Consider the following 56,449-nt stretch of genomic DNA (forward strand, 5'->3'; position numbering starts at 1 on the left):
GCGGTGGGTGCCTCCCGTGCTGCGGTCGATGCGGGCTATGCGCCGAACGACTGGCAGGTTGGTCAGACGGGCAAGGTTGTTGCACCGCAGCTCTACATCGCCTGCGGCATCTCGGGGGCCATCCAGCATCTCGCCGGCATGAAGGATTCCAAGGTGATCGTTGCGATCAACAAGGACGAGGAGGCACCGATCTTCCAGGTCGCCGACTATGGCCTCGTCGCGGATATTTTCGAAGCCTTGCCGGAATTCGAAAAGGCCGTCGGCGCGCGTTGATACGCGCCACGCTCACCCCTCGTCGCGAAAACTCGCGGTGGCGGGGGGTGGGGGGCTGGTGTGGAAGCGGGCACCCTTCAGCCAGAGTTTCAGTGCTTCCCAGTGGATGCCGGCCATCACCTTCAGCGTCATGAAGGGGAAGCGCAGCAGGTATCGGGCGAGGTTCGGGCCGGTCAGCGCCATGGCGTCGCCGTTGAAGGTGGCGGCAAGCAGCGGCTCGCTGCCGGCGGTCTCGTGGATGCGCAGCCGCACGGTCTTTCCCGGCGGCAGGATGCGGAAATGGTAGCGCATGCCCATCTCGATGAACGGCGAGACGTGGAAGATCTTCGTGCGCGTCTGGCGGATGCCGGCCGGGCTCGCCTCGCCCGGCAGCACGGGCGCGACATAGCTGTGGCGCTCGCCAAAGGTGTTGCGCACCGCATAGATGATCGCAAGCAGCTCGCCCGCGGCGTCATAGGCGAAATAGGTTGAGATCGGGTTGAAGACGTAGCCGAACATGCGCGGATAGGCGAGCAGCAGGACACGCGCCGCCGGCACCTCCACCCCCGCCTGCGCCAGCAACCGGTCGGCGAAGCCGCGCAGCGTCTCGCCGTCCTGCTCGACATGGTCGCTCTCGCGAAACGACAGCAGCCCAGGCCGGTTGACGGCGAGCAGGCGGGACAGGCGGCCGAGTTCGCCGAGCCGGTCGACATCCACGAGCAGCGCGAAGACCGAATAGCTGAAACGATGGCCGAAGGGTTTCAGCCGCTGGTGCATCACCTTGCCGGGATAGAGCGTGCCGGCCGCCACGGGCGGCGGGCCGTTCTCCTCGACGCTGGTGATGCGTTCAGCCTTCATTGCGTCGATTTCCAGCGCACGTTGCGGCAGAGCACGCCGCCGAGAATGCAGCCGCGCGTGAGAAGCGCTCCATCGGAGACCTGAACGGTGATGGAATAGGTGCGGTCGCGTTTCTTGTCATAGGCCGATCCGGACAGCGTATCGGCGGATTTCGGCTTGAGCGACATGACCAGAACGTCGCCGGCCGCTTCGCCCTTGCTGGTATCGCCGATCCAGAGGTTGGTGGCGCAGATATCGTTGCCGCAGGGCGCGATGCGCACGCGCGCATTGCCGTCGTCGCGCAGCCACACGCCGCTCGGATCGGCAGATTGCTGCGCGCCAGCGGCGGCGGCGGTCAACAGGAATAGGGCAACGGTTGCGAAAATCGGCGTCTTCATCGCTTCGTTCTCCTCGCTTTCCTGCACATACGCAGGGTGCGGGCCATCGGTTCACTCGCAGAGTGATCCGGCGCGTGCAGTGCGGCGTAGACATCATGAACCCCACGGAAAGCGCCCCATGAAGACCCTGATTATCGCCTATTTCGCGGCCGGCTTCGTCTTCCTGATCGTCGATGCGATCTGGCTGGGCACGATGGCCAATGTGCTCTACCGCCCGCTGCTCGCCGACAAGCTGGAAACGCAGTTCAAGCTCGTGCCGGCGATCTGCTTTTATGTGATCTATATTGCCGGCATCGTTTTCTTCGCGGTGATCCCGGCGCTGGAAGGCGGTGGGCTGCCCAAGGCGGCGCTCAACGGCGCGGTGCTCGGCCTCGTCGCCTATGCCACCTACGACCTGACCAACCAGGCGACCCTCAAGGATTGGCCGCTCGCCGTGACGCTCGCCGACCTGCCGTGGGGCGCTTTCGTCACCGCGGTCGGCGCCTCAGCCGGATTTTTGGCCGCCAGCCGGTTCGACTGATCCTTCCGCCTCCGCCAGCCTGTTGGAGAAGACGAGGGCGACGAAGGCCGTGAGCATGCCGGCGCTCACCACGTTGAGCCGCGCGAGCGCCGCATATTGCTCCGCGCTGTAGGCGGCCATAGGCGGGCCATAGCTGTCGTTCAGCAGGAAGGCGACGAAGGCGAGACCCGCCAGCGCCAGGCCGTAGATGCGCTCCTTCGGGCGAAACAGCAGAAGTGCAATCATGGCGCAGGGCAGCAGGAAGATCTCGACGGCCGACGCGACACCGAACAGCCAGGCGCATTGCACCGTATTGCCGATGCCGGCGAGCGGCAGCAGCGCCCGGCCGGCGATCGTGTTCCTGCGCGCCACCGCCGGCACGGCGAGGAAGAACGGCGTCGAGAGGAAGGTGAACCAGCCGGGCGTGATATCCCCGCCGACCAGCCAATAAAGATAAAGCGGATAGAACGGCTGGTTGGAGGCGACGATGAGCGCGATGAGGTTTGCCGCCGCCACCCGCGGGTCCGGGTGGTGGGCATAGGCGCTGAGGGCGCGGAGCGGCTTCATGGGGCGGCGGGGCGCAGCAGGTAGTGGCTGACGCCCCATTCCTCGCCGTTCGCATGGCCGAAAAGCCCGGCCGTCGCCAGGAAGAACAGCCGCCAGCGGCGCATCCAGAGAATGGCGTCGGCGCCGTAGGTATCGGCAAAGATCGCCCGGATCGCAGCGCGGTTGGCGTCGAAATTCTTCAGCCAGTCGAGCGCGGTGCGCTCATAGTGCCGGCCGTTCCAGCGCCAGTCCTTTTCCACGGTGAAACTGTCGGAAAATTCCCGCACCAGCCCGTGGCTGGGCATGACACCGCCGGTGAAGAAATGCTGGGCGATCCAGTCCGCCTTGTCGGCATGGTCGAAACGGTAGGCGCTGGCGCGATGCGAGAAGACATGCAGGAACAGCCGCCCCTCCGGCCGCAGCCATCCGCGGGCGCGCGACAGCAGGGTCCGCCAGTTGGACATGTGCTCGAACATCTCCACCGAGACGATGCGGTCGAATGTCTCGCCCGGCTGGAAGGCGTTCATATCGGCCGTCACCACCGTGAGGTTGGTCAGGCGGCGGCGTGTGGCTTCCCCTTCGATGAAGTGGCGCTGCGAGGCGGAATTCGAGACGGAGACGATGCGCGAGGCCGGGTAACGCTCGGCCATGAACAGCGAGAGCGAGCCCCAGCCGCAGCCGAGCTCCAGCACGTCCTGCCCGTCTTCCAGCGCGGCATGGGCGCAGGTCTCCTCCAGCGCGGCGATCTCGGCCTCGGCAAGCGTCGTCTCGGCGGTCGGATAGAGGCAGGAGGAATATTTGCGGCGGGGGCCGAGCGCCAGCGCGAAAAAGTCCTGCGGCAGTTCGTAATGCTGCTCGTTGGCCGCATCTGTGTGCACGGCGATCGGGAAGGCCTCCATGGCCTTGGCGAAATCCCGGTCCGCCACGCCGCCGCCCGTCAGCACGCGGCTGGTGCGGCCGACGAGGCGATCGATGCCGAAGCGCAGCGCACTGTCGGGAAGCGGCAGGCGCTCGGCGGCGGCAATCGCGGTGACGGCGAGGTTCATGTCGGTCTCTCCTTGGTGTTGAAGCCGGGCCAGAAGGCGTTTACGCGCTTGGCATAGGCGGCGAAGGCGACCCCGCGCGAGCGCAGCATATGCGCTTCGAGCGGCGGGATGCCCGAGACATGGACCAGCAGCCAATACATGAAGGCGGGTCCGGCAAGGGCCGCCCAGCCCCAGGGCCATGTGCCGGCCGGGCCGATGGCGATGACGGCATAACCCGTCCAGCCGAGCCACTGGAAAAAGTAGTTGGGATGGCGGGAGAGGCCCCAGAGCCCGGCATCGCAGACCTTGCCCCGGTTGGCAGGGTCGCTGCGAAAGCGCGCGAGCTGCGCATCCGCCAGGCCTTCGCCGAGCACGGCCGCCACAAGGATGGCGATGCCGGCGATGTCGCTCCAGCGCAGGCCGGGCGCCGGATTGCGGGCGGCGAGGAAGATGGTCGCGGCGAGCAGCAGCGCTGCGGCGGCCTGGATTTGGAGGAAGAACCACAGGCGGCTTTTCCAGCCGTCGCCCCATTCCTTCTTCAGCCGCGCATAACGCGGGTCTTCGCCGCCATGCAGCGTGCGCAGCACGATGTGAAAGCCGAGCCGGCAGGACCACAACACGGCAATGAGCGCGACGACGAGGCGGCGCTGGACATCGCCTTCCCAGCCGGCGACCGGGGTGAGGGCCACGGCGATGCCGGCAGCACCCACGAGGAAGGACCAGGTCGCATCGACCCAGCCGGAACTGGCGCCGCGCACCACGGCAAGCCAGGCGCCCGTCATGGCGATCGAGAGGGCGACGGCGAGCAAGAGAAACAGGGCCGCCGGCGCCATGGCTCAGATCCCGAAGATCGGTTGCAGCATGCGGCCGATGAAGCCCTTAAAGCGCATCTGGCCTTCCATCGCCGCAAGGCAGATACAGTCGCCGTCGCGATCGACGACCGGCTGGTGCTCGACGTCCTCGTCCATTTCCGCCATGTCGCCCGGCCGGAACGTGCCAAATCTATCTGTGAACGCGCCGGCCACGACATAGGTGAATTCCGTGCCGGCATGGCCGTGATCGGGAAGGGCGCGCCCGGGCGCGATCTTCAACAGGATCAGGTTGGCGTCGGGATCGTGCGGCACGCCGACGCGGCTCATGCGCATGCCGGGGCCGATCCAGCGCCAGCGCCCGATGTCGCAGCCGCCCAGCGCATCCGGCAGGCGCACGCCCTCGATCTCGACGGGCTTGCGCGATTGCGGCCTCTGTGCCGGCTCCTCCTCCGCGTCGATCATCGCCAGCACGTCGTTGAAGGCGGTTTCCGAGAGCTGCGTCGGCTCGATCTCCTCAAGCAGCGCGCCGCCGACGGCTTCGTAGGTCGCGACACGGGCGCGGCAGGCGGGGCAGCCCGCAAGATGCGCTTCGACGACGATCGCAGGGCCTGCGGCCAGCGTGCCAGCGGCGTAGCGCATCAGGGTCTCGTCGGTGGCGTGGTGATGTTTCGAGCTCATGTTTCGTCTTCCAGCAGCGCGCGCAGGCGGTACATCGCCAGGCGTGTTCTAGATTTCACCGTGCCGAGCGGAATGCCCAGCTCGCCGGCAATTTCGGTCTGCGATTTCTCGCTGAAATAGGACAGGCGGATGATCGTCTGCTGCTCCGTGGACAAGGTGGTGAGCGCGCGGCGCACCCGCTCGTCGCGCTCGGCGCCGATCACCCCGTCCTCGATGGAAAACGGCGCGTCCTCGGCATCGACCGGCAGCGTCGCCGGGTTGCGCAGACGGCGCAGATGGTCGATGCGCAGGTTGCGGGCGATGGTGAAGATCCATGTCGCCACGCCCGCACGCTCCGGGTCGAAATAGGAGGCCTTGCGCCAGACGTTCAGCATCGTCTCCTGCACCAGGTCCTCCGCCACGCCCGACGATATCGCCGAGCGCAGGAAGAAGGTCTTCAGGCGCGGCCCGAAATGCCGGAACAGCGCGGCGAAGGCCTGCCGGTCGCGATCATCGGCCACCGCCGCAAGCAGGCTGGCGAGCACCTCCGGCGTCGGGGCGCGCGGATCGGCGGCATTCATGACGGCACGCCGCATGCCGGCGGGCGGAGCCGGCCTTTCCTGCGTGTCGATCTGGTTCGAAGCGTCATACATGCATCCTTCTACGCGGCGGGCCTCGGGCCGGATCATCTCAACGCAACGCGGCTTGAAGAGTGATCCGGCCCGGCACCGTTTTCGTAGAACCTACAGAAAGTCCACCACCAAATCGACAGCCCCCAAAAGGATCGCGATGCGACATGTTTCCCAATCCGACCGACCTCTCCGGATCGCCGTCGTCGGCACGGGCATCGGCGGCCTTTCGGCGGCCTGGCTGTTGTCGCAGCGCCACGAGGTCACGGTGTTCGAGGCGGAGGCGCGCATCGGCGGCCATTGCCATACGGTGGAGGCCGGGCAGGCGGCGGTGGACACCGGCTTCATCGTCTATAACGAACGGACCTATCCCAACCTGACGGCGCTGTTTTCCCATCTCGACGTGCCGACAAAAGCCTCCGACATGTCCTTCGCCGTCTCCATGGATGATGGCGTGCTGGAATATTCCGGCACCAACCTCGTCGGCCTCTTTGCGCAGGGCAGCAATCTGGCAAGCCCGCGCTTCTGGTCGATGCTGCGCGATGTCGTGCGCTTCTACCGCGAGGCGCCGGCGAGCGTGCGCGACCTCGATCCCTCGGCAAGCCTCGACGATTACCTCAACAGCGCCGGCTTCGGCACGGCCTTCCGCGAGGACCATCTCTATCCGATGGCCGCCGCGATCTGGTCGACGCCGGCCTTGGAAATCGGCAATTATCCGGCCGTCTCCTTCGTGCGCTTCTGCGAGAACCACGGCCTGCTGAAATTCTTCCGCCGGCCGATCTGGCGCACGGTGGAGGGCGGCAGCCGCGCCTATGTGGAAAAGCTCATCGCCCCCTTCCGCCATCGCATCCGCACCAGCGCGCCCGTCACCGCCATCCGCCGCGTCAACGGCGCGGTGGAAATCTCGACGCCGGGGGCGGAGCCGGAATGGTTCGACCATGTGGTGATCGCCGCCCATGCGGACCAGGCGCTGGCGCTCCTGAACGATCGCTCGGAGCGGGAAAACGACCTGCTCGGCGCCTTCTCCTACGGCCTCAACGAAACCGTGCTGCACAGCGACGAGACGCTGATGCCGCGCCGCCGCCGGGTCTGGTCGAGCTGGAACTATCTGGCGCAATCCGCGCGCGACGGCAGCAAGCGCCGCAAGCCCTGCGTCACCTACTGGATGAACCGCCTGCAGGGCGTGACGGCCGATCGCGCGCTTTTCGTGACGCTGAGCCCGCTGCATGCGCCGGCGGAGGAGACGGTGGTGTGGCGCGGCGTCTACCAGCACCCGCTGTTCAACGCCGCCACGCTCGCCGCGCAAAAGGAACTCTGGTCCTTGCAGGGCCAGTCCAACACCTGGTTCTGCGGCTCCTATTTCGGCTCCGGTTTCCACGAGGATGCCATCCAGGCCGGGCTTGCCGTGGGCGAAAGCCTCGGCGGCACGACCCGGCCCTGGACGGTGGCGGGCGAGTCCGACCGCATTTTCCGCACCTTGCAGCAGGTCTAGAAAAGGCCGTTGCTCCTGGTCCGCGGTGCGGGCATTCTCCGGGAAAACCCATCGGGAGCATGCCCATGATCGTCCAGGCCTGCATCAATGGCGCACGGCCAAGCGCCTTCCACCCGCGGCTGCCGCTCGATGTCGAGGCTATGGTGCGCGACAGCCTGCTCGCCATCGCGGCCGGTGCCGCCGAACTCCACATCCACCCCCGCACGGACGGCCGTGAGTCGCTCGCCGCCGTCGACGAGACCATGCTGGCGCTGCGCCGCGCCTGCCCCGGCACGCTCATCGGCGTATCGACCGGCGCGTGGATCGAGGGCAACGAGGCGGAGAAACGCCGGCGGATTTCGGACTGGCGCGAGCTGCCCGACTACGCCTCGGTGAACCTTTCCGAGCCGGATGCCCCCGCCGTCATGGCGCTTCTGCGCGAGCGCGGCGTCGGCATCGAGGCGGGGCTTGCCAGCGTCGCCGATGCCGAACGGTTGCTGTCCCTGCCGGATCACAATCGCGTGCTGCGCATCCTCATCGAGATCGACGAGCAGGACCTTGCGCGCGCCATGGCGGTCGCCGATGGCATCGCCACGACGCTCGCGGATGCCGGCCTGCGGCGCCCCATCCTGCTGCACGGCAGCGACGCCACCGTGTGGCCCTTCGTGGTGAAAGCCCGCGAGCGCCGCTGGTCGACGCGGGTGGGGCTGGAGGATGGAAAACACCTGCCGGACGGGACCGTTGCCGAGGACAATGCGGCTCTGGTCAGTGCTGCGGTCGCCATCTTCCGGGCGCCGCCGCCCGCCGCCTGAAAAAAATCCTTCGCCGTCGGGAACCCTGGGGCATGCCTTCGCATTCCGGTGCCGGAATTGGGGCATATTCATATGACGATGACGACACTACGCAACGACGTCCGTTGGCTTTCTCCCGTGTTCGTGCGGATCGGCTATGGCGCGGCGGAAGCCGTTCGCAGCCCGCATGACGCGATGAACTACCTGCATTTCCGCTGGCCGGCGCACCGGGGGCGGGCCTTCGACAATGCCCGCACGCTTTGCGCCGACGCGATGGAAAACGGTAAACCCTGCGAGACCGCCCGCGAAGCGTTCATCCGCGCCTGTGTCGAAGCGAGCATCCTCGACTAGGCCGATGGACAAGGACCCTCCCCACGATCTCGACCGTTTCAAGCTGGCGCAGGCGCCGGTGTTCGAAACGGTGCTGCGGGAGCTCCGGTCCGGTCGCAAGCGCAGCCATTGGATGTGGTTCGTCTTCCCGCAGATGCGCGGCCTCGGCCGCTCGCCGGCCGCCCAACATTTCGGCATTGCCTCGCTGGGCGAAGCGCAGGCCTATCTCGCCGACCCGGTGCTGTCCGAGCGGCTGCGGCTGGCGACGGAGGCTGTGCTTTCGGTCGAGGGCCGCTCGCTGCTGGACATCTTCGGTTCTCCCGACGACCAGAAGTTCCGCTCGTCGATGACGCTGTTCGCGGTCGCATCCAGCGAAGACCCGCTCTTCACCCAGGCCTTGCAGACCTGTTGCGACGGCGTGCGCGATGCGCAGACGCTGGCGCTGCTCAACGCGTGAGGCTCAGCGCCGCGCCATCAGCTTGGCCTGCAACACCACCACGACCAGCAGGAAGGCGCCGCGGATGACGGATTGCCAATAGGCCGACAGCGAAATCCAGCCGAGGCCGTTTTCGAAGTTCAGGATGTTGAACACCATGGCGAGCAGCAGCGCACCCGCAAGCGTGGCGCCGACCGAGCCGGAGCCGCCGGTGAGCAGCGTGCCGCCCACCACCACCGAGGCGATGGCGAACAGCTCCCAGCCCACGCCCTCGGTGGGCTGCCCGGCGCCGAACTGCGAGGCGAGGATGACGCCGGCAAGGCCGGCCAGCGTGCCGGAGGCGAGGTAGACCGCGGCCAGCGTGCGCTCGACCTTCAGGCCCATGAGCCCCGCCGTCGCCTCGCCGTCGCCGATCGCCAGGACATGCCGGCCGACCGGCAGTTTTTCCAGCACCAGCCAGCCGAGAATATAGGCGGCAAGCGCGATCCAGGCGGGTATGGGAAATCCCAGAAAGTCGTCTTGGCCGATCACGGTGAAGCCGGTGTCGTAGGAGACGGAGACCGACTGGTTGTCGGCAAGCAGCAGGCCAGTGCCGTACGCCGCCAGCATGGTCGCGAGCGTGGCGATGAAGGGCTGGATGCGCATCTTCGTGATGATGAAGCCGTTCAGCGCTCCGACGGCAAGGCCGGCCGCCATGCCGCCGAGAAGGCCGGCCGCCCAGTGATAGGGCGAAAACAGCGCCGCCACCACGCTCGCCATCGCCGCGGTGCCGCCCACCGAAAGATCGATGCCGCCGGTGATGATGACGAAGGCCATGCCGAGCGCGATCAGCGCGAACATGGAATTGTAGCGCAGGAAGGAGAGGATGTTGAAGGACGACAGGAAATTGTCGTAGCGCAGCGCGCCGAAGAGGATGAGGCCGGCGAGCGCCAGCATGACGCCGAGCCGGGCAAGGTCGCCGGAGGATTTGATCGCGAAGGGGCGGAGGATGGTCTGCATGGCGGTTGCCCTCAATGCCTGTCGGCGCGCTGCTGGATGAAGACGGCGAGCACGATCAGCCCCGCCTTGACGATGAGCGCCGCCGCATCCGGCACGCCATTGGCAAGCAGCGTGTAGCGCACCAGCTGGATGACGAAGGCGCCGAGCACCGTGCCGACGATATTGGCCCGCCCGCCGGTGAGCAACGTGCCGCCGACGGCGACGGCAGCGATGGCGTCGAGCTCCATGCCGAGGCCGACGAGGTTGGCGTCGCTCGCGGAATTGCGCGCCACCACGACGAGGCCGGCAATGCCGGCAAGCGCCCCGCTCACCATATAGACGAAGAGCTTGACGCGCTTGACGGGGATGCCGGTCAGCCGCGCGGCCTTCTCGTTGCCGCCGACCGCGATGATCTGGCGGCCGATGACGGTGTAGCGGATCATCGCGAAGGCGAGGGCGGCGATGAGGACCATCAGCACGACCTGCGCCGGCACGCCGGCAATGCGGCCCATGGCGATGAACTGGAAGCCCTCGTTCTTGAAGACCTGGAGGTTGCCGTTGGTCATGACCTGCGCGATGCCGCGGCCGGCGATGAAGAGCACGAGCGTTGCGATGATCGGCTGGATGGAAAAGCGCGTGACGAGCAGCCCGTTGAACAGGCCGAAGAGGCTGGCGACCACGACGGGGATGATGAGGGCGAGCGTGACGGCGACCGCCATGTTCTCGACCGGCCAGAACTGGCCCATGAAGATCATCGGCGCGAGTGCGCCGGCAATCGCCATCAGCGAGCCGACGGAAAGGTCGATGCCGCCGGTGGCGATGACCAGCGTCATGCCGGTCGCGACGATGACGATGGTCGCGACCTGGGTGAGGTTCACGTTCAGCGTCTGCCAGGACAAAAAGTTCGGCGTGATGGCGATGTTGACGGCGATCAGCGCCAGGAAGGCGACGAAGGTGCCGTAGCGGCTCGCCAGCGTGAAGAGCCGGCTGCCGGAAGAAAGGGCGCCGGTCGGCTGCGGGGCGGGGGTTTCGATCGTCGTCATATTAGTCCACCTGATGGGCCATGGCGGCCAACAGCGCCGCCTCGCTCAAGTCCCTGCGCGGCAGGGTCTTCACCGACGTGCCGTCGCTGAGCACGGTCACGCGGTCGGCGGCGGCCAGCAATTCTTCGAGTTCGGAGGAGATCATCAGCACGCTCAGCCCTTCGTCTGCGAGGCTGCGCAGGAGCTTCAGGATTTCCGATTTCGCGCCGATGTCGATGCCGCGCGTCGGCTCGTCGACGATCAGCACGCGCGGATCGGTCGCGAGCCACCGCGCGAGCAGCACCTTCTGCTGGTTGCCGCCGGAAAGCTCCTTGATCGGCTGGTCGGGCGAGGCGCATTTGACGCCGAGCGCGCGGATATAGCGGGTGACGATCTCGTCCTGCCGCGCACGGTCGACGATGCCGGCCTTCTTCAGGCGCGGCAGCAGCGCCAGCGTCATGTTCTCGCGGATGCTCATGTCCGGCACGATACCGTCGATCTTGCGATCCTCGGAGACGAGCCCGATGCCATCGGCAATCGCATCCGCCGGCTCGCGGTAGGTGCGCTCGCTGCCCGCCAGGCGCATCGTGCCGCGCTCCAAGTTGTCGGCGCCGAAAATCAGCCGCGCCGTCTCCGTGCGGCCGGAGCCGAGCAGGCCGGCAAGGCCGGAAATCTCGCCCTCCCGCACCGTCAGGCTGACATCGCGCACCCGCACGCCGGCCCCGGCATTCGCCACGTCGAGGCGAACCGGCCGCTCGGGTTTCTCCTCGCCCGGCGCCATCGCCTGGAAGGCGGCCAGTTCCTTGCCGAGCATGTGGCGCACCAGCGCCATCTTCGGCATGTCGGCCATGGGGCTTTTCGCCACCGTCTGGCCGTCGCGCATGATCGTCACGCGGTCGCAGATCTCGTAGAGTTCATCCAGCCGGTGGCCGATGAAGATGACCGCCACGCCGGAGCGTTTCAGCGTGCGGATCGTTTCGAAGAGGACGGCGACCTCGCGTTCGTCCAGCGACGACGTCGGCTCGTCCATGATGACGAGGCGGGCGTTCTGCGTCACGGCCCGGGCGATCGCCACCATCTGCCGGGTCGCCGCATCGAAATGCGCGACGGGCCGGTCGACGTCGATCGTCAGGTTGAAGGTTTTCAGCACGGCCTCGGCACCGCGGCGCATGGCGGCGTGGTCGATCAGACCGAAGCGTTTGGGCTCGCGCGACAGATAGATGTTTTCCGCCACGGAGCGCTGCGGCGCGAGGTTGATTTCCTGGTAGATCGTCGCGATACCGGCGGCCTGGGCTTCGGCCGGCATGGTGAAATCGACATCCCTGCCATCGAAGGCGATCGTGCCCTCGTCGCGGCGGTATACGCCGGTGAGAATCTTGATCAGCGTCGATTTGCCGGCGCCGTTCTGGCCGACGAGCGCCATCACCTCCGCCGGCTCCACCTCCAGCGACGCGGCTTTCAGCGCCGCCACGCCGGCAAACGCCTTGGAAATGCCCTGCATGGACAGAAGCATGGGGGTCCTCCTCTATCCGCCCTCCGGGACGGGCCACACAACCTACACCCGAACGGACCGCAGGTCAGGCCCGTTCAAAAAACGGCCGAGACGGTTTTGCCGCCCCGGCCGCAAAGTGCTTGGGAGATGGTATCAGTAGGCGTTGGCGAGTTCCGCGGCGGCGTTGGAGGCGTCGTAGAACTTGTCTTCGTTGACGAGGATCGGGTCGATCGCCTCGCCCTTGGCATAGCGCATCATGGTCTCGAAAGCCTTCGGCCCGAAGCGCGGGTTGCACTCGACGACGGCGGCGATCTTGCCGTCAACCACGGCCTGCACCGCTTCCTTGCCGCCGTCGATCGACAGAACCAGCACGTCCTTGCCCGGCACCTTGCCGGCGGCTTCGAGGGCGGCGATCGCGCCCATCGCCATTTCGTCGTTGTGGGCGTAGATGATATCGGCATCCGGATGCGCCTGAAGCAGGGATTCCGCCACCTGACGGCCCTTGTCGCGGGCGAAGTCGCCGGTCTGCGAGGCGACGATCTCGAAGCCGCCGGCCGCCTGGATGGCCTCGTCAAAGCCCTTCTTGCGGTCGTTGGCCGGCGAAGAGCCGGTCGTGCCTTCGAGTTCGATGATCTTCGTCTTGCCGTTGGCGTTCTTCACCAGCCATTCGGCGACGCGTTTGCCTTCCTCGACGAAATTCGAGCCGATGAAGGTCAGGTAATCCTCGCCGGCCTTGGCGAGCGAGGGGTCGACCGAGCGGTCGAGCAGGATCACCGGAATGCCGGCCTTCTTGGCGGCCATGACGGCGGGGATCAGCGGCTTTTCTTCGCGCGGCGCGAGGAAGATGACATCGACGCCCTGGGCGATCATCGAGTTGACGTCGGCCACCTGCTTGGCGGCCGAGCCCGCAGCATCCGTATAGACGAGCTGGAAGCCGAGCTTTTCGGCCTCCGCCTTCATGCTGTTGGTCTGCGCGATGCGCCAGGGATTGTTGGATTCGGTCTGCGCGAAGCCGACCTTGTAGGTGTCTTTCTGCGCCAGCTTCGGCACTTCGGCAATGGCGACGCCTGCCACGGCAAGCGCGCCGACGGCCGTTGCCGCAAGCATGAAGGTGCGACGGGAAATCATGGTCATCAGTGGGTCTCCTCCCGGGTAACTTGGCCGGTGCTCCTCTACCGGACGTGAGCATTTTGTGCTTCACATGTCTAAATCTTGCGCTAATAATATTAGCAGTCAAGAGCCAAAATTATGAGCACTTGCAAAAAATCCGTGTGCAGCGCAATGCACACCGAGGGGTGAGGAACGACGCATGGCCAGGGGCAACGGGCGCAATTCGGGCAAGGAGGGCGGTGGCCGACAGGATGGGGGCCGGCCGACCATGACGGACATAGCGCGCATTGCCGGCGTGTCCCAGTCGAGCGTTTCCCTGGTGCTGAACGAGATGTCCGGCTCGCGCATTTCGCCGGAAACGCAGCAGAAGGTGCGCGAGGCTGCTCATAAAATCGGTTATAAATTACCGGCGACGCGCAGCCCCGTGGCAACCGCCCCCGCCGTCGAGAAGGACACGATCGCCTTCATCGTCGACGAAATCTCGACGAGCCCGCACCCCGTCGTCAGCCTGGACGGCATCCGCGACCATGCCTTCGAGCAGGGGCTGCTGGTCTCGGCCCATGCCACGCGGTCGAACCCGGACCTGGAGCGCGCGGTGCTGCGCTCCGTGCTGCGCGACCCGTCGATTGCCGGCGTCATCTATGCGACGATCTTCACCCGCAAGGTCAGCGTGCCGCCGGAGCTGAAGACCATCCCGACCGTGCTGCTCAACTGCTATTGCGAGCCGCGCCAGCACGTCGCGATCGTTCCGGGCGAGGTGGCGGGCGGTTTTGCGGCGACGGCGCATCTCACCGCACTCGGCCACAAACGCATCGGCTTCATCAACGGCGAACCCTGGATGGACGCCGCGATGGACCGGCTGAAGGGCTACAAGCAGGCGCTCGCCACCGCCGACATCGCCTTCGACGAGAGCCTGGTGCGCGACGGCGACTGGCTGCCGCTGCGCGGCTACGAGGCCGGCCTCGACCTGCTCTCCATGGACAATCCGCCAACCGCGATCTTCTGCGGCAACGACCTGATGGCGATCGGCATGATGGAGGCGGCGCAGGAAAAGGGTCTGCGCGTGCCGCAGGATCTCTCCGTCATGGGCTATGACGACCAGGAACTGGCGCGCTACACCCACCCGCCGCTATCGACGCTGGTGCTGCCAAACTACGAGATGGGCCAGAAAGCGGCCGAACTGCTCATCGACATGGCGATCCACGGCAAGCACATGCGGCCGATGACCATCAAGGTCGACGGGCCGCTCGTCGTGCGCGAAACGACGGCGCAGCTCGCCGGCGCGAAAAAGCGCTGATCCTATTCGTGCAGGATATGCGCGGCCTTCACGGCGGCCGAGGCCCGGTTCTCGACGCCGAGCTTTACATAGATCTGTTCGAGATGCTTGGTCACCGTGCGGGCGCTGAGGCCGAGGATCTCGCCGATATCCCGGTTCGACTTGCCCTTGGCGATCCACAGCAGCACCTCGGATTCGCGCTGCGTCAGCGAAAAATGCTGGCGCAGGATTTCCTCGTCCGACAGGCGGTTTTCCGCGGTCAGGCGGAAGAGATATTCGTCCGCGCCGATCGCGCCGAGGAAGGAGAGCTGCAGGCTCGCCTGGCCCGCCTGCTGGATCGCGAAGGTGTTTTCCCGCGCGGTGCTGCGCGTCTTCATCCAGGTTCGGATATGCAGGGAGACGGCGTCGAGCCCGTCGTCGCTGCCGGTCGCGGCATTAACGAGGCGGGTCGCCTGCGGCGTCGACCAGCGGATCTTTCCTTCGCCGCTCACCGCCAGCAGGTGACGCCCCGCCGCATCCAGCGCCACGCGCGCGCTTTGCGCCGAGCGCGCATTGGTGAGGTGCACGCGGATGCGGGCGCGCAACTCGTCGATGTTGATCGGCTTGGTCAGGTAGTCGACGCCGCCGGCCTCCAGCGCGCGCACGACATGTTCGGTCTCGGTGAGCCCGGTCATGAAGACCACGGGCACGGGGCTTGCCGCCGGGTTAGCCTTCAGGCGAAGGCAGGTGTCGAACCCGTCCATGCCGGGCATCACCGCGTCGAGCAGGATGATATCGGGCGTGATGCGGTCGACGATGTTGAGCGCCGAAGCGCCGGACGTGGCGATCAGCACGGAAAAGCCGGATTGCTCCAGCGCCTCGGTCAGGAAGCCGAGCGCTTCGGGGGAATCGTCGACGATGAGGACGATATCGCGCGGGGTGGCCGTCTCAGTCACGGGCAGCGTCCTCTTGTCGGTCCATGGTCTTCAGGAAGGCGTCGTAGCCGGCCAGATCGAACACCTGCACATAGGCGCGCACCGCCTCGGTGAAGGGCTGGTGTTCGGCCACGCGGGCGATTTCGGCGAGCTTCGCCTCGATGCCCCTGACATAACCGATCTCGCCGAGCCGGATCAATTCCTGCACATGGCCTTGTTCGGGAACGACGATGCTGGCCTCGGCCGGCTCCACCGCCGTCGCCTCGCCGTGATAGGTCCAGGAAAGGCCCATATGCAAGGCGAGCTTGTCGGTGAGCTGGCGCAGGTCGAAGGGTTTGGCCAGCGTGTCATTGTGGCCCGTATGAGCGGAGGCCGAGCCGTCGCCGATATTGGCCGACAGCATGATGATCGGGCCGGGCTGGCCGAGCGCGCGCAGCCGCTCCACCAGCGCCCAGCCGTTCATGCCGGGCATGGAAATGTCGATGAGGAAGAGGTCCGGCTTCAGGCTTTCGAGAAGCGCCAGCGCGTCCGCGCCGCTTCGCGCCGTCAGCACGGTGAAATCGAGCGGCCGCAGCACCTCTTCCATCAGGTTGCGGTGGTCGGCATTGTCGTCGACGACGAGGATGGTGCGCCGCGGGCCATTGTACCCCTTGATGTGCAGCACCTTCGGCGCCGTCGGGCGGTCGACGGCGGACAGCATTAGGCGCACCTTGAATTCGGTGCCCTTGTCGCGCTCGCTCTTCACCGAGATTTCGCCGCCGAGCGTCTGCGTCAAAAGCCGCGTGATGGTGAGGCCGAGGCCGAGGCCCGGCATGCCGTGTTCGGTATCGCCGCGCTGGAAGGGCTCGAAGATGCGCGGCAGGTCCTTTTCGAGAATGCCGCGGCCGCTATCGGCCACCGTGAAGGTCGCGACCTGGTTGCGATAGGCGACGTCGAGGCGGATTTCGCCGCTATCGGTGAATTTCAGCGCGTTGGAGATGAGGTTGACAAGAATCTGGCGCAGCCGCTTTTCATCGGTGCGCACATAGGAGGGCAGGTTTTTCGGGCGGGCATGGGTGAAGGCGACGCCCTTGGCCTGCGCCTGCGGGCGGAACATCTCCAGAATCTGGTCGAGGAAATCGTCGATGTTGATCTCGTTGGAATAGACCTGCAGCTTGCCCGCCTCGATCTTGGAAATGTCGAGCAGCCCGTCGATGAGACCGGACAGATGATCCGCACTGCGCTTGATGACGCGGATCGCGCCCTGGCGCTGCGGCGGAATGCTCTCGTCGCGCTCCAGCACCTGGGCATAGCCCAGCACGGCGTTGAGCGGCGTGCGCAATTCATGGCTGAGGCCGACGACATAGCGGCTCTTGGCGCGGTTCGCCGCTTCCGCGGTTTCCTTGGCCTGCTGGAGCGCTGCATCCGTCTTCTTGTGCGCGGCGATTTCCTTCAGCAGCAACGTGGTCTGGCGCGAAGATTCTTCCTCGGCGACCACCCGGCTGTCATGCGCCAGCACGTAGAACCACGAGACGACGCCCGCCACCACGGCGAAGACGAAGAAGACGATGGCGATGGTGCGCTCCACCACCGTCGCCGTTTCCGGCGAACCGGTGCCGACCTGGTGGGCGATCATCGCGAGGATGATGCCCATGCCGGTGATCGAGAGTGCGGCCGCAATGCCGTAGCGGCCAAGCCGCGTGCCGAGCGCCGCCGTCACCGCCTCGGGCAGGATGGATTTCGCCACGCCCGCCACCTGCGCATTGAAGCGCGCCTTCGGCTTGCAGAGATCGTGGCAGCGGCTGTCGAGCGAACAGCACAGCGAGCAGATCGGCGCCGCATAGGCGGGGCACCAGGCCATGTCCTCCGGCTCGAACGGGTGTTCGCAAATCGAGCAGGTGATGGTGTGCTGCTGGGCCCAGCTTTTCCTCGGCTTGCGCGCAAGGTAATATTTGCCGCCCGTCGCCCAGGCGATGGCCGGCGAGGCGATGAAGGCGACGACGGCGGCGATATAGGGCGCGAGCGAGGCGGGGATTTCGCCGAAGGTGCCGAAATGCGCCATGAGGGCGATGATCGCCGACAGCGCCATGGCGCCAAGCCCGACCGGGTTGATATCGTAGAGATGGGCGCGCTTGAACTCGATACCGGGCGGCGAGAGGCCGAGCGGCTTGTTGACGAAGAGATCCGCCGAGATGGTGCAGAGCCAGGCCATGGCGACGATGGAGAAGACGCCGAGCGTTTCCTCCAAGAGCTTGTAGATGCCGAGCTCCATCAGGAGCAGCGCGATCGCCACGTTGAACACCAGCCAGACGACGCGGCCGGGATGGCTGTGCGTCAGGCGCGAGAAGAAATTCGACCAGGCGAGCGAGCCCGCATAGGCGTTCATCACGTTGATCTTGAGCTGCGAGACCACCACGAAGGCGACCATCAGCAGCAATGCCGCCGCATCCCACGGCAGCATGTAGCCGAAGGCGGTGTAATACATCTGCGAAGGATCGGCCGCCCGCGTGGAAGGCACGCCCGCCGAGAGCGCCAGCACGACGAGAAACGACCCGGCGATCAGCTTCGGCGCGCCCACGATCACCCAGCCGGACCCGGCGAGGAACACGGCGATGCGGTGATGCAGCTTCTTCTGCCCATCCGGCGGCAGGAAGCGCAGGAAGTCGACCTGCTCGCCGATCTGCGCCATCAGAGCGAAGATGACGGCCGAGGCCGCGCCGAACTCCACAAGATTGAACGGCGCATAGGTGCCGGGCGGGCCGGAGGCGTGGTGCAGGCCCGAATAGGCGAGCCACAGGCCGACCTTCTCCCAGTCCGCAAAGGCGATGAAGACGAAGGGCAGGATGTTGAGCACGATCCAGAACGGCTGGGTGACGAGCTGGAAGCGCGAGATGAGCTGCACGCCATGCGTCACCAGCGGGATCACCACCACGGAGGAGATGATGTAGCCGATCCAGAGCGGAATGCCGAGCGCCAGCTCCAGCGCGCCGGACATGATGGAGGCCTCGATGGCGAAGAGGATGAAGGTGAAGCTCGCATAGATCAGCGAGGTCAGCGTCGAGCCGATATAGCCGAAACTCGCGCCGCGCGTGAGAAGATCGATATCGACGCCGTGGCGGATGGCATAGCGGCTGATCGGCAGGCCGACGAGCAGGATCATCAGGCTCGCGACCACGATGGCGACGATGGCGTTGGTCGTGCCGTAGGACATGGTGATCGCGCCGCCGATCGCTTCCAGCGCCAGGAAGGAGATGGCGCCGATGGCGGTCTGCGAGATGCGGTCGGAGGAAAAGCGGCGCGCGCTCTTGGCGGTGAAACGCAGCGCATAGTCTTCCAGCGTCTGGTTGGCGACCCAACGGTTATACTCGCGGCGGATCGGTATGATGCGCTGGCGTGCGGCCATCTTTTCCTGCTGTTCCCATGGCCCGTTTGCCCGGCCGTTTTTTTGCGGGCGTTGAAGCACGACCTACCCCCACCCTCCACGTCATCCTCGGGCTTGACCCGAGGATCCAAGCCGAGGGTGCCGTGTGGATCCTCGGGTCAAGCCCGAGGATGACGGAGGAGAGGGCAGTGGCCTCAACACACAAGGCCCTTCGTAACACAGATACGGCGCCCCTGAAATTGGTGCAGCGCCGCAAAACTTCCCGCTTCCCCCCGGCAACTACGTAGAATGACGTATGTGCAGCGCAGCATCCCCGGCGGATAGTTTCTTAAGCAACGGTTAAACAGCTTCCGCCCCCGTTGCGGTCAAAAAGAACGAGAGGGGTTCCGACAATGTCCATCAAGGCGCGCGCCACCGGCGCATTGCTTGCTGCAATTCTTTCGACAACCGCCTTCCACGGCGCCTTCGCGGCCGACGACACGATCAAGGTCGGCATCCTGCATTCGCTTTCCGGCACCATGGCGATCTCCGAGACGACGCTCAAGGACGCCATGCTGATGCTCATCGAGGAGCAGAACAAGAAGGGCGGCCTCCTGGGCAAGAAGCTCGAAGCCGTCGTCGTCGACCCGGCCTCCGACTGGCCGCTCTTCGCCGAAAAGGCGCGCGAGCTCGTCTCGGTCAACAAGGTCTCGGCCGTCTTCGGCTGCTGGACCTCGGTGTCGCGCAAGTCGGTCCTGCCGGTCTTCGAAGAGCTGAATTCCATCCTCTTCTACCCCGTCCAGTACGAGGGTGAAGAAAGCCAGCGCAACGTCTTCTACACGGGTGCCGCACCGAACCAGCAGGCGATCCCGGCGGTCGATTACCTCGCCGAGAACGAAGGCGTCGAGCGCTGGGTTCTGGCCGGCACCGACTATGTCTATCCGCGCACGACCAACAAGATCCTCGAAGCCTACCTGATCTCCAAGGGCGTGAAGCCCGAGGACATCATGGTCAACTACACGCCCTTCGGCCACTCGGACTGGCAGACGATCGTCTCCGACATCAAGAAGTTCGGCTCGGCCGGCAAGAAGACGGCCGTCGTCTCCACCATCAACGGCGATGCCAACGTTCCCTTCTACAAGGAACTCGGCAACCAGGGCGTCAAGGCGGAAGACATTCCGGTCGTCGCCTTCTCGGTGGGTGAAGAAGAGCTCGCCGGCCTCGACACCGCGCCGCTCGTCGGCCATCTGGCCGCCTGGAACTACTTCCAGTCCGTCGACAACCCGGCGAATGCCGAGTTCATCAAGACGTGGAAGGCCTTCACCAAGAACGACAAGCGCGTCACCAACGACCCGATGGAAGCCCATTATATCGGCTTTGCCATGTGGCTGAAGGCGGTGGAAAAGGCCGGCACGACCGATACGGACGCCGTGCTCGACGCGATGATCGGCGTTTCCGTGCCGAACCTGTCGGGCGGCTTCTCCACCATGATGCCGAACCACCACATCACCAAGCCCGTGCTGATCGGCGAAATCCAGGCCGACGGCCAGTTCGAGACCGTGTGGCAGACCTCCGGCCTCGTCGTCGGCGATGAATGGTCGGACTTCCTGCCCGACTCCAAGGACCTGATCGCCGATTGGCGCAAGCCCATGGAATGCGGCAACTTCAACGTCGCCACCGGCAAGTGCGGCGGCAAGGGCTCCTGATCTGATGGCTTGAGGGGAGGGGCGTAAGACCCCTCCTTTCAAGAATGGGCCAGCGCCAGCACCCCCCCTCTGCCCTGCCGGGCATCTCCCCCTCAAGGGGGGAGATTGGATGGGGCCACGTTTCGCCCAACACGGGCAGTGCCGATTGAGCGCGGTGTCCACCTCTTGCCGATCTCCCCCCTTGAGGGGGAGATGCCCGGCAGGGCAGAGGGGGGGTGCTTAACCAACCGCCATCCCGCCATCCGGGATCGCCACATAACCCAACGCTTCGAGGCCATGAGATGCACACGCGGCTCATCCATCGTTTCCTGCAATGCCTGCTCATCGCCGTCTGCGTGATGGTGACGCTGCTCGCCACCGACCTGCGCGCGGCAGACGACCTGCGCAGCATGGTCAATGCGCTGGGCGGCGGCAATTTCCAGGAAAACCAGAAACAGGTCGAAGCGCTGGCGAAGACCGGCGATCCGAAGATCGTGCCCGCCCTTGAAGCACTCGCCGAGGGCGATCTCTACCAGCGCAAGGCCGACGGCACCGTCTTCATCGTCAAGCCGGCCGGCGCCAATTTCGCGCTCATCGACGCGCTGACGGGCGAGGCGGCCGGCGAGGAAGCCAAGGCCGCACTCGAAAAGGTCAAGGTCAACAACGGGCTGCGCCGGGTAATCCGCGCCGCGCTCGGCGGCCTGACGCTGATGAGCCCCGACACGTCCGTGCGCCTTCAGGCCGCCAGCACCATCCTGCGCACGCCATCCGCCGATGCGCTCGAAGGGCTGGACGCCGCCCTTGCCGCGGAAACCGACAGCGCGGTCAAGGCCGTGCTCGAAAAGGCCCGCGCCGCCGCCATCCTGGTATCCGACCGCCCGGTGGAGGAGAAGAAGGCCGCCGTCGCGACCGTCGTCCAGACCGGCGGGCGGGACTCGCTGTCGCTGCTCTCCGGCGCGCTCGCCTCGGCGGATGAAAGCCTGCGCCCGGATATCGAGGCCGGCATCCGAGAGATCGAGGACCAGCTTGAGCTCTGGGCCGGCGCGCAGAACATCTGGTACGGCCTGTCGCTCGGCTCCGTGCTGCTGCTCGCCGCGATCGGCCTTGCCATCACCTTCGGCGTGATGGGCATCATCAACATGGCGCATGGCGAGATGGTCATGCTCGGCGCCTACACCACCTTCGTGGTGCAGGCCTATATCCGCGCCGCCTGGCCGGGCCTGTTCGAATGGTCTCTGGCGATTGCGCTGCCGCTCGCCTTCCTCGTCACCGGCGCCGTCGGGCTTGTCATGGAGCGCGGCATCATCCGCTTCCTCTACGGCCGGCCGCTGGAAACCCTGCTCGCCACCTGGGGCGTCTCGCTGATCCTGCAACAGGCCGTGCGCTCCATCTTCGGCCCGACCAACCAGGAGGTTGCCAACCCCTCGTGGATGTCCGGCGCCTTCGAACTCGGCGGTCTCACGGTCACCTGGAACCGCATGTGGATCATCGTCTTCTCGCTCGCCGTCTTCGCCTTCCTGCTCTTCCTTCTCAAGAAGACGCCGATGGGCCTGCAGATGCGCGCCGTCACGCAGAACCGCCGCATGGCCTCCTCCATGGGCATCCGCACGCCCTGGGTGGATGCGCTGACCTTTGCGCTCGGCTCCGGCATCGCGGGCATTGCCGGCGTGGCGCTCAGCCAGATCGACAACGTCTCGCCGAACCTCGGCCAGGGCTACATCATCGACAGCTTCATGGTCGTGGTCTTCGGCGGTGTGGGCAATCTCTGGGGCACCCTGGTCGGCGCCTTCACGCTCGGCATCCTCAACAAGTTCCTGGAACCCTATGCCGGCGCGGTGCTGGGTAAAATCCTCGTGCTCGTGCTGATCATCCTCTTCATCCAGAAGCGGCCGCGCGGGCTCTTCGCACTCAAAGGCAGGGCGGTGGAAGCATGATCACCTCGTTTCTCGCGAAAGCCCTCGGGCGCAACATCGTCATCACGGTCGCGATCCTGCTGGCGCTCGCCGCCGTCATCCCCGCGCTCAACCTTATGACCGCGCCGGGCCACCCGCTGCATGTGCCGACCTATATCCTCTCGCTGTTCGGCAAGTACCTCACCTATGCGCTCTTGGCGCTGGCGCTCGATCTCGTCTGGGGCTTCTGCGGCATCCTCTCGCTCGGCCACGCCGCCTTCTTCGCGCTCGGCGGCTATGCCATGGGCATGTACCTGATGCGCCAGATCGGCGCGCGCGGCTCCTACGGCAATCCGCTGCTGCCGGATTTCATGGTCTTCCTCAACTGGAAGGAACTGCCCTGGTTCTGGTACGGTTTCGACATGTTCTGGTTCGCCGCGCTGATGGCGATCCTCGTGCCCGGCCTGCTCGCCTTCGTCTTCGGCTGGTTCGCCTTCCGCTCGCGCGTCAACGGCGTCTATCTGTCGATCATCACCCAGGCGATGACCTTCGCCCTGCTGCTCGCCTTCTTCCGCAACGACATGGGCTTCGGCGGCAACAACGGCCTCACCGATTTCAAGGACATCCTGGGCTTCAACATCCAGTCGAACGGCACGCGCTCGGCCCTCTTCGCGGCCTCCGCCATCGCGCTCGCCCTCTCGCTCATCATCACCTCGGGCATCGTGCGCTCCAAATACGGAAAGATCCTCGTCGGCGTGCGCGATGCGGAAAGCCGCACCCGCTTCCTCGGCTACCGCGTCGAGCACATGAAGCTCTTCGCCTTCGTGGTCTCCGCCATGATGGCGGGTGTCGCCGGCGCGCTCTACGTGCCGCAGGTCGGCATCATCAATCCCGGCGAATTCGATCCCGCTAATTCCATCGAGGTCGTCATCTGGACGGCGGTCGGCGGGCGCGGCACACTGATCGGCCCGATCGTCGGCGCCATCCTCGTCAATGGGGGAAAAAGCGTCTTCACCGCTGCCTTCCCGGAATTCTGGCTGTTTGCGCTCGGCGGGCTCTTCGTGCTCGTCACGCTGTTCCTGCCCAAGGGCATCGTCGGCACCGCGCGGCAGTTTTTCGAACGGCGCAGGGAATATCGCAAGGCGAAGGCCGTGGAGGAGGCCCGCGCCTTTGCGGCGGCAGAACCCCAGGCTGCGGAGTAACCGGCATGAACACGCTCGCAAGCAATGCAAAACCCACCAGCATCCTCTATCTCGACGGCGTCTCCGTCTCCTTCGATGGCTTCAAGGCGCTGAATTCGCTGTCCTTCGTCATCGAGCCCGGCGAGCTTCGCGCCATCATCGGCCCGAACGGCGCCGGCAAGACGACGATGATGGACATCATCACCGGCAAGACGCGGCCGGATTCCGGCGAGGTCTTCTTCAAGGGCACGATCGACCTCACCCAGAAGGACGAGGCCGAAATCGCCCAGCTCGGCATCGGCCGAAAATTCCAGAAGCCGACGGTCTTCGAGAGCCACACCGTCTGGGACAACCTGGAACTGGCGCTGAACCGCAACCGCGGCGTCTTCTCCACGCTGTTCTATCGCCTGACCGCCGAGGACAAGGCGCGCATCGAGGAAATCCTCTCGACCGTGCGCCTGATGAACCGCAAGGACGATTTTGCGGCAAACCTCAGCCACGGCCAGAAACAATGGCTGGAGATCGGCATGCTGCTCGCGCAGGAGCCCGAGCTGCTCTTGGTGGACGAACCCGTCGCCGGCATGACGGACGCCGAGACGGCGGAAACGGCGATCCTGCTGAAGGAAATCGCCAAGACGCGCTCCGTGGTCGTCGTCGAGCACGACATGGGTTTCATCCGCGACCTCGGCGTGAAGGTGACGTGCCTTGCGGAAGGGTCCGTCTTGGCGGAAGGCTCGATCGACTTCGTCAGCGCCGACCAGAAGGTCATCGAGAACTATCTGGGGAGGTGAGGGTGTATTCGGTGTTTTTGTCCTTGGAACTGGTTGCTTCGCTACCCCCCTCTGCCCTGCCGGGCATCTCCCCCTCAAGGGGGGAGATCGGCAAGTGGCAGACGCTTTGCTCCCACGCGACGTTCGTAATGGGCGAGGCCTCGCCCCATCCAATCTCCCCCCTTGTGGGGGAGATGCCCGGCAGGGCAGAGGGGGGTGACACGGCCTCCACCACCACAGGAGCCCAAGCATGCTGACCGTCGAAAAAGCCAACCTTCACTACGGCGCCGCCCAAGCCCTTCGCGGCATCTCGCTCACCGCCGAAATGGGCAAGATCACCTGCGTGCTCGGCCGCAATGGCGTCGGCAAATCGAGCCTCTTGCGCGCCATCACCGGCCAGCACCCGCTCTCCGCCGGCACCGTTACGTTCAACGACGTGAAGCTCGACGGCATGGCGCCCTACAATCGCGCCAAACACGGCATCGGCTATGTGCCGCAGGGCCGCGAAATCTTCCCGCTGCTGACGGTCAAGGAAAACCTCGAATCCGGCTACGCCCCCGTCAAGCGGTCGGAGCGTTTCATCCCGAACGAGATCTTCAGCCTGTTCCCGGTGCTGCAATCCATGCTCGGCCGGCGCGGCGGCGATCTGTCCGGCGGCCAGCAGCAGCAGCTCGCCATCGGCCGGGCGCTGGTGACGCGGCCAAAGATCCTCGTGCTGGACGAACCGACCGAGGGCATCCAGCCGTCGATCATCAAGGATATCGGCCGGGCGATCAAATATCTGCGCGATTCCACCGGCATGGCCATCCTGCTCGTCGAGCAGTACCTCGATTTCTGCCGCGAGCTTGCCGATCACGTTTACATCATGGATCGCGGCGAGATTGTGCATGAGGGCGCCGCCGAGACGCTCGACACGCCGGAAGCCCGCCGGCACCTGACGGTGTGAGGCCTTACTTCACCGCGCTCTTGATCTCGTTGCGCAGGTCGCGCGCCTTCAGGAAGTTCGGGTTGAGCCGCAGCGCATATTCCAGGTCCGCCAGCGCCTTCGCCGTCTCACCCTTCTTCCGATAGGCGGTGGCGCGGCCGTAATAGGTCTCCTCGTCGTCGAATTTCATCTGCATGGCCGTCTCGAAATCGGCGATCGCCTCGTCGTAGCGTCCGGTTTCCACCAGCACGATGCCTCGATTGTGCCGGGCATTTCTTTGCCGCGGGTTCAGCGCCAGGGCCTGGTCGAGGTCCGCCATCGCCTCCTTGAGCTTGCCGTCGCGCCGGTAGACTTCCGCGCGATTGTTGTAGGTGTCGGCATTCTTGGGATTGAGCGCCAACGCGGCGTTAAGGTCCGCATAGGCCTTGTCGAATTCGCCGAGCCGGTAGAGCGTGAAGCCGCGGGCCGACAGCGCCCCGTCATCCTTCGCATCGAGCGCCAGCGCCTTGTCGAAACTGGCAACGGCAAGCCGCCCTTCACCGCTTTCCGATTGCGCCACGCCGAGATTGCGCAGCGAGACGACGCGGGCGGGGTCGAGGTCGAGCGCCTGGTTGAAATCCGCGATAGCCGCCGCGTAATCGCGCTTCCGCAGATAGGCGACACCGCGCATGTCGTAATAGCCGGGATTCCGGCCGTCGATCCGGATGGCTTCGGAGAGATCGGCGATGCCCGCGTCCACCTCTCCCATCTCCAGCCGGGTGGAACCGCGGCTTTGCAGGGTCTCGGCGCGTTTCGGTTCGAGCATCAGAGCCTGGTCGTAGTCGGCCATGGCGCGCGAAAAATCACCCTTCATCGCATGGGCCGAGCCGCGCGAATTGTAGGAGTTGGCAGTCGGCCGGCGCAGGATCGCCTCGTCGAAATCGGCAATGCCCTTGTCGACATCGCCGAGCCGCACATGGGCGACGCCGCGGTTCTGGTAGGTGTCGGCGCGGGTCGGATCGAGCGTCAGGGCCGCGTCGAAATCCGGAACCGCCTTTGCCAGGTCCCCGGCCAGCAGATAGGCCATGCCGCGGTTGTGGCGGGCGGTCGCGTTGTCGGGCACGAGGTCGACGACGGCCGTGAAATCGGCGATCGCCTTGTCGAACCGGCCCGCCTGCAAATGGAGCTTGCCACGTTCGTTATAGGGGATGGCATTTTTCGGATCGAGCCGGATCGCCCGGTCGAAGTCGGCGATCGTCTGGCCGGCAGCGGCATTGCCGCCACTTTGCTGGGCCTCGGCGGCGGGCGAAAGCGCCAGCCAGAGCGCGATTGCGCCAATTGCAGCTTTCATGCCGATCCTCCGTTTACGGCAAGTTTCGCGGATCGCCCGCCAGCCCCCCTCAAGCGATCCGGGCGGATGTTAGGACATTCCGCGCGGCTTCGCCGTGGCGAAGGTGCAACTGTTGCTGATGATTGTGCTCAGGACTCGCCCTTTGCGGAAAATTCCCGCCGCACGATGCCGTGGCGCTGGAGCTTGTCGTAGAAGGTTTTGCGCGGGATGCCGAGCGCGGCGATCGTCTCCTGCACGTCGCCGCCATGAGCGGAAAGCGTGTCGCGGATGATCTCAGCCTCCAGCCGCTCCAGCCGCTCGGGCAGCGTGCCGCCCGCGTCGGAAACTGGTGGGGCCGGCGTGGCGGCCGAAGGCATCAGGCCCAGCACGGCGCGCTCGGCGAAATGGGAGAGCTCGCGCACATTGCCCGGCCAGTCGTGTTCGCGCAGATGGCGCAGGATTTCGGCCGAAAGCCCGGGTGCGGCGCGCTGGAAGCGCCGGGCGGCGCGTTCGGCGAAATAGCTGAAGAGCAGCGGTATGTCCTCGCGCCGCTCGCGCAGCGGCGGAATGGCGAGCGACACGACGTTCAGGCGATAATAGAGGTCCTCGCGAAAGGTCTTGCGCTGCGCGGGGTCGGCGAGGTCCACCTTCGCGGCGGCGACGATGCGGATGTCGACCGGCCGCACCTCATTGGTGCCGAGCGGCGTCACCTCGCGCAGCTCCAGCACGCGCAGCATCTGGATCTGCGTGGAGAGCGGCATGCTTTCGAGCTCGTCGAGGAACAGCGTGCCACCGCTCGAATGTTCGATGCGGCCAATGCGCTTCTTCTGCGCGCCGGTGAAGGCGCCGGGCTCGTGGCCGAACAGCTCGCTCTCGATCACCTGTTCGGGGAGCGCCCCGCAATTCAGCGCCACGAAATGGCCCTTCGCCCTGCGGCTCCAGCCGTGTAGCAGGCGAGCGACGACCTCTTTGCCGCTGCCGGTCTCGCCCGTCACCAGCACGTCGACATCGGTATCGGCGATCTGGCGCAGCGTCTGGCGCAGGCGGTCCATCACCGGCGTCTGGCCGATCAGCGGAAAATCGTCCTCCGCCTGCCGGGCGGCCTCGCGCAGGCGGCGGTTTTCCAGCACGAGGCCACGTTTTTCCGCGGCGCGGCGCACGCACTGGATCAGCCGCTCGGCGGGAAAGGGCTTGGCGATGAAGTCGTAGACGCCGTCTTGGATCGCCTTCACGGCCGTCGAGATATCGCCGTGGCCGGTGACAAGGATCACCGGGATTTCGGCGTCGAGGCCCTGGATGCGCTCGAAAAGCTGGAGCCCGTCTAGGCCCGGCATGCGGATATCCGAGACGACGACACCGGCAAAATCCCGGTCGAGCATGCCGAGCGCGTCGGTGGCAGCACCCAGCGGCGAGACGTCGAAACCCGCCAGTTCCAGCGTCTGGGCGGTGGCGCGCAGGAGCTGCTGGTCGTCGTCGATGAGGAGGACGGGCGTCGTCATACGGGCGCCTTTCTGAGATGGACCTTGAAGCAGGCGCCGCGCTCGCCCGTCTCCACCTCCAGCTGGCCGCCATAATCGGAGACGATGTCCTTGGCGATGACGAGGCCAAGGCCGAGGCCTTTTTCCTTGGACGTGTTGAAGGGCTCGAACAGCGAGCCGAGGATGGCGGGCGACAGGCCGGGGCCGTTGTCGGCGACGGCGATGACGACCTCGCCATTCGTGACCACCGACACGTCGACGCGGCCGTCCGCCTGGTCCTCGACCGCCTCCAGCGCGTTCTGGAAGAGGTTGATGAACACCTGCTCCAGCCGCAGCCGGTTGCCCATCACGCTCAGTCCTTCCGGCAGCGGCGCGATGATCAGGCGTTCCAGCCGACCGGTGAAACGGCTGCGCAGCAGCATGATCGCACCGTCGACGACGTCGCGCAGCGCCACCGGCTCCTCGCCGGAGCGGCCCTTGCGGGCGAGCGCCTTGAGGTCTTCGGTGATCGTCGCGATGCGGTCGGTGAGGTCGGCGATGAGGCCGAGGTTTTCCAGCACCGGCTCCGGCTTGCTGCGCGCCAGGAACACCTTGGAATTGTCGGCATAGGCGCGGATGGTGGCGAGCGGCTGGTTGATTTCATGCGCCACGCCCGCCGCCACCTGGCCGAGAATCGCGAGGCGGTTCGCCTGCACGAGATCCTGCTGCACGGCCTGCAGCTTCGTCTCGGTCGCGCGGTGGTCGGCGATTTCGGCCTGCAGGTGGTCGCGGGCGAGGCTCAAGTCGCGGGTGCGCTCGATCACGCGGCGTTCCAGTTCCTCGCGCGCCGCCTGGTCGCGGGCGATGGTGGCGAGCGCCATCTGGCGCCGGCGCAGCCAGACGGCGGCGGCAAGCGTGATCGCGCCAAGCGCCAGCACGGCCAGAAGCCGCGCCTCGCGCATGCTGGTCGCGACGGCGTCGGCGACCGGCACGAGATATTCGAACTGCCAGGGCGTGCTGGCGACCGCCGTGGTGATGCGCAGATAGGCCTCCGCACCGCCGCCCGGCTGCACGGCGCGGATGACGCGGCTGTCCGCCGTCTCCTCGAAGGGCAGCGGTGCCAGCGGCGCTTCGCCAAATTGCAGGCTTTCGCGAATGGCCGCAAGGCTTTCGGCCGGCAGACGCTCGGTGGTCATGAAGCGCCAGGAGGGGATGCTGGTGATCAGCACCACATGGTCGGCATCGACGACATAGGAGGGGCGCTGCGTCTCGTGCCAGTCCCGTTCGAGCTGGTCGAACTCCATCTTGACCACGACGACACCGAGCGGCGTTTGCGCCGGGCCGATGCGGTGCGAGATATAGAGCCCGGGCCGCTTGCTAACCGAACCCAGCGCAAAATGCTCGGCCGTGCCCTCCGCCATCGCGCGGGAAAAATAGGCGCGGAAGGAATAGTCGTTGCCGACGAAGCTGGTCGGCTCGCGCCAGTTGCTCGCGGAAATCGCCACGCCCTTGGGATCGATCACATAGATCACCGCGGCGCTGGTGCCGGCGACGAGATCCTCAAGCTTGCGATCGAGGAAGCTGCGCTTCGCCGGGTCGGCGCCCGCCAGCGCCTCCGTGACATCCCGGTCGCGCGACAGCAGGAAGGGCAGCGCCCGCGGGCGTTCCAGCACGGCGCGCAGCAGCGCCACCTTGAGGTTCGCATCCGTGCGGCCCTGCGCCTCCAGCGCCGAAAGCGCGGCCGAGCGGCCATAGACCCCGGCGGCATAAAGCGCGGCGATCGACACCAGCAGCAGCACGAGGGCAAACGCCACCCACTGCCGCCGCGTCGCGCGGGAGAGCGTCTTCTGCGTGCTGGTTTGCGAGGGCGCGTCCATCGGGAATTTTGAGCATGAAACCGCACGACACTCAAGGTTTTTCGTGCGGATATCCGCACAGACGCGGATCACAGCTCACGCGGCCTTAAAATAAAATCGTTCTTTTACAGCTACTTACCCTCAAAAATGCAAACTGGCACGCCCCTTGCTGAGCTTGTGCCAGTTTCAGCAAGTCACCCTGGGAAGAGCCGGTTTTCCGGTTGGGGTGTAAAAGGAGGAAGTCATGCATATCCCGTCTGCAGACGCGCAACCGCGTGCCAAAATCCCGTTCTACCGCCACCTCTATGTCCAGGTCATCGTCGCCATCGTCGCCGGCATGCTGGTCGGCCACTACTATCCCGATTTCGGCGCCAGCCTGAAGCCGCTCGGCGATGCCTTCATCAAGCTCGTCAAGATGATCATCGCCCCGGTGATCTTCCTGACCGTCGCGACCGGCATTGCCGGCATGTCGGACCTGAAGAAGGTGGGCCGCGTCGCCGGCAAGGCGATGCTCTACTTCCTCACCTTCTCGACGCTGGCCTTGGTCGTCGGCATGATCGTCGCCAATGTCATCCAGCCGGGCGCGGGCATGCATATCGATCCCGCCTCGCTCGATGCCAATGCGGTGGCGACCTATGCCTCCAAGGCGCATGAATCGACCATCACCGGCTTCCTGATGAACATCATCCCGCAGACCATCGTCGGTGCCTTTGCCGAGGGCGATATCCTGCAGGTGCTGTTCTTCTCCGTGCTGTTCGGCATCGCGCTCGGCATGGTCGGCGAACAGGGCAAGCCGGTCGTCGATTTCCTCCAGGCGCTGACGAGCCCGATCTTCCGGCTGGTCGCCATCCTCATGAAGGCCGCCCCCATCGGCGCCTTCGGCGCCATGGCGTTCACCATCGGCAAATACGGCATCGGCTCGGTCGCCAACCTCGCCTTCCTGATCGCCACCTTCTACCTTACCGCCTTCGTCTTCGTCTTCGTGGTGCTGGGCGCGGTCGCCAAGTACAATGGCTTCTCGATCCTGGCGCTCATCCGCTACATCAAGGAAGAGCTGTTGCTGGTGCTCGGCACCTCGTCGTCCGAGGCCGCCCTTCCGGGCCTGATGCAGAAGATGGAACGCGCCGGCTGCAAGCGCTCGGTCGTCGGCCTCGTCATCCCGACGGGTTATTCGTTCAACCTCGACGGCACGAACATCTACATGACGCTCGCAGCCCTCTTCATCGCGCAGGCCGTCGATATCAACCTGTCGTTCGGCGACCAGGTGCTGCTGCTGCTCGTCGCCATGCTGAGCTCCAAGGGTGCCGCGGGCATCACGGGTGCAGGCTTCATCACGCTGGCCGCCACGCTCTCCGTCGTGCCTTCCGTGCCGGTCGCCGGCATGGCGCTGATCCTCGGCATCGACCGCTTCATGTCGGAATGCCGCGCGCTCACCAACTTCATCGGCAATGCGGTCGCCACCATCGTCGTCGCCCGCTGGGAAAACGAACTCGACGTCGAGAAGCTCAACGCCGCACTCAGCGGCGGCCGCGAGCCCATCGCCGACACGCCAGCGCTCCAGCCGGCCGAGTGATCCTCAGCCTTTGAACAAATTTACAACCCTGCGAAAGCGGGGTTGTCTTTTTTTGGGGAAGGTCACGCCGAGCGGCGCAGCATCAGGTCCGATTTGAGCAGGATCTGGTCCTTGGCCGAGGCGGGGTCTTCGGTGTCGCTGAGCTTGCGCAGCAGGAGCTCGATCGCCAGACGGCCGATCTCGTTGTAGTTCTGCGCCACCGTGGTGATGGGCGGGCAGGCATATTGCGATAGCGGATGGTCGTCATGACCGGCGACGCGCAGATCGTAGTCGGCGCCGTGGCCGACCTTCAGCCCCCGCTGCCAGGCGGCGGCGATGACGCCGAAGGCGAGGCGGTCGTTGGCGCAAAGGATGGTGCGCGAGGCGAGCGCATCGGGCTTCTCGAAGAGGCGGCTTGCCTCCTCGAAGGCGAAGCGCTCGAAATCCCATGTCGTGGCGTTTGCGACGGGCAGGATATGCGGCTCGACATTCAGCCGCGCCATCGCCTCACGATAGGCGCTGAGGCGGGTGGCGGCATTGGTGTTGACGTTGGGCATGCCGAAATAGCAGGGCGGCTCGCCGGAGCGGCAGAGATAATCGACGATCAGCCCGAAACTCTGGCGGTTGTCCGTGCCGACGAAGGCGGAGGTCTCGTCGATCGGCGAATCGACATAGACCAGCGGAATGGACTGTCCGAGCTGCTCCAGCGTCGTCTGGCGCGCGCCCACACCGAGCGGCGCGATGATGGCGCCCGCCACGTTCATCGACTTGAAGGTCTTGATCGCATTATCCTCCATCTCCTTGCGCCCATCCGAGGAGAGCACGAAGGCGAGGAAGCCGGCCTCGTTGGCGATAAGCTCGATGCGCCGCGTCAGCGCCATGTAGAAAGGATCGGTGGAGTTCGGGATGACCACGCCGAGGATGTTGGAGCGGCGGCGGTTGAGGTTGACGGCAAAAATGTTCGGCCGGAAGCCGGATTTCTTCAGCGCCTCCTCGATGGCGTCGCGCGTGCGCTTGCGCACCGAGGAGGGGTCGTTGAAGTATTTCGACACCGTGGGCCGGGACAGGCCGACGAACTCGGAAAAATCCTCCATTGTCCTGATCGACTTGGCCAAGCCTGGCGCTCCTTGCGGGTTCTGCTCTCGCCTTCTTAAAGCATTTCCGCTTTTCTCCGAATCGCGAAAACGCTTTAATTCTTTGTTTTCCGCAATTTCCGAACTCAGTCGGCGACGAATTGCACCTTCATCGTGGCGGGGTCCGTCGGCTTCTTCGTGAAGAAGGGGAGAATGTCGGCGAGCGGCAGCCGGTGCGATACGAGTTTCGCCATGCGGCCGTCGTCCCGCTTCAGGATGTCCAGCGCATCGGGGATGTTGCGGTTCAGCGAGTGCGAGCCGACGAGTTTCAATTGCCGGCGGAAGATCTCGAAGGGCGCCACGGAGATGCGGGCATCCGGCGCGCAGACGCCGAAGATCAGCGCCGTACCGCCATCCGCGAGAAGATCGATCATGCCTTCCACGACGCTGGCAATGCCGGTGGCATCAGCCACGAAATCATAGGAGCGCCGCCTGGCCGCCAGGTCCTCGGAGCCGGAGACGATGCCGCCAAGGCCGAGTTCGGCGGCGAAGGCGAGGCGGCTTTCGTTGATGTCGGCGACCGTGACGTTTTCCGCACCTTCCGCCTTCAGCGACAGCGCCAGGAACAGGCCGATCGGCCCGGCGCCGATGACCAGCGCATCCTTCGGCATCGGCGCACCGTGGCGCAGGCCCGCGGCACCCAGCCCGTTCAGCACGCAGGCGAGCGGTTCGGCAAGTGCTGCGACGGAATAGGGCATGTCGCCGATACCGTGCAGATGCTCGGCGCGCACCACACTGTATTCGGCAAAGCCGCCATCGTGCGAGACGCCATAGGCCTTGAGGTCGCGGCAAAGATTGGTCAGCCCCTTGCGGCAGGACGGGCAGGTGCCGCAGGGCAGGTTGGGGTCGACGGCGACGCGGTCGCCGGTGCGCAAGCCGGTAACGTCGGCGGCAAGGGCCGCGATCTCGCCGGCATATTCATGGCCCGGCACCACCGGAAAGGCGCCGTCGCCGTAGCGGGCGTGCAGCACGTCGATATCCGTGTGGCAGAGGCCGGAGGCCTTGACGCGGATCAGCGCGTGGCCGGCGGGCAGGTCGCCGAGGTCGAACTCGGCGAGCGACGCCTCGCCCTTGCCGGTGAAGCGGATCGCCTTCATCAGCTCATCCAGTTCCCGCCGTCGACATTGTATGTCTGGGCGAGGATGTAATCGCTGTCCTTGGAGGCGAGGAAGACGGCGAGGCCCTTGATGTCCTCTGGCGTGGCGAAACGGCCGATCGGCACGGATTTCGCGACCGAGGCCTTCTTCTCGCCCGGCTTCAGCCCTTCCCATTCGGCAAATTTCGCATCCACGACATCCCAGTGCTCGCCGTCGACGACGCCCGGCGCAATCGCATTGACGTTGATGCCGTGTTTGACGAGCGCGAGTGCCGCCGATTGCGTGGCGGAAATGATCGCCGCCTTGGAGGCGCAGTAGAGCGTCACCAACGCCTCGCCGCGCCGGCCGGCCTGGCTTGCCATGTTGATGATCTTGCCGCCGCGCCCGCGCGCGATCATGACATTGGCGACCGCCTTCATCGTGAACAGCGGCCCCTTGAGATTGACGTCGAAGACACGATCGTAACTCTCCTCGGTGATCGCCTGGATGGGCGCCATGTCGAAGATCGCGGCATTGTTGACGAGGATGTCGATGCCGCCGAAATCCGCGTCGACCTTTTTGACGACGGCGTCGATGTCAGCGAGGTCGGTGACGTCGAGCTTGATGGCGCTGGCCGCAGGACCAATCGAGGCGGCCGCTTCGCTGGCGCGCTCCAGGTTGATATCGGCGATGATGACGCGCGCGCCCTCGGCCACGAAGGCTTCCGCAAAGCCGAGGCCGATGCCGCGTGCGCCGCCGGTGATGAGGGCTATCTTGTCCTGCAATCTCATGTGTCTCTCCATCCGCTCGCCTGGCGAGGCCGGTTCAATAGCATAGTCTGGCATTCGAGAAACCCGGCGCCAAGGCGCCGGGCTTCCGGGAGGACCCGCGGCCAGGCCGCAGGCTGAAACCCTACTTGATGTAGCCGGCGCGCGTCATATCGCGCTCCACCTGGGTCTGCGAGGCGTCCAGCGCCGCATCCACCGTCTGCTGACCGGCAAGGGCCGCGCTGATCTGCTGGCCGACGAAAGTGCCGATCGCCTGGAATTCCGGAATGGCGACGAACTGCACGCCGGTATAGGGCACCGGATCCTTGGTGGGCTTCGACGGATCGGCCGACAGGATCGCCTGCAGCACGGTTTCGGCGAAGGGGGCCGCCTTCTGGTATTCGGCAAGCGCATAGGTGGATTTGCGCGTGCCCGGCGGCACGGCAACCCAGCCTTCGCTTTCGCCGACCAGCTTCACATAGTCCTTCGAGGTCGCCCATTTCAGGAAGGATTTCGCGACTTCGGCCTTCTGCGAGGTTGCCGGAATGGCGAGGTTCCACGACCAGGACCAGCTCGATCCGTTGGCCGTCTCGGCCGTCGGCGAGCGGGTGAAGGCGATCTTGTCAGCCACCTGGCTCTGCTTGGGATCATAGACGCGGCCTGCCGCCGAGGTGGCGTCGATCCACATGGCGCAATGGCCGGTGGCAAACAGCGTCTGGTTCTCGTTGAAACCGTTGGCGGTGGCGCCCGCCGGGCCATAGGTGCCGAGCAGCGCGACATAGTCGGTGATCGCCTTCTTCCACGGCTCGGAGTTCAGCTGCGGCTTCCAGTCCATGTCGAACCAGCGGCCGCCATAGGCGTTCACCATGGTGCCGACGAAGGCCATGTTCTCGCCCCAGCCCGGCTTGCCGCGCAGGCAGATGCCATATTGCTGCTTGTCCTTGTCGGTGAGCTTTGCGGCGAATTCCTTGATCTGCTCATAGGTCGGCTGTTCCGGCATCGTCAGGCCGGCGGCGTCGAACAGGTCCTTGCGGTAGAGCGTGAACGAGCTTTCCGTATAGAACGGCACGGCATAGAGCTTGCCGTCGACGGTCAGGCCCGCCTTGATCGGCTCCAGAAGGTCGGCGTAGTCGTAGTCGTCGCCGAGATCGTCGACCGGCGTCAGCCAGCCCTGCTTGCCCCAGATCGGCGCTTCGTAGCCGCCGATGGTCATGATGTCGAACTGGCCGCCCTTGGTGGCGATGTCGGTCGTCACGCGCTCGCGCAGCACGTTTTCTTCCAGAACGATCCAGTTGATCTTGTTGCCGGTTTCCTTCTCCCAGGCGGCCGACAGCTTCTGCATGATGATCATGTCGCCATTGTTGACGGTGGCGATGCTGATCTCCTCGGCCTGCGCCAGCCCGGCTGCAAGGGCAAACATGGCAGTCGACGAGAGAATGCGGGTAAGGGTCCTCATGAGTCCGTTCCTCCTTTACGGATGCACACGCATAAAGCTACATGCGTAAATTTTTATCAGGCAAGACGGGGTAAGTTGTCAAGCGGCAAAATCGGCCGGTTTTTCACCGTTTGCAGCGCCTGTTTTCTAAATAACTGATAATAAAGCGGTAATTTCCGTTCCATTTTGCAGCGCGGAATCCGATTTGCTGCGTTGCCGCATAATACGATGCTGAAGGATTGTTTACGCGCGTCAAATTACCTTGACTTTTCCGTCACCAATCCGCACTCTCCGGGAAAGAATGGATGCGCCCGCAGGGAGAGAGCATTGGCAGGAAAAAGCGTTTTGGCGCCGGAGGCCCTGGGGCCGACGGTCACGGTCGGCGAAATCCTCGTCGAAATCATGGCCACCACCATCGGCGCGGGGTTCCTCGCGCCGCAGTCCCTCATCGGGCCGTTCCCGAGCGGCGCGCCGGCCATCTTCATCGACCAGGTGGCGAAGATCGGCGGGGCGGCCGGCATCGTCTCGGCCGTCGGCGACGACGATTTCGGCACGCTCAATGTCGAACGCCTGCGGGACGACGGCGTGGACGTCTCCGCCATCGCCACCATCACGGGCAAACCCACCGGCAGCGCCTTCGTGCGCTATCGGCCGGACGGCGCGCGCGACTTCGTCTTCAACATCACCCATTCGGCCGCAGGCGACACGCGCATGACCGGGGCGGCGCGCGCCCTCATCGCGCGGGCCGGCCATGTGCATGTCATGGGCTCGGCCTTCGCCATTCCGGGCATTGCCGAAATCCTCCTCGAAGCCATCGCCGTGGTGAAGGCGCGCGGCGGCTCGGTCTCCTTCGATCCGAACATCCGCAAGGAGCTGGTGCAGGGCGAGGCGGGGCGCAGGCTGATCGACGACGTGCTCGCCGCCACCGACCTGCTGCTGCCGTCGGGCGACGAATTGCTGGTCGCGGCCGGCGAGGCGACGGAGGCGGCGGCCGTCGAGCGCCTGCTGGCGCTCGGCGTCGGCGAGATCGTGCTGAAGCGCGGCAGCGAGGGCTCCAGCCATTTCAGCACGACCTTCGGCCGCGTCGACTGCGCCGCCTTCCGCGTCGAGGAAATCGATCCGACCGGGGCGGGCGACTGTTTCGGCGCCGCCTATCTGACCTGCCGCCGCGCCGGGCTGCCGCCGGCCGCAGCACTGCTTTACGCCAATGCCGCGGGTGCGCGCACGGTCACGAAACAGGGGCCGATGGAAGGCGTGTCCGGCAAGGACGAGCTCGACCGATTCATAGCGGGCGCCGGCCGGGAGATGGCACCATGAGCACCGTCCTGACCGGCCTCGCCGACGCCCGCCGCAGCGGCCAGCCCTATGGCATCGCCTCCATCTGCTCCGCCCATCCGACCGTGCTGCGTTCCGCACTCCGCCGCGCCGCCAAGAACGGCCGGCCGGTGCTGATCGAGGCGACCTGCAACCAGGTCAACCAGTTCGGCGGTTATACCGGCATGACGCCGGCCGATTTCATCGGTTTCGTCGGGGGCATCGCCCGCGAGGAGGGCGTCGCACGCGAGCAGATCCTGTTCGGAGGCGATCATCTCGGCCCCAATCCGTGGCGCAAGGAGCCGGCGGAGATCGCGCTGAAAAAGGCAGCCGACATGGTGGATGCCTATGTCACGGCCGGGTTTACCAAAATCCATCTCGACGCTTCGATGGGCTGCGCAGGTGAACCCGTAGCCCTCGACGACGCCACCGTGGCCGAGCGCGCCGCGGCCCTCTGCGCCGTCGCCGAAAAAGCGGCCGCGCGCGCCGGCCTCGCCCCGCCCGTCTATATCCTCGGCACGGAAGTGCCCGTGCCGGGCGGCGCCGATCACGCGCTTTCGACCGTCGAACCGACATCGCCCGCCGCGGCCCGCGAAACCATCGCCGTGCACCGCGCCGCCTTCGCCAAGGCGGGGCTCGATGTGGCCTTCGCCCGCGTCATCGCCTTCGTCGTGCAGCCCGGCGTCGAATTCGGCAGCGACAATGTCATCGCCTACGATCCGCCGCGCGCCGCCGCCTTGAGCGCCTTGCTCGACGAGGAGCCCGCACTGGTCTTCGAGGCCCATTCCACCGATTACCAGACGGAGGCGGCGCTCGCCGCCCTCGTGCGCGACGGCTATCCCATCCTGAAAGTCGGCCCCGGCCTGACCTTCGCCTATCGCGAAGCGCTCTATGCCCTCGACCTCGTCGCCTCGGACATCGTGCCCGGCTACGGCGACCGCCCGCTCGCCAAGGCCATGGAAGCCCTGATGACGGCGGCACCCGGCTATTGGAGCGGCTACTACCACGGCGACGAGACGGCGCTGCGCATCCAGCGCCATTTCAGCTACAGCGACCGCATCCGCTACTACTGGACGCGCCCCGAGGCGGAAGCCGCGGTCGCGGCGTTGATGACCGCGCTTGAGGGCGTACGCATTCCCGAAACGGTGCTGCACCAGTACCTGCCGCAGGTCGAGGGCTCCAATGCCCGGGCCATCCTCGTCGCCGCCGTGGACCGCGTGCTCGCCGTCTATGACGGCGCCTGCCGTCCGTAAAACGCCCAACGCCGAGTATAAAAAAGGGCGGCCAATTGGCCGCCCTTTCTTGTTCGTTCCTGCGTGCAGCCCGTCAGTGATGCGCGACCGCGGCGACCTTGGGCTCATCGCCTTCCATCGTCGACTTGCCGTGCTGCACCAGCGGACGGTTCCCCGTCAGGCGCCGCATCAGCACGTAGAAGACCGGCGTCATGAAGATGCCGAAGAAGGTGACGCCGATCATGCCGGAGAACACGGCAAGACCCATGGCGGCGCGCATTTCGGCACCGGCGCCCGTCGACAGGACCAGCGGCACGACACCCATGATGAAGGCCATGGAGGTCATCAGGATCGGGCGCAGACGCAGGCGGCTGGCCTCGATTGCGGCCTGGACCGGCGTCCTCCCCTCGAATTCCAGCTCGCGCGCGAATTCGACGATGAGGATGGCGTTCTTCGCCGATAGTCCCACCAGCACCACGAGGCCGATCTGGGTGAAGACGTTGTTGTCCCCGCCCGTATACCAGACCCCGGCGAGTGCGGCGAGCACGCCCATCGGCACGATCATGATGATGGCGATCGGCAGCGTCAGGCTTTCATACTGAGCAGCAAGCACCAGGTAGACCAGCAGCAGCGCCAGCGGGAAGACGAAGATGCTCGAATTGCCGGCAAGGATCTGCTGGTAGGTCAGGTCCGTCCACTCGAAGTCAATGCCCGCGGGCAGCGTTTCGGCGGCGATCTTTTCCACCGCGGCCTGCGCCTGGCCGGAGGAGAAGCCCGGCGCCGGCCCGCCATTGATGTCGGCGGCGAGGAAGCCGTTATAGCGCGTGGTGCGCTCCGGCCCCGTCGTGGCGTCCACCTTGAGGAGGGCTGCAAGCGGGATCATCTCGCCCGATTGCGACCGCACCTTCAGCTGGCCGATGTCTTCCGGCTTGGCGCGGAAGGCGGAGTCCGCCTGCACACGCACGCTGTAGGTACGACCAAACGCATTGAAGTCGTTGACGTAGAGCGAGCCCAGATAGATCTGCAAGGTCTCGAAGACATCCGTCACCCGCACGCCGAGCTGCTGCGCCTTGGAGCGGTCGAGGTCGGCATAGAGCTGCGGCACGTTGATCTGGAAGCTGGAGAACAGGCCCGCCAGCTCCGGCGTCTGGTAGGCTTTCGCCAGGAACGCCTGCGTTGCTTCATTGAGCGCGCCGTAACCAAGACCGGCGCGGTCTTCGATCTGGAGCTTGAAGCCGCCCGTCGTGCCGAGGCCGTTGACCGGCGGCGGCGGGAACATGGCGATGAAGGCGTCCTGGATGCCCGCGAACTTCTGGTTCAGCTGCATGGCAATCGCGCCGCCGGACAGTTCCGGCGTCGTGCGCTCCTCGAAGGGGGCGAGTGCTGCGAAGACGATGCCCGAGTTGGAGCCGATGGTGAAGCCGTTGATCGACAGGCCCGGGAAGGCGATGGCGTGCTCGACGCCCGGCTGTTCCAGCGCGATTTCGCTCATCTTCTTGATGACCTCTTCCGTGCGGTCGAGGGTCGCGCCGTCCGGAAGCTGGGCAAAGCCGATGAGATACTGCTTGTCCTGCGCCGGCACGAAGCCGCCCGGTACGGCGTTGAACACCGTGTAGGTGGCGCCGACGAGGGCAAGGTAGACGATCATGACCAGCGACTTGCGCGAGACGAGCCCGCCGACACTGCGACCATAACCATTGGAGGCAGCCCCGAAGAACCGGTTGAAGCCGCGGAAGAACCAGCCGAACAGGCCGTCCATGAAGCGCGTCAGCCAATCCTTCGGCGCATTGTGCTCCTTCAGCAGAAGGGCGGCCAGCGCCGGCGAGAGCGTCAGCGAGTTGATGGCCGAGATGACCGTCGAAATCGCGATGGTCAGCGCGAACTGCCGGTAGAACTGGCCGGACAGGCCGCTGATGAAGGCGAGCGGCACGAACACCGCGACGAGCACCAGCGCAATCGCGATGATCGGGCCGGACACTTCGCGCATCGCCCGGTAGGTGGCTTCGCGCGGGGTGAGCCCGTTCTCGATGTTGCGCTCGACGTTTTCGACGACGACGATCGCGTCGTCCACCACGATGCCGATCGCCAGCACGAGGCCGAAGAGCGTCAAGGCGTTCACCGAGAAGCCGAAGGCATACATCACGGCGAATGTGCCGATGATGGAGACCGGGACGGCGAGCAGCGGGATGATGGAGGCGCGCCAGGTCTGGAGGAAGACGATGACGACGAGAACCACCAGCGCGATGGCTTCGAGCAGCGTATCGACGACCTTTTCGATCGAAGCGCGCACGAATTCCGTCGTGTCGTAGACGATCTCGTATTTCACGCCTTCCGGCATGGCGATCTGCAGCTGGTCCATCGTGGCGCGGACATTGTCTGCGATCTCGATGGCGTTGGAGCCCGGCGCCTGGAGCACGGCGATGGCCACGGCCGGCTCGCCGTCGAGCAGCGAGCGCAGCGTATAGTCGGCTGCACCCAGTTCGATGCGCGCGACGTCGCGAAGGCGGGTGATCTGGCCTTCCGCACCGGTCTTGACGATGATGTTGCCGAATTCCTCCGCCGTGCGCAGGCGCCCTTGGGCGTTGACGTTGAGCTGGAGGTCGACGCCGGTCGGCGTCGGCGAGGCGCCGATGATGCCGGCGGCGGCCTGCACGTTCTGCTCGCGGATGGCGTTGGAAATGTCGCTGGCGGCCAACGCATGTTCGGCCGCCTTCTGCGGATCGATCCACACGCGCATCGCATAGTCGCCCGCGCCAAAAACCTGAACCTGGCCGACGCCCTCGATGCGGGCGAGGCGGTCCTTGATGTTGAGCGTCGCGTAGTTGCGCAGATACGTGATGTCATAGCGGTCCGTCGTCGAGACGAGGTTGACCACCATGATGAAGTCCGGCGAGCTCTTGACCGTGGTGACGCCGAGGGCGCGCACTTCCGCCGGCAGGCGGGGTTCGGCCTGCGACACGCGGTTCTGCACGAGCTGCTGGGCCTTGTCCGGGTCGGTGCCGAGCTTGAAGGTCACCGTCAGCGTCAGCACGCCGTCGGAGGTCGCCTGGCTGTTCATGTAGAGCATATCCTCGACGCCGTTGATCTGCTCTTCAAGGGGCGTCGCGACGGTCTCGGAAATGACGACGGGGTTGGCACCCGGATAGGTGGCGCGCACGACGATCGACGGCGGCACCACCTCGGGATACTCGGAGATCGGGAGCGCCCGCATGCCGATCAGGCCTGCGACCACGATGAGGATCGACAGCACCCCGGCGAAGACCGGGCGATCGATGAAGAAACGGGAGATGTTCATGACTATACCCCTCTCCAGGGATGAACGGGCCTATCCGGCGGCGAACGCGCCGCCGGCAGGCATTGAAGTGTTGATTGTTTCTTTATGGCAGGGCGCCTTCAGCGCCCCGCCTGCTTCCACTTACTTCGCGGAGGCGACGTTTTCCTGGATCTGCGGGTCGACGACGACGCCCGGGCGCACGCGCTGCAGGCCGTTGACGACGATGCGGTCACCGCCGGCCAGGCCGCTTTCGACGACGCGGTCGCTGCCGGCAAGGCTGCCCAGAACGATCGGGCGGTAGGTGACCTTGTTGTCCTTGTCGACGACGAAGACGAACTTCTTGTCCTGGTCGGTGCCGATCGCCTTCTCGCTAACGAGGATCTTGCTTTCAGCCTTCGGCTCGCCCATGCGGATGCGCACGAACTGGCCGGGGATCAGCCTGCCGCCCGGATTGTCGAAGACGGCGCGCACGGTGATGGTGCCGCTCGCCGCATCGACCTCGTTGCCGATGAGCTGGAGCTTGCCGCGGATCGGCGTGCCCTCGTCGGCAAGCGTGCCGACCTCGACCGGGATCTGCTCGATCGGCGGCAGGGCGCCATCGGAAACCGGCAGGGTGGCGAGCGCCTTGGCGACGATCTCCTCGCTGACATTGAAGCCGGCATAGATCGGATCGACCGAGACCAGCGTCGTCAGGGCAGGCGAGGTCGAGCCGCCGGCGACGAGGTTGCCCGTCGTGATCTCGACACGGCCGGCGCGGCCGGAAACCGGGGCGCGCACTTCGGTATAGCCGAGTTCCAGCTTGGCGGCGTGCAGCGTGGCTTCGGCCGTCTTCAGCGCGGCGCGGGCTTCGGCAAGCGCGTTCTGGCGCGTGTCGACATCGCTCTGCGAGATGCTGTTGCTCTTGGCGAGGCGTTCGCCGCGCTCAAGCTCGGTGGTGGCGAGCTTCACCCGGGCTTCAGCCGAGGCATACTGGCCTTCGGCCTGGGTCACCGCGGTCTTGAAGGGCTCCTGGTCGATGGTGAACAGGAGGTCGCCGGCCTTCACCAGCGCGCCTTCGCGAAAGTTCACCGACTGGATGGCACCGGCGACGCGCGAGCGGATCTGCACGCGGTCGATCGCCTCCAGGCGGCCGGAAAATTCCTGCCAGGTCACCACGTCGCGGTTCTCGACGACGGTGACGGTGACCGGCACGGCCGGCACTTCCGCGGTCACGGTTGCTTCGGCCTGGGCGACGTTGCCCGGCAGTTGGAAGATCAGGGCTGCGGCGGAAACGGACACAGCCAGTCCCAGGCCGGCGCCCGTCAGGGCCCAGCGCTTGCGCTTCGACATCATGTTCTCTTCTCCTTGTGGCCTTCCAGGCCACGCTCTATCGGCTTGTTCTCAATTTAAATTAGTGAATGCTTATGTTATGAACGAAATCGGAAAAATGGCCGGCCAGACAGTCCTTCCATTCCCCGGTTACATCGGATTTTCCGCTGTAGATGGAAGACCAGCCTGTCCCAGCGGGCAGAACATGCTGCTGAACTTTCACGCCCGATGCCTTCAGGCGGTCGGCGTAACCCTGCGCTTCGTCGAGCAGCGGATCGTCCGCCGCCGACAGCACGAGGGCGGGGGCCAGGCCCGAAAGGCGCGAACAGAGGCTGGGCGCCGCATAGGGGTGGCAGACACCGCCGCTCAGATAATGGCTCCAGCCATCGGACCAGCGCTCGCGCATGCCGATCGCGTCGGCATTGCGGAAGGACGTGGTGCCCATGAAGGGATCGAGCAGCGGCGAGATGAGCACTTGGCCGTCCAGCTCGTTGGCGAAATGGTCGCGCGCCTTGAGCGCGACACCGGCCGCGATATTGCCGCCGGCTTCCTCGCCGCCGATGAGCAGCGCCGACTTGCGGTCGCCGAGGCCGGCGCGCTTCTTGGCGAGATAGGAAAACACCTCGAAGCCCACTTCCAGCGGCTGCGGGAAGACGCCGCCGCCCGGTGCGTTGTAATCCGGCACGGCAACGATGGCGCCGGTCGCAGCCAGCGTTTCGGCAAGCGGGCAATGGACGATGCCGGACGTCAGGAAGGCGCCGCCATGAAAGTAGAGCAGGATCGGCGCGCCCTTGGTGTAGTCCGCGCCCTGGTAGACGCGCACCGACACGGGGCCGCTGGCCACCTTGTCGAACGTCATATCCTTGATTTCTACGGGCATCGTTTTCGTCCTTGCCCCGGCTTGGAAATACAATGGGGCCTCACCATTTATATCGTAATTGATTTCACCCAGATAAGTGTGGGAAAACTGACTTCACTATCCAAATTTTCGAACAATAGTGCCTTACAACGTGGGAATGTTCCATGGATCAGCTTTCAGCAATGCGTGCCTTCCTCCGCGTGGTGGAGATGGGCAATTTCACCCGCGCCTCCTCCGCGCTCGGCATGCCCAAGGCGACCGTCAGCAATCTCATCCAGAATCTGGAGACCCACCTCCAGACCAAGCTGCTCAACCGCACCACGCGGCGCGTGATGGTGACGACCGACGGCGCACTCTATTATGAGCGGGCGATCCAGATCGTCACCGAGATCGACGAGCTGGACGGCAGCCTCTCCCATTCGCGCACCAATCCGAGCGGCCGGCTGCGCGTCGAGATGGCCGGCGCCTTCGCCGACCTGCTGGTCATTCCGTCACTCGGCGAATTTCATGACACCTATCCCGATATCCACATCGACCTCGGCGTCGGCGACCGGACGGTGGATTATCTTGCCGAGAATGTAGACTGCGCATTGCGCGGGGGCGCGCCCGGCGACCAGTCGCTGATCGCGCGCCGCATCGCCGAGATCGACGTCACGACCTGCGCGGCCCCCAGCTATATAGAGACCTTCGGCATGCCGCAGCACCCTTCGGAGCTCGAATCGACCCACCATTGCGTGAATTATTTCCTGGCGCAGACCAACCGCACCATGGCCTTCGAATTCGAGCGGGACGGCGAGAAGGTCGAGATCAACAGCCGCTACCTGCTCGCCGTCAACGACGCGCGAAGCTATCTCGCCGCCGCGCTATCCGGCCTCGGCATCGCCCCCCTGCCGCGCTTCATGGCGACGGAGGCGCTCGCCAGCGGCCAGCTCGTGCCGGTGCTGCCCGGCTGGCGCTCGGAGCCGATCCCGCTCTACATCGTCTACCCCCCGAACCGCCACCTCTCCAACAAGGTCCGCGTCTTCGTGGATTGGCTCGTGCGGCTGTTGGCGCGGACGGAGCTGGGTGCGCCAGCGGTGAAGGGTACTCGGCAGTAAGGCCGGGTGGTGGGTGGGGCTCACCCCCCTCTGTCCTGCCGGACATCTCCCCCTCAAGGGGGGAGATTGGATGGAGCACCGTTTCGCCCATCACAAACGGTGCAATTTAAGTGGGGTTTCCGCCGCTTGCCGATCTCCCCCCTTGAGGGGGAGATGCCCGGCAGGGCAGAGGGGGTGCCCCGCGCGTCTCAAGACGCCCCGTTCACCGACTCCGTATAATACTCGTCATAAAGCTGCCGATATTTTTCCGCCCCGCCAAAGTCGCTGTAGCGCGGCAGCACGGCCATGTCGGTCTTGTTGAGCACGACGCCGAGCACTTTCGCCTCGATGCGGTTTTCCGCGGCGAGCAGGTCGCGCACCAGCGCAGACGGGGTGCGGCCCCATTCCACCACGAAGACGAAACCGTCGGCCAGCGGCTCGAAGGCCTTGGCATCGACGACGGGGCCGAGCGGCGCGAGATCCACGATGACATAGTCGAAGGCCTTGCGGACCTCGGCGATCAGCCGCTTCATGCCGGGCGAGGAGACCAGCTCGTTGGTGTGGTGCAGCGCGCCGCCGCTGGAGCGCAGCGCGATCGGCAGCACGGCAAGCTTGGTCTGGCGGTCGATCTTGATCGCCTGGTTCCAGGGGATTTCGCCGAGAATGGTCTCGACGAGGCCGGCCTGCGGGGCGGGCTTCAGCATGGCGCTGAGGCTCGGCTTGCGCAGGTCCGCGTCGATCAGCAGCGTGCGCTTGCCACTCGCTGCCAGGAGGGCGGCGAAATTGGTCGCGACGGTGGATTTGCCCTCGCCGGGCAGTGCCGAGACGACGCCGATCACCCGGCTTTCCAGGCCTTGCAGCATCACGTCGCTCGCAAGTTTCGCATTGCGCAGCGTCTCGGCAAAGGCCGAGCGCGGCGCATCCAGCACGACGCGCGTCATGCGCTCCAGCGGGATGACCTCCTCTTCCTCCGGCGGCCCGTGTTCGGTCTTGACCGCCTTGGCGCCGATCATCGCCGGCTTGCGCTTCTTCTGCCCGCCGACCAGCGGCAGGTAGCCGAGCGGCTTCAGCCCGAGAACGGTGCGGATGTCGCCCTCGACGCGGAAGTAGCGCTCGCGCATTTCCTGCACGAAGGTGAGCGCCCCGCCCGCCATCAGGCCCAGCACCAGCGACAAGCCGATCACCATCGTCCGGCTCGGGCTCGACGGCGAGACTGGCACGCCGGCATCGGAGATGACGCGCGCCTTGGCGATGGGGAAGGACTGCTGCTGCGAGGCCTGCTCGTAGCGGCTGAGATAGGATTCCGACAGCACCTTCAGCGCCGTCGCCTTCTGTTCCAGTTCGCGCAGCCGCACCAGCGAGCGGTTGGCGACCGCATTGTTGCCGGCGACCTTCTCGATGCTCTCCCGCAGCGAATCCTCGCGCGAGCGCGCGACCTCGTATTCGTTGCGATAACTGGCGGTGAGCTGCTGAAGCTCCTGAAAAATCTGCCGGGTGAGGTCCGCCTTGTCGGTGCGAAGGGCGGCTGCCTGCGGATGATCCGCACCAAAATTCTGGGTGATCTCCTGCTCGCGCTTGACGACGGAGATGTAGCGGCTGCGCAGGTCCTGGATCAGCGAATTGTCGGTGGTCTTGGTCGGGATCGTCGCATTGTCGACGGCCTTTTCGGCACCCTGCTCGATGATCGCCTTGAACTGGTTGTAGCGCGCCGAGGCGCTGGCCGTATCGGCCTGGGCGACGATGAGCTGGCTGTTGAGATCGGAAAGCTGCTGTTCCGACATCAGCTCGCCGCGCGCCGAGGTCAGCCCGTTCTCGTTCCTGTAGCGCTCCACCTCAAGCGCTGCCGCCTGGGCGCGACCCTGCAGGTCCGTCAGGCGCTCCTGCAGCCAGATCGTCGCCTGTTCCGTCGCGTCGAAATTGGCGTTGAGCTGGTCTTCCAGATAGGCGTCGGCATATTTCTTGGTGATACCGGCGGCAAGCTGCGGATCGGACGAGCGGAAGGAGACGGCGACGACGGAGGAGCGCGCGACGCGCTCCACGGTCAGCGCCTGCTGCAACAGCGCTGCCGCCTTCTGGCGCCGGCCGTTGAGCAGCGCTTCTTCCGAGGGTTCCGGCGAGGTCGAAACGAGCGAGGTCAGCGACTTCACCCATCCCTTGGCGATCGACACGGGCGATTGCGGCGGGTTGAGGATGATCTCGTTGTCCGCAAGGTTCAGGTCGTCCACCACGCGCAGCGCCATGCGTCCCGATTTCAGGATCTCAACGGCGCTCGAAATGCGCATGTCCGCCTGCTGGCTGCTCTGCGGCGAGGGCTCGGTGTCCTCGGCATAACGCGACAGGTCCTCGTCGAGCAGCACCTGCGTCTGCGAGGTGTAGATCGGCGTCGCGAAGACGAGATAGGTCACGCCCAAAGCCACGGCGAGCGCGACGGAAAGCGCGATCAGCCGGGCATGGCGGGCGAGAATGGCCAGCAGGCGATTGAGGTCGATGAAGGAATCGGACGGGTCCGGGTCCCTTCTGAAAACACTGCTGTGCGGCACGGTGCGTTGATGCATGGGGCTCCGTTCTGCCTTTCGGCTCGGTGGGTGCTTGCGTCCTCCCGCAGGCGAGGGTCCCGGGCCGGACCGTAGCGGCCCGGGACCCAAGGGGTTCAGGCGGCGCGAACGCCCCCCTCATGAGCCATCACCAGGTCGCGCAGCGACTGGTAGACGGCGGCGCCGATATCCGGCCGCGACAGCGCGAAGGCGACATTGGCCTCGATGAAGCCGTGCTTCGAGCCGCAGTCATAGGTCCGCCCCTCATAGACATGGGCGTGGAAGGGCTGCGCCTGCGAGAGCTTCAGCATGCTGTCGGTGAGCTGGATCTCGTTGCCCGCGCCGCGCTGCTGGCGGGCGAGATGGTCGAAGACCTGCGGCTGGAGGATATAGCGGCCGTTGAGGAAGAAGTTCGACGGCGCCTCGCCCGCCCGCGGCTTCTCCACCATATGGGTGACGGCAAAACCGTGGCGCACGGCGTCTCCCTTGCCGACGATGCCGTATTGCGAGGTGTCCTCCGGCGCGCATTGCTCCACGCCCACCACATTGCCGCCGACCTCGTCATAGAGGTCCATCAGGCCGGACAGGCAGCCGCGCGGGCCGAAGGAGATCATGTCGGGCAGCAGCAGCGCGAAGGGCTCGTCGCCGATCACGTCGCGCGCGCACCACACCGCATGGCCGAGGCCGAGCGGCGCCTGCTGGCGGGTGAAGCTCACGGAGCCGGCCGCCGGCAAGAGCCGGCCGAGTTCGCTCACCTTGTCGTCCTTGCCGGATTTTTCCAGCGACGAGATCAGTTCCGGCGTGTCGTCGAAATGGTCCTCGATGACCTGCTTGTTGCGGCTCGTGACGAAGACGACATGTTCGATGCCGGCCTCGCGGGCCTCGTCGAGGGCATATTGCACGACCGGGCGGTCGACGATGGTCAGCATTTCCTTCGGCATGGCCTTGGTGGCCGGCAGGAAACGCGTTCCATTGCCGGCAACGGGGATGACGGCCTTGCGGACGGTCTTGGTTCGCTCCATGGCATTTTATCCTTTGTTCTTGAGCGCCAGGTCTTGCGCTGTCGATGGGGAGGGAGCCGCGCGGGGCGCGGCCATCGTGCGATGGGACGATGGGGCCGTGAGACGGCGCCATCGGGCGGCGAGCGGCATCTTCAGATGCCGGAGCGCGACGGGATCGCCGAGCGCCACCTTGAGGGCAGGCCCGAACGAACGATTCTTGAGATGCTGGATGAGCGCCAGGAAGGCGCGCGTTTCTTCCAGGTTGCGCGTGCGGCGGCGCTGCGCCGCGGCATCGGCTCCTTCGAGTTCAAAGCGCGCGAGAAACCGTCCGTCGCCGGCCAGCATGGCATCGACATGGTGGGGGTGCAGCACGCGCGAAATCGAGCCTTCGCGGATGTGATAGGTGTAGCCGACCTCCGGCGCGACCACGCATTTGCCGCCAGCCGCAAGCGTCGAGGCGAGCAGCAGATAGTCCTCGCCGATGCGCAGCGCCGTATCGAAGGCGAGCTGGTTTTCCTCCAGGAACGCCCGTCGGAACATCGGCTTCATGTAGCCGAAATTGTGCGTGCTCTGGAAAATCAGGTTGGAATCGATGAAGTCGGCGAGCGTTAGGTAGGGCGTGCGGGCAAGCAGGTCTTCAGCAAACATCCGCTCCACGCGGCCATCGAGCGTGAGCACGTCGAGATTGTCGACCGCGACGGCCGCGTCCTCCCGCTCGGCGAGGTCGACGAGGCGGCGAAGCCGGTCGGGCCGGATCGTATCGTCGGAATCAAGCACGGCGATCCATTTCCCCCGTGCCGCGGCAAAACCCGCATTGCGCGCGCCGCCGGGACCGAGATTGCGATTGAGCGCGATGAGCTGCACGGCGGGTTCGACCAGCGAGGCAACGACCGCGCGTGTCTCGTCGGTGGAAAAATCGTCGACGACGAGGATCTCCACCGCCACGTCGCGCTGGGCGAGCGCGCTCTGGATGGCGCGTTCGATCGTATCGGCCGCATTGTAGGCGGCGATGACCACGCTGACCTCGGGCATTTTCATCATCGGGCGGTTGCCTCCACGGTTCCATAAGGTTCGATGGCGCGGGCGCCAAAAAGGCCGCCGACGGCGCCGGCATGCAGCAGGCCGCGCAGGACAAAACGGTTGCGCCGCACCGGCAGGAGAACGAGGGCCGCCGCACCGGCAAAGCAGGTGGCGCATTTCGCCGCCGCCAGCGCCGCCGCGGTGAGGCGCGCAAAGCCCTCGTGCCGTTCGGCGAGGAGGCGGCCATGCGTCTGGCCCATGCGCAGCCGGCGCTGGGCGAGCCAGGCGAAGCGGGCGCGGCTGGCGGGCACCGGTTCCTGTACCCAGGCCTCCTCGGCAAAGGCGATACGACCGCCGGCGGCATGCACCGCGTCGAAGAAGGCGGTGTCCTCGCCGCCGCTGCGCCCCAGCGCCAGGTCGAAGCGCCGGCCAGCGAGCGACGGTGCAGCAAGGCGCATCAGCACGTTGCAGGTATAGCCGGTGCGGATCTCGCCACCGACCCAGACGGGGAGGGTGGAATGAAAGTCGCCACGCCGCATCCAGCCCGGCGCATCGGCGGCATAAACCGCGCGGACCGGCCCCAGCACGACGTCGGCACCGCTCTTTTCCGCCTCGGCGAGCAGCCGGTCGAGCCATTGCGGCTCCACCGTCTCGTCGTCGTCGACGAAGGCGATGAAATCGGCATCCGCATGATCGAGGCAGGCATCGCGGGCGATGGAAATATTGCCGGCCGGGCAGTGCACATAGGCGATGTCCATCGGCAGCCGCACGGCGGCGACGCGCTCGCGGGCGCTTGGCTCGATGTCGTTGTCGGCGACGATGACGCGCAGGTGCACGCCTTGCGGCACGATCAGATGGGTGAGCGAGGCCAGGGTCTCGCTCACGGCCTCCCGCCGAAACGTGCAGACGGCTATGTCGATGCGCGTCATGTCGCGACCCTCCGCTGGCGGATATCCAGCACCTCACGCCAGAAACCGGCCGACCAGGCGAAGTGCATGATCATCGCCGAGACGGCGGCGAGCGGGCCGTAGGGGTTGCGCTGGCCGAGCGCCATCCAGGCGCCGTAGCCGAGGCAGGCCGCCGCCCACAGCACGACGGGCACCGCCGCCAGCCAGTTGATCGCGGCAAGCGCAGCACCCACGGCGACAGGCGCCACCATCAGCGGGATCATCTGCCGGATGCTCGGCCGCGAGCGGTGTTTCAGGAAATTGCGCGCCCGGCCGCGGCCGTAGCGGAAATATTGCTTGAAGAGCAGGGAGGCGCTGGCGCGCGGGTAATAGATCATGCTGGTGCGCGCGGTCATCCAGATGCGGTAACCGGCCTTGGCCAGGCGGAAATCGCATTCGGCATCTTCATTGGCGTTGAACGTCTCGTCATAACCGCCGACCGTGCGGAAGGCGGAGATGCGCATCAGCGCGTGGTGCCCGTGGTCCACCCAATGGCTTTCGGCGCCGACGCGGTGTTTTGCGCCGCCATTGCCGAGCACGGAATTCTGCGCCACGGCGGTCGCCTTCTGGAACAGGCCGAAACCGACGGTCTGCATGGCGACGACGACGGAATCCGCCCCGGTCGCCATGGCCTCCTCGACGAGCACACGGCAATAGTCCTCCGGATAGGTGCCATGCGCATCGATGCGGATGAGGTAGTCGTGATCCATGCCGAAGGTCGCGACGGCGAGGTTGACGGCCGCACTCTGGATGCGCTTCGGGTTGTCGATCACGCGCATGTTCGGCACGCTCGCCGCAAGGCTTGCGGCGATGTCGCGCGTGCCATCCGTGCTGCCGCCATCCACCACGACGAGCGTGGCGGAAAGTTCGGCCAGCGTCGGTTCGAGCTGGCGGACGAGCGGCTCCAGGTAGCGGGCCTCGTTGAGGCACGGGATCACGATCAGGCAACGCACGGACGTTACAGCGTCAACGGTCATGGCAATCCACCTTGTTTGTGACGAGGGAGGGAATGGGATGCGCCACTGGCTGCACGCCCGGCTGGCGGAGGGCGGCGAGGCGCTGGACGAAGGCGGCGCAATCGGCGCGGTCGACGATCCAGGGCCGGGGGCCGAGGGCAACGAGATGGGCGTGCAGCGCCCGGTAGGCGCTGTCGTCGAAGGCCGAGAAACGGGCGATCAGGGTTTCGAGCCGGGCATCGTCGAGCGTGACCGCGACGCCGCGCTCGCCTGCCAGCCGCGCCGTCTCGGTGCCGGAAAACACGATGGGCAGCGCGCCATGGCGGCAGCCTTCGTAGAGCCGGTTGGGCAAAAGCCAGTGCGAGTTCTGCCCCTCCTCGAAGAAATCGATCGCCCAGGCGAAATCGACCTCGGCATAGATGCCCGCGAGGTCCTCCGGGTTGCGATAGGGGCCTTCGAAACGGATGAAGGGCTCGCGGGCGACGAGCCCGTCGAAATCCTCGAATTCCGAACGCGCCGGCCGGCCGCGCAGCACCACCTCGAAGCGCCCGTCCATGCGGCGGGTGAATTCGGAGAGCAGGGCGAGCGACTTGCGGCAGCGGATCGCGCCGAACCAGCCGATGCGCCAGGGCTGGCCTTCCGACCTTTGCCGGGCGGGCGGCCCGGCCTCGCTGCGGTCGAGCTCCAGCACCTGGTTTTCCAGGAGATGCGTCGGCGCGCGGATGCCGGAGAGCGGCTTGAAATAGTGTTCGACGAAGGCCGGCGAACTGGTGACGAGCAGTTTGGCCCGCCTGCCGAAATGGCTCTCCGCCGCCCGCAGCGCCCGGCCGACGGCATCTTTGCGCAGGAGCAGGCGATGCACATCGAGGCACTCATAGGCCACCGGCACCGCGCCGCCGAAATGCGCTGCCGCCCGGCCGGCAAGCGCCAGCATTTCGAGATTGCGCGCGAGGATAACGTCCGGGCTGGCCATGCCGCCGAGCCGCCGGCCGAGCGAGGCCGAAGCACCCACCACCGCAAGCAGGCGCTGGGCGAATTGCGCGTCTTTCGTCGCGCCGAGTTCCACCGGCGCGATGCCCTCGATATCGGCCAGGCGGTTTTCGCCGCGGCGGAAACCGGCCAGCACCACCTCGGCGCCACCGGCCTGCAGCATCAGCACCCGGCGGCGTACCGCCGGGTCGGAAAGGTCGTGGACGAGATACAGGACACGCAGCATCGGCACGATCCGATCAGTTCAGCAGGCAGGCGACGGAATCGGAAAACTGGCAGGCGTCCCCTTCCGCGGTGAAGGCCACGCGCTCGACTTCCAGCTTCGTCGGGCCGGCAAAGGCGAACTTGCCCATCCAGCCGGAGAGCGTGTCGGTGCCCCAGAGCGAGAGGAAGATTTTTTGCGCATTGTCCGGCAGCGCCTTCGGGTCGGTCACTTCATGCACCAGCGCGCCGTTGACGTAATAGCGCAGGCGCTCCTTCTGCCAGACGAAGGCGTAGTCGTTGAAACCGGCGTCCGCACCGCCAGCCACATCCACCAGCTTCTCGTTGCCGCCCTTGCCGGCGACATATTGGTTGAGCTGCACGCGCGCCGTGTTCTTGCCGAGCACCTCGAAGTCGATCTCGTCATGCGCCTTCTTGTCGGCCGGGCCGATATAGCTGAAGAAGGCGGAGTTCAGGCCCGTTCCGGTGGCGGCTTTCATGCGCACCTCATAGGTGCCGTAGCCGAAGCGTTTTTTCGTCTGCACCTCGCCGCAGGCATAGTCGCGCTCGCCGAGTTTCTTGGCATCGAAGGAGAGTTCCAGCTTGCCGCCCGTGACGGCGACCTGATCCTTCGACCAGGTGCAGTTCTGGTGGGCGCCGTTGTTCCAGCCGTCGGAGACGTACCAGATCGCCTTGTCGAGCGTGTCGAACTCTTCCACGAAGGACGTGCCGGTGGCGCCTTCCTGCGCGGCGAGCGGGCCGGCAGCGGCAAGGGTAGCGATAAGTGCGGTGGCGCTGAGGGTGTTTTTCATGGGTCACCTCCGTTGCGCGATGGAGCCGGCAGGCTTCATCGGCGGGTGGGGCTCTGTGGCGAGCCGTTTCGGACCACCGAGGCGGCGGCCGGTGAGGATGGCGTGCAGCGACGGCAGGAAGCGCCGCGCCGCGGAATGGGTCGCGACGAGGATGGCGAGCGCAAGGATGGGGCTTGCGGCGTAGAACAGCGGATAATCGGCAATGCCGAGCCGGTTCCAGACCATCCAGAACAGGATGAGCAGCGGATAGTGCCCGCAGAAGATCCAGAAGCTGAGGCCGCCCATGCGCGACAGCGCCTGTCCCGTGCTTGTGCGGATCAGCAGTGCCGACAGCGCCCAGGCGCCAAAAATGCCGGCAATCGCCGCGAGGCTGCGCAGCATGTCGAGCCAGGCCGGGAATTCGGGGCCGAAGGCATAGAGCGCCAGCGACAGGGCCACCGCCATGGCCAGAACCGCGGCGACGACGGGGGCAGCGAAACGGTCGAGACGCTTGATATCGACGCGGTGCAGGGCCATCGCCACGCCGAAGCTGAAGCCGAAGAGGATGGATTTTTTCAGGAAAATGCCGTTCGGCAGCGGCAGCACCGCATAGGCCAGCATCAGCGCCAGCACGGTGCGCGGATAGTGCCGGATGGCGAGCGCGATCAGCGGTGACAGCAGCAGGCAGAGCAGCAGGTCACGCAGAAAATAGAGCGGGATGTTGATCGGCCAGGTCTCGATGGCAAGCGCAAGGTTCATCCAGTCGCGCGGCGTGGCGTTCACGACATCCGGCAGGTAGCCGAAGCCGATGCCGCGCGACTGCGCGGCATAGACCAGCACCAGGAAGGCCGTGTTCCACAGTAGGAAGGGCACGAGGATGGTCGAGGCCTTGGTGCGCAGCGTCTTGCGATAATCGAAGGCCTCCCAGCCGCGGTGGAACAGCAGGAAGCCGGAGATCGCGCTGAGGCAGGGGACGCCGATGCGAAACAGGCTGTCGGCCAGGAACACGCGCAGCCAGTCGAGCCCGCCGAACTGGCCGAGATAGGGACTGGTCGCCGGATCATAGGGAACATGCACGAAGATGATCCCGGTAATCAGCACGATGCGCATCATGTTGATGCGCGCGGAAACGGTCGCGTCGATATCCACGGTGTATGTCACCCCTCTAGTGGGCCGTTCCCCCCGGACGGCCATTCAAACAAGAGCAGACTCGAGCCTACGGGAACCGAGTGTGGGTGACGGTACGGAAGAAAATATGGCAACGCAGCAAATTTTCGTGATGGTTTGGTTGCATTGCAGCATAGGCGATGTGGACGGATGGTCCGGAAAAGTGTCGTGAACGGTGCCGCCGGGGAAGTTCAGGCGCTAGTCCACCAATACTTTGCATAACATTCGAATATACTGATCTATCTGCAATTGCTGGCTGCAAGGGCCCCGAAACTTTTTTCGATCTGCTTAATCGATTTATGCGGCCGCGACGGTGAATCGGGCCGGGCGATGCCGAATTGGGGCAGGGTCAGGGCAATGCGGCAGCGGGCGCCGCCTTGGGACGGCGCACGAGATCGATGAGTTTTCGGATGAGCGGGCGTTCGGTCAGGAGCACGAGCACGGTGTAGATCACGCCGCCCAGCGCCATGCCGAGACCGACCTGCAGGACCGGGTGGAAATGCTGCGCGAGGTAGTGTTCGAGCGCGTAGCGCACGGCGAGCGCCATCAGGGCCGCGGTCAGCATGGGGCGGATCGAGCGGTAGAAGCCGGAGAGGAACGGCGTGCCGTCGGCGCGGAACACCACCCAGGAATAACCGACGAGGATCGCCGCATTGACCAGGCACAGCGCCACCATCGCCTCGATCAGCGTGCCGTTATAGGCGCCATAGGCGACGGCGGCGGTGGTGACGATCGCGCGGCCGACCGCCCACCAGAACAGCGCGCCGCCATGGCCCGAGCCCTTGAGATAGGGGATGAAGGTGCTGCACGGCGTCAAGAGCCCCTTGGAGAGCGCCAGCAGGCCGAGCACCGGCCAAGCGGCCGCCCATTGCGGGCCGAAGAGCAGCAGCATGGAGGGTTCCGCCAGCGCCCAGAGGCCGAACATCATCGGCGCCAGCAGCAGCGTCGTCACCTGCGTGCTCAGCATCAGCGCCTGCGAGCGGCGTTCGCGGTCGTGCATCATCGCGCTGAAGGCGGGGAAGAGCACGCCCATGACGCCCGACAGCACGACCTGGTTGGGAATGCTGGAAAAACGGTTGGCGGCGGAATAGGCGCCGGCATCGGCAAGGCCGAGGAAACGCGAGATGACGACCATCGGCGACTGGAAGGTGACGAAATTGGCGATTTCCGAGCCCATCAGGCCTAGGCTGAAGCGCGCCAGCCGCACCACGCCGGCAAGGCGAAAGCGGAACCGCGGCAGGTAGCGCGACACGAAGAACAGGCCGGCAAGGCGGATGACGCCCGAGACGAACAGCTGCGCGACGAGCGCCCAGACGCCGAAACCGGCCAGCGCCAGGATGACGGCGGCAATCGCCGCGATCGATTCGGAGATCATGCTCCACAGCGCATCCTTGCTGAACTGCATGCGGCGCGCGACCAGCGCATAGGCGACGTCGCCGGCAAGCTGCAAGGGAATGAGCAGGCACATGAGGCGCAGGAGATAGGCGGCGTCCGCCGCGCCAAACCAGCCGGCGAGCGGCTCCGCCCAGATGTAGAGCCCCGCCGCCATCAGGCAGGCGAAGGCGAGATTTGCCCAGAAAACCGAGTGGATCGTCTCCTCGTCCTCGTTCGGTTCGAGGATCAAGGCGGAGGCAAGACCGGCCCCGCCGATCATCGCCAGGAACTGCACGACAGCGAGCGCCACGGCCACCGCGCCGAACTCTTCGGGCGTCAAGAGCCTTGCCAGAATGGGCACCGTGACAAATTTAAGCCCGAATGTACTTGTCTTGGATAGGACGCTCCAGCCGACGTTTCGGGTAACCGACTTCGCGTTGACGTGCTGGGACATGGCGGATTCCTGCTGCAAAAAGGAGCTTTGACGAGACCAAAAGCCTGCGCCGGAAACGGCCGCGCCCCGGTGGGAGGAGACCAGACGAAACTCTTTCT

General features: G+C 65.7%; 48 protein-coding genes. 16 read left to right on the top strand and 32 right to left on the bottom strand.

The window, feature by feature from the left end; all coding sequences use genetic code 11:
* Window positions 1-273, top strand: a 273-nt coding sequence (locus tag AC1Q6Z_RS29440; RefSeq protein WP_492650076.1) for an electron transfer flavoprotein subunit alpha/FixB family protein, incomplete at its 5' end; no start/stop codon positions are given.
* 12 nt (window positions 274-285) lie between these two features.
* On the opposite strand, the gene AC1Q6Z_RS29445 is transcribed toward AC1Q6Z_RS29440, so the two are convergent.
* Both AC1Q6Z_RS29445 and AC1Q6Z_RS29450 read right to left on the bottom strand, forming a co-directional pair.
* A complete protein-coding gene (locus AC1Q6Z_RS29445; RefSeq protein WP_492650077.1) occupies window positions 286-1,110 on the bottom strand; it encodes a DUF1365 domain-containing protein in 825 nt (274 codons plus the stop codon).
* Window positions 1,107-1,487, bottom strand: coding sequence for a DUF2147 domain-containing protein (locus AC1Q6Z_RS29450; protein ID WP_492650078.1), 381 nt, complete (start codon window positions 1,485-1,487; stop codon window positions 1,107-1,109). The genes AC1Q6Z_RS29445 and AC1Q6Z_RS29450 overlap by 4 nt, the downstream gene beginning before the upstream one ends.
* Before the next feature lie 118 nt (window positions 1,488-1,605).
* On the opposite strand from AC1Q6Z_RS29450, the gene AC1Q6Z_RS29455 reads away from it, so the two are divergent.
* On the top strand, window positions 1,606-2,007 hold the full coding sequence (locus tag AC1Q6Z_RS29455; RefSeq protein ID WP_492650079.1) for a DUF2177 family protein: 402 nt from the start codon (window positions 1,606-1,608) through the stop codon (window positions 2,005-2,007).
* On the opposite strand, the gene AC1Q6Z_RS29460 is transcribed toward AC1Q6Z_RS29455, so the two are convergent.
* Genes AC1Q6Z_RS29460 through AC1Q6Z_RS29480 form a run of 5 tightly spaced genes read right to left on the bottom strand, consistent with a single transcriptional unit; the run spans window position 1,972 to window position 5,679 of the window.
* Window positions 1,972-2,553, bottom strand: a complete 582-nt coding sequence (locus AC1Q6Z_RS29460) for a hypothetical protein (protein ID WP_492650080.1) — start codon at window positions 2,551-2,553, stop codon at window positions 1,972-1,974. The two genes, AC1Q6Z_RS29455 and AC1Q6Z_RS29460, sit on opposite strands and share 36 nt — an antisense overlap.
* Complete coding sequence (locus AC1Q6Z_RS29465; protein WP_492650081.1) at window positions 2,550-3,578, bottom strand: SAM-dependent methyltransferase; 1,029 nt, start codon at window positions 3,576-3,578, stop codon at window positions 2,550-2,552. Before AC1Q6Z_RS29465 ends, AC1Q6Z_RS29460 begins: the two co-directional genes overlap by 4 nt.
* Entirely contained in the window at window positions 3,575-4,390 is an 816-nt protein-coding gene (locus AC1Q6Z_RS29470; protein WP_492650082.1) for a DUF1295 domain-containing protein, read from the bottom strand. Before AC1Q6Z_RS29470 ends, AC1Q6Z_RS29465 begins: the two co-directional genes overlap by 4 nt.
* 3 nt (window positions 4,391-4,393) lie before the next feature.
* On the bottom strand, window positions 4,394-5,047 hold the full coding sequence (locus AC1Q6Z_RS29475; protein ID WP_439629168.1) for a ChrR family anti-sigma-E factor: 654 nt from the start codon (window positions 5,045-5,047) through the stop codon (window positions 4,394-4,396).
* Entirely contained in the window at window positions 5,044-5,679 is a 636-nt protein-coding gene (locus tag AC1Q6Z_RS29480) for a sigma-70 family RNA polymerase sigma factor (RefSeq protein ID WP_492650083.1), read from the bottom strand. The genes AC1Q6Z_RS29475 and AC1Q6Z_RS29480 overlap by 4 nt, the downstream gene beginning before the upstream one ends.
* 136 nt (window positions 5,680-5,815) lie before the next feature.
* Between AC1Q6Z_RS29480 and AC1Q6Z_RS29485 the strand changes: the two genes are divergently transcribed.
* From AC1Q6Z_RS29485 to AC1Q6Z_RS29500, 4 genes are all read left to right on the top strand, one after another.
* Window positions 5,816-7,147 (top strand): NAD(P)/FAD-dependent oxidoreductase, encoded by a 1,332-nt coding sequence (locus AC1Q6Z_RS29485; RefSeq protein WP_492650084.1) that lies wholly within the window; start codon window positions 5,816-5,818, stop codon window positions 7,145-7,147.
* Window positions 7,148-7,212: 65 nt separating this feature from the next.
* Complete coding sequence (locus AC1Q6Z_RS29490) at window positions 7,213-7,938, top strand: 3-keto-5-aminohexanoate cleavage protein (protein WP_492650085.1); 726 nt, start codon at window positions 7,213-7,215, stop codon at window positions 7,936-7,938.
* A 72-nt stretch (window positions 7,939-8,010) separates the two neighbouring features.
* A complete protein-coding gene (locus AC1Q6Z_RS29495) occupies window positions 8,011-8,268 on the top strand; it encodes a DUF982 domain-containing protein (protein WP_256120385.1) in 258 nt (85 codons plus the stop codon).
* Between the two features lie 4 nt (window positions 8,269-8,272).
* Complete coding sequence (locus AC1Q6Z_RS29500; protein ID WP_492650086.1) at window positions 8,273-8,704, top strand: DUF1810 domain-containing protein; 432 nt, start codon at window positions 8,273-8,275, stop codon at window positions 8,702-8,704.
* Between the two features lie 3 nt (window positions 8,705-8,707).
* Here the strand turns inward: AC1Q6Z_RS29500 and AC1Q6Z_RS29505 are convergent, their stop codons facing one another.
* From AC1Q6Z_RS29505 to AC1Q6Z_RS29520, 4 genes are all read right to left on the bottom strand, one after another.
* Entirely contained in the window at window positions 8,708-9,682 is a 975-nt protein-coding gene (locus AC1Q6Z_RS29505; protein WP_439617173.1) for an ABC transporter permease, read from the bottom strand.
* 11 nt (window positions 9,683-9,693) lie between these two features.
* Window positions 9,694-10,704 (bottom strand): ABC transporter permease, encoded by a 1,011-nt coding sequence (locus AC1Q6Z_RS29510; protein ID WP_439617174.1) that lies wholly within the window; start codon window positions 10,702-10,704, stop codon window positions 9,694-9,696.
* Between the two features lies 1 nt (window position 10,705).
* Complete coding sequence (locus tag AC1Q6Z_RS29515; protein WP_492650087.1) at window positions 10,706-12,196, bottom strand: sugar ABC transporter ATP-binding protein; 1,491 nt, start codon at window positions 12,194-12,196, stop codon at window positions 10,706-10,708.
* A gap of 132 nt (window positions 12,197-12,328) precedes the next feature.
* A complete protein-coding gene (locus AC1Q6Z_RS29520; RefSeq protein WP_435268104.1) occupies window positions 12,329-13,309 on the bottom strand; it encodes an ABC transporter substrate-binding protein in 981 nt (326 codons plus the stop codon).
* Between the two features lie 175 nt (window positions 13,310-13,484).
* Here AC1Q6Z_RS29520 and AC1Q6Z_RS29525 point away from each other — a divergent pair, with 175 nt between their 5' ends.
* Complete coding sequence (locus AC1Q6Z_RS29525) at window positions 13,485-14,582, top strand: LacI family DNA-binding transcriptional regulator (protein ID WP_256120391.1); 1,098 nt, start codon at window positions 13,485-13,487, stop codon at window positions 14,580-14,582.
* A 2-nt stretch (window positions 14,583-14,584) separates the two neighbouring features.
* Here the strand turns inward: AC1Q6Z_RS29525 and AC1Q6Z_RS29530 are convergent, their stop codons facing one another.
* Together AC1Q6Z_RS29530 and AC1Q6Z_RS29535 are read right to left on the bottom strand one after the other, a co-directional pair.
* The gene (locus tag AC1Q6Z_RS29530) at window positions 14,585-15,496 is read right to left on the bottom strand and encodes a response regulator (protein WP_492650088.1); all 912 of its coding nucleotides are present in this window, start codon (window positions 15,494-15,496) and stop codon (window positions 14,585-14,587) included.
* Window positions 15,489-18,857: a hybrid sensor histidine kinase/response regulator gene (locus tag AC1Q6Z_RS29535; RefSeq protein WP_492650089.1), complete on the bottom strand. Its 3,369-nt coding sequence runs from the start codon at window positions 18,855-18,857 to the stop codon at window positions 15,489-15,491. Before AC1Q6Z_RS29535 ends, AC1Q6Z_RS29530 begins: the two co-directional genes overlap by 8 nt.
* 371 nt (window positions 18,858-19,228) lie before the next feature.
* On the opposite strand from AC1Q6Z_RS29535, the gene urtA reads away from it, so the two are divergent.
* The 5 genes from urtA (at window position 19,229) to urtE (ending at window position 25,289) form a co-directional block, all read left to right on the top strand.
* Window positions 19,229-20,521 (top strand): urea ABC transporter substrate-binding protein, encoded by a 1,293-nt coding sequence (gene urtA, locus AC1Q6Z_RS29540; protein ID WP_023512565.1) that lies wholly within the window; start codon window positions 19,229-19,231, stop codon window positions 20,519-20,521.
* Between the two features lie 281 nt (window positions 20,522-20,802).
* Entirely contained in the window at window positions 20,803-22,434 is a 1,632-nt protein-coding gene (urtB, locus tag AC1Q6Z_RS29545; protein ID WP_492650090.1) for an urea ABC transporter permease subunit UrtB, read from the top strand.
* Window positions 22,431-23,594, top strand: a complete 1,164-nt coding sequence (gene urtC, locus AC1Q6Z_RS29550; protein ID WP_492650091.1) for an urea ABC transporter permease subunit UrtC — start codon at window positions 22,431-22,433, stop codon at window positions 23,592-23,594. The genes urtB and urtC overlap by 4 nt, the downstream gene beginning before the upstream one ends.
* A 5-nt stretch (window positions 23,595-23,599) precedes the next feature.
* Entirely contained in the window at window positions 23,600-24,364 is a 765-nt protein-coding gene (urtD, locus tag AC1Q6Z_RS29555; protein WP_435268109.1) for an urea ABC transporter ATP-binding protein UrtD, read from the top strand.
* A 229-nt stretch (window positions 24,365-24,593) separates the two neighbouring features.
* Window positions 24,594-25,289 (top strand): urea ABC transporter ATP-binding subunit UrtE, encoded by a 696-nt coding sequence (urtE, locus tag AC1Q6Z_RS29560; RefSeq protein WP_435268110.1) that lies wholly within the window; start codon window positions 24,594-24,596, stop codon window positions 25,287-25,289.
* A gap of 4 nt (window positions 25,290-25,293) precedes the next feature.
* Here the strand turns inward: urtE and AC1Q6Z_RS29565 are convergent, their stop codons facing one another.
* From AC1Q6Z_RS29565 to AC1Q6Z_RS29575, 3 genes are all read right to left on the bottom strand, one after another.
* Window positions 25,294-26,598 (bottom strand): tetratricopeptide repeat protein, encoded by a 1,305-nt coding sequence (locus AC1Q6Z_RS29565; protein ID WP_439617183.1) that lies wholly within the window; start codon window positions 26,596-26,598, stop codon window positions 25,294-25,296.
* Between the two features lie 128 nt (window positions 26,599-26,726).
* Window positions 26,727-28,076 carry a sigma-54-dependent transcriptional regulator gene (locus AC1Q6Z_RS29570; protein WP_492650092.1) on the bottom strand — a complete coding sequence of 450 codons (1,350 nt, stop codon included), beginning with the start codon at window positions 28,074-28,076 and terminating at the stop codon, window positions 26,727-26,729.
* Entirely contained in the window at window positions 28,073-29,911 is a 1,839-nt protein-coding gene (locus AC1Q6Z_RS29575) for a sensor histidine kinase (RefSeq protein ID WP_492650093.1), read from the bottom strand. Before AC1Q6Z_RS29575 ends, AC1Q6Z_RS29570 begins: the two co-directional genes overlap by 4 nt.
* Before the next feature lie 223 nt (window positions 29,912-30,134).
* Between AC1Q6Z_RS29575 and AC1Q6Z_RS29580 the strand changes: the two genes are divergently transcribed.
* A complete protein-coding gene (locus AC1Q6Z_RS29580) occupies window positions 30,135-31,463 on the top strand; it encodes a dicarboxylate/amino acid:cation symporter (protein ID WP_492650094.1) in 1,329 nt (442 codons plus the stop codon).
* 62 nt (window positions 31,464-31,525) lie between these two features.
* Here AC1Q6Z_RS29580 and AC1Q6Z_RS29585 read toward each other — a convergent pair whose 3' ends face one another.
* From AC1Q6Z_RS29585 to AC1Q6Z_RS29600, 4 genes are all read right to left on the bottom strand, one after another.
* Window positions 31,526-32,536 carry a LacI family DNA-binding transcriptional regulator gene (locus AC1Q6Z_RS29585; protein ID WP_435268221.1) on the bottom strand — a complete coding sequence of 337 codons (1,011 nt, stop codon included), beginning with the start codon at window positions 32,534-32,536 and terminating at the stop codon, window positions 31,526-31,528.
* Between the two features lie 125 nt (window positions 32,537-32,661).
* Window positions 32,662-33,672 carry a zinc-dependent alcohol dehydrogenase family protein gene (locus AC1Q6Z_RS29590; RefSeq protein WP_492650095.1) on the bottom strand — a complete coding sequence of 337 codons (1,011 nt, stop codon included), beginning with the start codon at window positions 33,670-33,672 and terminating at the stop codon, window positions 32,662-32,664.
* Window positions 33,672-34,442 carry an L-iditol 2-dehydrogenase gene (locus AC1Q6Z_RS29595; protein WP_492650096.1) on the bottom strand — a complete coding sequence of 257 codons (771 nt, stop codon included), beginning with the start codon at window positions 34,440-34,442 and terminating at the stop codon, window positions 33,672-33,674. Before AC1Q6Z_RS29595 ends, AC1Q6Z_RS29590 begins: the two co-directional genes overlap by 1 nt.
* A gap of 121 nt (window positions 34,443-34,563) precedes the next feature.
* Complete coding sequence (locus AC1Q6Z_RS29600) at window positions 34,564-35,874, bottom strand: ABC transporter substrate-binding protein (RefSeq protein WP_492650097.1); 1,311 nt, start codon at window positions 35,872-35,874, stop codon at window positions 34,564-34,566.
* A 306-nt stretch (window positions 35,875-36,180) separates the two neighbouring features.
* Here AC1Q6Z_RS29600 and AC1Q6Z_RS29605 point away from each other — a divergent pair, with 306 nt between their 5' ends.
* Window positions 36,181-37,170 carry a tagatose kinase gene (locus AC1Q6Z_RS29605; protein WP_492650098.1) on the top strand — a complete coding sequence of 330 codons (990 nt, stop codon included), beginning with the start codon at window positions 36,181-36,183 and terminating at the stop codon, window positions 37,168-37,170.
* Window positions 37,167-38,420 carry a D-tagatose-bisphosphate aldolase, class II, non-catalytic subunit gene (locus AC1Q6Z_RS29610; protein WP_492650099.1) on the top strand — a complete coding sequence of 418 codons (1,254 nt, stop codon included), beginning with the start codon at window positions 37,167-37,169 and terminating at the stop codon, window positions 38,418-38,420. The genes AC1Q6Z_RS29605 and AC1Q6Z_RS29610 overlap by 4 nt, the downstream gene beginning before the upstream one ends.
* A gap of 73 nt (window positions 38,421-38,493) precedes the next feature.
* On the opposite strand, the gene AC1Q6Z_RS29615 is transcribed toward AC1Q6Z_RS29610, so the two are convergent.
* The 3 genes from AC1Q6Z_RS29615 to AC1Q6Z_RS29625 all read right to left on the bottom strand — a co-directional run bounded on the left by AC1Q6Z_RS29615 (window position 38,494) and on the right by AC1Q6Z_RS29625 (window position 43,861).
* Window positions 38,494-41,694: an efflux RND transporter permease subunit gene (locus AC1Q6Z_RS29615; RefSeq protein WP_435268120.1), complete on the bottom strand. Its 3,201-nt coding sequence runs from the start codon at window positions 41,692-41,694 to the stop codon at window positions 38,494-38,496.
* Between the two features lie 120 nt (window positions 41,695-41,814).
* Window positions 41,815-43,005 carry an efflux RND transporter periplasmic adaptor subunit gene (locus tag AC1Q6Z_RS29620; protein WP_435268121.1) on the bottom strand — a complete coding sequence of 397 codons (1,191 nt, stop codon included), beginning with the start codon at window positions 43,003-43,005 and terminating at the stop codon, window positions 41,815-41,817.
* A gap of 58 nt (window positions 43,006-43,063) precedes the next feature.
* Window positions 43,064-43,861, bottom strand: coding sequence for an alpha/beta hydrolase fold domain-containing protein (locus tag AC1Q6Z_RS29625; protein ID WP_492650100.1), 798 nt, complete (start codon window positions 43,859-43,861; stop codon window positions 43,064-43,066).
* Between the two features lie 143 nt (window positions 43,862-44,004).
* Here AC1Q6Z_RS29625 and AC1Q6Z_RS29630 point away from each other — a divergent pair, with 143 nt between their 5' ends.
* Entirely contained in the window at window positions 44,005-44,937 is a 933-nt protein-coding gene (locus AC1Q6Z_RS29630; RefSeq protein ID WP_492650101.1) for a LysR family transcriptional regulator, read from the top strand.
* A 188-nt stretch (window positions 44,938-45,125) separates the two neighbouring features.
* Here the strand turns inward: AC1Q6Z_RS29630 and AC1Q6Z_RS29635 are convergent, their stop codons facing one another.
* From AC1Q6Z_RS29635 to AC1Q6Z_RS29675, 9 genes are all read right to left on the bottom strand, one after another.
* Entirely contained in the window at window positions 45,126-47,471 is a 2,346-nt protein-coding gene (locus AC1Q6Z_RS29635) for a polysaccharide biosynthesis tyrosine autokinase (RefSeq protein WP_492650102.1), read from the bottom strand.
* Between the two features lie 95 nt (window positions 47,472-47,566).
* Window positions 47,567-48,472: a UTP--glucose-1-phosphate uridylyltransferase gene (locus tag AC1Q6Z_RS29640; protein WP_492650103.1), complete on the bottom strand. Its 906-nt coding sequence runs from the start codon at window positions 48,470-48,472 to the stop codon at window positions 47,567-47,569.
* 6 nt (window positions 48,473-48,478) lie between these two features.
* Complete coding sequence (locus AC1Q6Z_RS29645; protein ID WP_492650104.1) at window positions 48,479-49,492, bottom strand: glycosyltransferase family 2 protein; 1,014 nt, start codon at window positions 49,490-49,492, stop codon at window positions 48,479-48,481.
* On the bottom strand, window positions 49,489-50,400 hold the full coding sequence (locus tag AC1Q6Z_RS29650) for a glycosyltransferase family 2 protein (RefSeq protein WP_492650105.1): 912 nt from the start codon (window positions 50,398-50,400) through the stop codon (window positions 49,489-49,491). The genes AC1Q6Z_RS29645 and AC1Q6Z_RS29650 overlap by 4 nt, the downstream gene beginning before the upstream one ends.
* A complete protein-coding gene (locus tag AC1Q6Z_RS29655) occupies window positions 50,397-51,395 on the bottom strand; it encodes a glycosyltransferase family 2 protein (protein ID WP_492650106.1) in 999 nt (332 codons plus the stop codon). Before AC1Q6Z_RS29655 ends, AC1Q6Z_RS29650 begins: the two co-directional genes overlap by 4 nt.
* Window positions 51,385-52,590 carry a glycosyltransferase family protein gene (locus tag AC1Q6Z_RS29660; protein ID WP_492650107.1) on the bottom strand — a complete coding sequence of 402 codons (1,206 nt, stop codon included), beginning with the start codon at window positions 52,588-52,590 and terminating at the stop codon, window positions 51,385-51,387. Before AC1Q6Z_RS29660 ends, AC1Q6Z_RS29655 begins: the two co-directional genes overlap by 11 nt.
* 13 nt (window positions 52,591-52,603) lie before the next feature.
* The gene (exoK, locus tag AC1Q6Z_RS29665) at window positions 52,604-53,377 is read right to left on the bottom strand and encodes an endo-1,3-1,4-beta-glycanase ExoK (RefSeq protein ID WP_492650108.1); all 774 of its coding nucleotides are present in this window, start codon (window positions 53,375-53,377) and stop codon (window positions 52,604-52,606) included.
* 3 nt (window positions 53,378-53,380) lie between these two features.
* On the bottom strand, window positions 53,381-54,499 hold the full coding sequence (locus AC1Q6Z_RS29670; protein ID WP_492650144.1) for an acyltransferase family protein: 1,119 nt from the start codon (window positions 54,497-54,499) through the stop codon (window positions 53,381-53,383).
* Between the two features lie 373 nt (window positions 54,500-54,872).
* Entirely contained in the window at window positions 54,873-56,351 is a 1,479-nt protein-coding gene (locus AC1Q6Z_RS29675) for a lipopolysaccharide biosynthesis protein (RefSeq protein ID WP_492650109.1), read from the bottom strand.
* Between the last annotated feature and the right edge of the window lie 98 nt (window positions 56,352-56,449).

This window comes from Shinella sp. GW835-FHT14H05, from assembly GCF_058793575.1.

Excerpts from the sequence above, each read along its gene's own strand:
- AC1Q6Z_RS29620 (WP_435268121.1), bottom strand. The coding sequence starts at position 43,005 with ATGATGTCGAAGCGCAAGCGCTGGGCCCTGACGGGCGCCGGCCTGGGA.
- urtC (WP_492650091.1), top strand. The coding sequence starts at position 22,431 with ATGATCACCTCGTTTCTCGCGAAAGCCCTCGGGCGCAACATCGTCATC.
- AC1Q6Z_RS29495 (WP_256120385.1), top strand. The coding sequence starts at position 8,011 with ATGACGATGACGACACTACGCAACGACGTCCGTTGGCTTTCTCCCGTG.
- AC1Q6Z_RS29500 (WP_492650086.1), top strand. The coding sequence starts at position 8,273 with ATGGACAAGGACCCTCCCCACGATCTCGACCGTTTCAAGCTGGCGCAG.
- AC1Q6Z_RS29640 (WP_492650103.1), bottom strand. The coding sequence starts at position 48,472 with ATGGAGCGAACCAAGACCGTCCGCAAGGCCGTCATCCCCGTTGCCGGC.
- AC1Q6Z_RS29445 (WP_492650077.1), bottom strand. The coding sequence starts at position 1,110 with ATGAAGGCTGAACGCATCACCAGCGTCGAGGAGAACGGCCCGCCGCCC.
- AC1Q6Z_RS29510 (WP_439617174.1), bottom strand. The coding sequence starts at position 10,704 with ATGACGACGATCGAAACCCCCGCCCCGCAGCCGACCGGCGCCCTTTCT.
- exoK (WP_492650108.1), bottom strand. The coding sequence starts at position 53,377 with ATGAAAAACACCCTCAGCGCCACCGCACTTATCGCTACCCTTGCCGCT.
- urtB (WP_492650090.1), top strand. The coding sequence starts at position 20,803 with ATGCACACGCGGCTCATCCATCGTTTCCTGCAATGCCTGCTCATCGCC.
- AC1Q6Z_RS29630 (WP_492650101.1), top strand. The coding sequence starts at position 44,005 with ATGGATCAGCTTTCAGCAATGCGTGCCTTCCTCCGCGTGGTGGAGATG.
- AC1Q6Z_RS29565 (WP_439617183.1), bottom strand. The coding sequence starts at position 26,598 with ATGAAAGCTGCAATTGGCGCAATCGCGCTCTGGCTGGCGCTTTCGCCC.
- AC1Q6Z_RS29655 (WP_492650106.1), bottom strand. The coding sequence starts at position 51,395 with ATGACCGTTGACGCTGTAACGTCCGTGCGTTGCCTGATCGTGATCCCG.
- AC1Q6Z_RS29465 (WP_492650081.1), bottom strand. The coding sequence starts at position 3,578 with ATGAACCTCGCCGTCACCGCGATTGCCGCCGCCGAGCGCCTGCCGCTT.
- AC1Q6Z_RS29660 (WP_492650107.1), bottom strand. The coding sequence starts at position 52,590 with ATGCTGCGTGTCCTGTATCTCGTCCACGACCTTTCCGACCCGGCGGTA.
- AC1Q6Z_RS29610 (WP_492650099.1), top strand. The coding sequence starts at position 37,167 with ATGAGCACCGTCCTGACCGGCCTCGCCGACGCCCGCCGCAGCGGCCAG.
- AC1Q6Z_RS29675 (WP_492650109.1), bottom strand. The coding sequence starts at position 56,351 with ATGTCCCAGCACGTCAACGCGAAGTCGGTTACCCGAAACGTCGGCTGG.
- AC1Q6Z_RS29625 (WP_492650100.1), bottom strand. The coding sequence starts at position 43,861 with ATGCCCGTAGAAATCAAGGATATGACGTTCGACAAGGTGGCCAGCGGC.
- AC1Q6Z_RS29520 (WP_435268104.1), bottom strand. The coding sequence starts at position 13,309 with ATGACCATGATTTCCCGTCGCACCTTCATGCTTGCGGCAACGGCCGTC.
- AC1Q6Z_RS29635 (WP_492650102.1), bottom strand. The coding sequence starts at position 47,471 with ATGCATCAACGCACCGTGCCGCACAGCAGTGTTTTCAGAAGGGACCCG.
- AC1Q6Z_RS29645 (WP_492650104.1), bottom strand. The coding sequence starts at position 49,492 with ATGATGAAAATGCCCGAGGTCAGCGTGGTCATCGCCGCCTACAATGCG.
- AC1Q6Z_RS29515 (WP_492650087.1), bottom strand. The coding sequence starts at position 12,196 with ATGCTTCTGTCCATGCAGGGCATTTCCAAGGCGTTTGCCGGCGTGGCG.
- urtD (WP_435268109.1), top strand. The coding sequence starts at position 23,600 with ATGAACACGCTCGCAAGCAATGCAAAACCCACCAGCATCCTCTATCTC.
- AC1Q6Z_RS29450 (WP_492650078.1), bottom strand. The coding sequence starts at position 1,487 with ATGAAGACGCCGATTTTCGCAACCGTTGCCCTATTCCTGTTGACCGCC.
- AC1Q6Z_RS29570 (WP_492650092.1), bottom strand. The coding sequence starts at position 28,076 with ATGACGACGCCCGTCCTCCTCATCGACGACGACCAGCAGCTCCTGCGC.
- AC1Q6Z_RS29490 (WP_492650085.1), top strand. The coding sequence starts at position 7,213 with ATGATCGTCCAGGCCTGCATCAATGGCGCACGGCCAAGCGCCTTCCAC.
- AC1Q6Z_RS29580 (WP_492650094.1), top strand. The coding sequence starts at position 30,135 with ATGCATATCCCGTCTGCAGACGCGCAACCGCGTGCCAAAATCCCGTTC.
- AC1Q6Z_RS29480 (WP_492650083.1), bottom strand. The coding sequence starts at position 5,679 with ATGTATGACGCTTCGAACCAGATCGACACGCAGGAAAGGCCGGCTCCG.
- AC1Q6Z_RS29575 (WP_492650093.1), bottom strand. The coding sequence starts at position 29,911 with ATGGACGCGCCCTCGCAAACCAGCACGCAGAAGACGCTCTCCCGCGCG.
- urtE (WP_435268110.1), top strand. The coding sequence starts at position 24,594 with ATGCTGACCGTCGAAAAAGCCAACCTTCACTACGGCGCCGCCCAAGCC.
- AC1Q6Z_RS29505 (WP_439617173.1), bottom strand. The coding sequence starts at position 9,682 with ATGCAGACCATCCTCCGCCCCTTCGCGATCAAATCCTCCGGCGACCTT.
- AC1Q6Z_RS29615 (WP_435268120.1), bottom strand. The coding sequence starts at position 41,694 with ATGAACATCTCCCGTTTCTTCATCGATCGCCCGGTCTTCGCCGGGGTG.
- AC1Q6Z_RS29595 (WP_492650096.1), bottom strand. The coding sequence starts at position 34,442 with ATGAGATTGCAGGACAAGATAGCCCTCATCACCGGCGGCGCACGCGGC.
- AC1Q6Z_RS29525 (WP_256120391.1), top strand. The coding sequence starts at position 13,485 with ATGGCCAGGGGCAACGGGCGCAATTCGGGCAAGGAGGGCGGTGGCCGA.
- AC1Q6Z_RS29650 (WP_492650105.1), bottom strand. The coding sequence starts at position 50,400 with ATGACGCGCATCGACATAGCCGTCTGCACGTTTCGGCGGGAGGCCGTG.
- AC1Q6Z_RS29535 (WP_492650089.1), bottom strand. The coding sequence starts at position 18,857 with ATGGCCGCACGCCAGCGCATCATACCGATCCGCCGCGAGTATAACCGT.
- AC1Q6Z_RS29485 (WP_492650084.1), top strand. The coding sequence starts at position 5,816 with ATGCGACATGTTTCCCAATCCGACCGACCTCTCCGGATCGCCGTCGTC.
- AC1Q6Z_RS29455 (WP_492650079.1), top strand. The coding sequence starts at position 1,606 with ATGAAGACCCTGATTATCGCCTATTTCGCGGCCGGCTTCGTCTTCCTG.
- AC1Q6Z_RS29470 (WP_492650082.1), bottom strand. The coding sequence starts at position 4,390 with ATGGCGCCGGCGGCCCTGTTTCTCTTGCTCGCCGTCGCCCTCTCGATC.
- AC1Q6Z_RS29590 (WP_492650095.1), bottom strand. The coding sequence starts at position 33,672 with ATGAAGGCGATCCGCTTCACCGGCAAGGGCGAGGCGTCGCTCGCCGAG.
- AC1Q6Z_RS29585 (WP_435268221.1), bottom strand. The coding sequence starts at position 32,536 with ATGGAGGATTTTTCCGAGTTCGTCGGCCTGTCCCGGCCCACGGTGTCG.
- urtA (WP_023512565.1), top strand. The coding sequence starts at position 19,229 with ATGTCCATCAAGGCGCGCGCCACCGGCGCATTGCTTGCTGCAATTCTT.
- AC1Q6Z_RS29600 (WP_492650097.1), bottom strand. The coding sequence starts at position 35,874 with ATGAGGACCCTTACCCGCATTCTCTCGTCGACTGCCATGTTTGCCCTT.
- AC1Q6Z_RS29460 (WP_492650080.1), bottom strand. The coding sequence starts at position 2,553 with ATGAAGCCGCTCCGCGCCCTCAGCGCCTATGCCCACCACCCGGACCCG.
- AC1Q6Z_RS29475 (WP_439629168.1), bottom strand. The coding sequence starts at position 5,047 with ATGAGCTCGAAACATCACCACGCCACCGACGAGACCCTGATGCGCTAC.